General features: G+C 63.9%; 51 protein-coding genes and 1 pseudogene (2 of these 52 running past the window's edge). 32 read left to right on the top strand and 20 right to left on the bottom strand.

Going from position 1 to position 56,565, the window contains the following annotated elements; genetic code table 11:
• Positions 1-941, top strand: the 3' portion of a protein-coding gene (locus A9971_RS15245) for a DUF1329 domain-containing protein (RefSeq protein WP_077933360.1). 427 nt of this gene lie to the left of the window's left edge; the window shows 941 of its 1,368 coding nt (coding positions 428-1,368); its start codon lies off the left edge, out of view; it ends in the stop codon at positions 939-941.
• 261 nt (positions 942-1,202) lie between these two features.
• Positions 1,203-3,758 (top strand): LuxR C-terminal-related transcriptional regulator, encoded by a 2,556-nt coding sequence (locus tag A9971_RS15240; RefSeq protein ID WP_183001346.1) that lies wholly within the window; start codon positions 1,203-1,205, stop codon positions 3,756-3,758.
• A 10-nt stretch (positions 3,759-3,768) separates the two neighbouring features.
• Here the strand turns inward: A9971_RS15240 and A9971_RS15235 are convergent, their stop codons facing one another.
• A complete protein-coding gene (locus A9971_RS15235) occupies positions 3,769-4,563 on the bottom strand; it encodes an IclR family transcriptional regulator (protein WP_011059320.1) in 795 nt (264 codons plus the stop codon).
• 167 nt (positions 4,564-4,730) lie between these two features.
• Here A9971_RS15235 and hmgA point away from each other — a divergent pair, with 167 nt between their 5' ends.
• The 4 genes from hmgA (at position 4,731) to A9971_RS15215 (ending at position 9,500) form a co-directional block, all read left to right on the top strand.
• Complete coding sequence (hmgA, locus tag A9971_RS15230) at positions 4,731-6,035, top strand: homogentisate 1,2-dioxygenase (protein WP_183001347.1); 1,305 nt, start codon at positions 4,731-4,733, stop codon at positions 6,033-6,035.
• Between the two features lie 3 nt (positions 6,036-6,038).
• The gene (fahA, locus tag A9971_RS15225) at positions 6,039-7,343 is read left to right on the top strand and encodes a fumarylacetoacetase (RefSeq protein ID WP_183001348.1); all 1,305 of its coding nucleotides are present in this window, start codon (positions 6,039-6,041) and stop codon (positions 7,341-7,343) included.
• Between the two features lie 12 nt (positions 7,344-7,355).
• Complete coding sequence (gene maiA / locus A9971_RS15220; protein WP_019093360.1) at positions 7,356-7,994, top strand: maleylacetoacetate isomerase; 639 nt, start codon at positions 7,356-7,358, stop codon at positions 7,992-7,994.
• A 138-nt stretch (positions 7,995-8,132) separates the two neighbouring features.
• The gene (locus A9971_RS15215) at positions 8,133-9,500 is read left to right on the top strand and encodes an aromatic acid/H+ symport family MFS transporter (protein ID WP_183001349.1); all 1,368 of its coding nucleotides are present in this window, start codon (positions 8,133-8,135) and stop codon (positions 9,498-9,500) included.
• Positions 9,501-9,513: 13 nt separating this feature from the next.
• Here A9971_RS15215 and A9971_RS15210 read toward each other — a convergent pair whose 3' ends face one another.
• From A9971_RS15210 to A9971_RS15200, 3 genes are all read right to left on the bottom strand, one after another.
• Entirely contained in the window at positions 9,514-9,981 is a 468-nt protein-coding gene (locus A9971_RS15210) for a GNAT family N-acetyltransferase (protein WP_015634198.1), read from the bottom strand.
• A gap of 56 nt (positions 9,982-10,037) precedes the next feature.
• Positions 10,038-10,850, bottom strand: a complete 813-nt coding sequence (locus tag A9971_RS15205) for a class I SAM-dependent methyltransferase (RefSeq protein ID WP_123430080.1) — start codon at positions 10,848-10,850, stop codon at positions 10,038-10,040.
• A 73-nt stretch (positions 10,851-10,923) separates the two neighbouring features.
• Positions 10,924-11,727 (bottom strand): SirB1 family protein, encoded by an 804-nt coding sequence (locus tag A9971_RS15200; protein WP_011059326.1) that lies wholly within the window; start codon positions 11,725-11,727, stop codon positions 10,924-10,926.
• A gap of 182 nt (positions 11,728-11,909) precedes the next feature.
• On the opposite strand from A9971_RS15200, the gene A9971_RS15195 reads away from it, so the two are divergent.
• From A9971_RS15195 to A9971_RS15185, 3 genes are all read left to right on the top strand, one after another.
• Positions 11,910-12,929, top strand: coding sequence for a Glu/Leu/Phe/Val dehydrogenase dimerization domain-containing protein (locus A9971_RS15195; RefSeq protein ID WP_011059327.1), 1,020 nt, complete (start codon positions 11,910-11,912; stop codon positions 12,927-12,929).
• 79 nt (positions 12,930-13,008) lie between these two features.
• The gene (locus A9971_RS15190) at positions 13,009-13,263 is read left to right on the top strand and encodes a hypothetical protein (protein WP_041774068.1); all 255 of its coding nucleotides are present in this window, start codon (positions 13,009-13,011) and stop codon (positions 13,261-13,263) included.
• Complete coding sequence (locus tag A9971_RS15185) at positions 13,260-13,727, top strand: hypothetical protein (protein ID WP_244868166.1); 468 nt, start codon at positions 13,260-13,262, stop codon at positions 13,725-13,727. The genes A9971_RS15190 and A9971_RS15185 overlap by 4 nt, the downstream gene beginning before the upstream one ends.
• 135 nt (positions 13,728-13,862) lie before the next feature.
• Here A9971_RS15185 and A9971_RS15180 read toward each other — a convergent pair.
• A pseudogene (locus A9971_RS15180) lies at positions 13,863-14,117 on the bottom strand (YebG family protein); the annotation flags it as partial.
• A gap of 266 nt (positions 14,118-14,383) precedes the next feature.
• Here A9971_RS15180 and A9971_RS15175 point away from each other — a divergent pair.
• Positions 14,384-14,884, top strand: coding sequence for a phosphate-starvation-inducible protein PsiE (locus tag A9971_RS15175; RefSeq protein ID WP_011059330.1), 501 nt, complete (start codon positions 14,384-14,386; stop codon positions 14,882-14,884).
• Here the strand turns inward: A9971_RS15175 and A9971_RS15170 are convergent.
• From A9971_RS15170 to A9971_RS15160, 3 genes are all read right to left on the bottom strand, one after another.
• Positions 14,881-15,198, bottom strand: coding sequence for a DUF3509 domain-containing protein (locus tag A9971_RS15170; RefSeq protein WP_011059331.1), 318 nt, complete (start codon positions 15,196-15,198; stop codon positions 14,881-14,883). The genes A9971_RS15175 and A9971_RS15170 overlap by 4 nt on opposite strands.
• Positions 15,199-15,416: 218 nt before the next feature.
• Complete coding sequence (locus A9971_RS15165; RefSeq protein WP_041116018.1) at positions 15,417-16,712, bottom strand: serine/threonine transporter; 1,296 nt, start codon at positions 16,710-16,712, stop codon at positions 15,417-15,419.
• Positions 16,713-16,775: 63 nt separating this feature from the next.
• On the bottom strand, positions 16,776-18,152 hold the full coding sequence (locus A9971_RS15160; protein WP_169892778.1) for an L-serine ammonia-lyase: 1,377 nt from the start codon (positions 18,150-18,152) through the stop codon (positions 16,776-16,778).
• 135 nt (positions 18,153-18,287) lie between these two features.
• On the opposite strand from A9971_RS15160, the gene A9971_RS15155 reads away from it, so the two are divergent.
• Together A9971_RS15155 and A9971_RS15150 are read left to right on the top strand one after the other, a co-directional pair.
• Positions 18,288-19,235 (top strand): LysR substrate-binding domain-containing protein, encoded by a 948-nt coding sequence (locus A9971_RS15155; RefSeq protein ID WP_011059334.1) that lies wholly within the window; start codon positions 18,288-18,290, stop codon positions 19,233-19,235.
• A 213-nt stretch (positions 19,236-19,448) separates the two neighbouring features.
• Positions 19,449-19,856, top strand: a complete 408-nt coding sequence (locus A9971_RS15150) for an HPF/RaiA family ribosome-associated protein (RefSeq protein ID WP_011059335.1) — start codon at positions 19,449-19,451, stop codon at positions 19,854-19,856.
• 70 nt (positions 19,857-19,926) lie between these two features.
• Here the strand turns inward: A9971_RS15150 and fecA are convergent, their stop codons facing one another.
• The 3 genes from fecA to A9971_RS15135 all read right to left on the bottom strand — a co-directional run bounded on the left by fecA (position 19,927) and on the right by A9971_RS15135 (position 23,952).
• Positions 19,927-22,287: a TonB-dependent Fe(3+) dicitrate receptor FecA gene (gene fecA / locus A9971_RS15145; RefSeq protein WP_152685957.1), complete on the bottom strand. Its 2,361-nt coding sequence runs from the start codon at positions 22,285-22,287 to the stop codon at positions 19,927-19,929.
• Positions 22,288-22,489: 202 nt separating this feature from the next.
• Positions 22,490-23,455 (bottom strand): FecR domain-containing protein, encoded by a 966-nt coding sequence (locus A9971_RS15140; RefSeq protein ID WP_183001350.1) that lies wholly within the window; start codon positions 23,453-23,455, stop codon positions 22,490-22,492.
• A gap of 8 nt (positions 23,456-23,463) precedes the next feature.
• Positions 23,464-23,952 (bottom strand): sigma-70 family RNA polymerase sigma factor, encoded by a 489-nt coding sequence (locus A9971_RS15135; protein ID WP_019093370.1) that lies wholly within the window; start codon positions 23,950-23,952, stop codon positions 23,464-23,466.
• A 219-nt stretch (positions 23,953-24,171) separates the two neighbouring features.
• Between A9971_RS15135 and A9971_RS15130 the strand changes: the two genes are divergently transcribed.
• From A9971_RS15130 to A9971_RS15075, 12 genes are all read left to right on the top strand, one after another.
• Positions 24,172-24,477, top strand: a complete 306-nt coding sequence (locus A9971_RS15130; protein ID WP_183001351.1) for a DUF3649 domain-containing protein — start codon at positions 24,172-24,174, stop codon at positions 24,475-24,477.
• Positions 24,474-26,057, top strand: coding sequence for a PepSY domain-containing protein (locus A9971_RS15125; RefSeq protein WP_077933368.1), 1,584 nt, complete (start codon positions 24,474-24,476; stop codon positions 26,055-26,057). The genes A9971_RS15130 and A9971_RS15125 overlap by 4 nt, the downstream gene beginning before the upstream one ends.
• The gene (locus A9971_RS15120; protein WP_047283981.1) at positions 26,058-26,384 is read left to right on the top strand and encodes a DUF3325 domain-containing protein; all 327 of its coding nucleotides are present in this window, start codon (positions 26,058-26,060) and stop codon (positions 26,382-26,384) included.
• Between the two features lie 11 nt (positions 26,385-26,395).
• Positions 26,396-26,974, top strand: coding sequence for an RNA polymerase sigma factor (locus A9971_RS15115; protein WP_011059342.1), 579 nt, complete (start codon positions 26,396-26,398; stop codon positions 26,972-26,974).
• Positions 26,971-27,960, top strand: coding sequence for a FecR family protein (locus A9971_RS15110; RefSeq protein ID WP_015634214.1), 990 nt, complete (start codon positions 26,971-26,973; stop codon positions 27,958-27,960). Before A9971_RS15115 ends, A9971_RS15110 begins: the two co-directional genes overlap by 4 nt.
• Positions 27,961-28,128: 168 nt before the next feature.
• Positions 28,129-28,536, top strand: a complete 408-nt coding sequence (locus tag A9971_RS15105; RefSeq protein ID WP_011059344.1) for a biopolymer transporter ExbD — start codon at positions 28,129-28,131, stop codon at positions 28,534-28,536.
• 4 nt (positions 28,537-28,540) lie between these two features.
• Entirely contained in the window at positions 28,541-29,308 is a 768-nt protein-coding gene (locus A9971_RS15100) for an energy transducer TonB (RefSeq protein ID WP_041116033.1), read from the top strand.
• Between the two features lie 43 nt (positions 29,309-29,351).
• Positions 29,352-31,592 carry a TonB-dependent receptor gene (locus A9971_RS15095; RefSeq protein ID WP_183001352.1) on the top strand — a complete coding sequence of 747 codons (2,241 nt, stop codon included), beginning with the start codon at positions 29,352-29,354 and terminating at the stop codon, positions 31,590-31,592.
• A gap of 28 nt (positions 31,593-31,620) precedes the next feature.
• The gene (locus tag A9971_RS15090; protein WP_183001976.1) at positions 31,621-32,265 is read left to right on the top strand and encodes a MotA/TolQ/ExbB proton channel family protein; all 645 of its coding nucleotides are present in this window, start codon (positions 31,621-31,623) and stop codon (positions 32,263-32,265) included.
• Between the two features lie 136 nt (positions 32,266-32,401).
• Positions 32,402-34,105, top strand: coding sequence for a bifunctional UDP-sugar hydrolase/5'-nucleotidase (locus A9971_RS15085; RefSeq protein WP_011059348.1), 1,704 nt, complete (start codon positions 32,402-32,404; stop codon positions 34,103-34,105).
• A gap of 299 nt (positions 34,106-34,404) precedes the next feature.
• Complete coding sequence (locus A9971_RS15080) at positions 34,405-36,840, top strand: TonB-dependent receptor (protein ID WP_183001353.1); 2,436 nt, start codon at positions 34,405-34,407, stop codon at positions 36,838-36,840.
• A complete protein-coding gene (locus A9971_RS15075) occupies positions 36,840-37,889 on the top strand; it encodes a hypothetical protein (RefSeq protein ID WP_183001354.1) in 1,050 nt (349 codons plus the stop codon). Before A9971_RS15080 ends, A9971_RS15075 begins: the two co-directional genes overlap by 1 nt.
• Here the strand turns inward: A9971_RS15075 and A9971_RS15070 are convergent.
• The 3 genes from A9971_RS15070 to A9971_RS15060 all read right to left on the bottom strand — a co-directional run bounded on the left by A9971_RS15070 (position 37,886) and on the right by A9971_RS15060 (position 41,414).
• On the bottom strand, positions 37,886-38,713 hold the full coding sequence (locus A9971_RS15070) for a phosphatase PAP2 family protein (RefSeq protein WP_183001355.1): 828 nt from the start codon (positions 38,711-38,713) through the stop codon (positions 37,886-37,888). The two genes, A9971_RS15075 and A9971_RS15070, sit on opposite strands and share 4 nt — an antisense overlap.
• A 52-nt stretch (positions 38,714-38,765) precedes the next feature.
• Positions 38,766-40,040 (bottom strand): OprD family porin, encoded by a 1,275-nt coding sequence (locus A9971_RS15065; RefSeq protein ID WP_183001356.1) that lies wholly within the window; start codon positions 40,038-40,040, stop codon positions 38,766-38,768.
• Between the two features lie 498 nt (positions 40,041-40,538).
• Positions 40,539-41,414, bottom strand: coding sequence for an AraC family transcriptional regulator (locus A9971_RS15060; RefSeq protein WP_011059353.1), 876 nt, complete (start codon positions 41,412-41,414; stop codon positions 40,539-40,541).
• 154 nt (positions 41,415-41,568) lie between these two features.
• On the opposite strand from A9971_RS15060, the gene A9971_RS15055 reads away from it, so the two are divergent.
• Positions 41,569-42,516, top strand: a complete 948-nt coding sequence (locus A9971_RS15055; protein ID WP_015634221.1) for a DMT family transporter — start codon at positions 41,569-41,571, stop codon at positions 42,514-42,516.
• Positions 42,517-42,605: 89 nt separating this feature from the next.
• Here the strand turns inward: A9971_RS15055 and A9971_RS15050 are convergent, their stop codons facing one another.
• Both A9971_RS15050 and A9971_RS15045 read right to left on the bottom strand, forming a co-directional pair.
• Positions 42,606-43,580, bottom strand: a complete 975-nt coding sequence (locus tag A9971_RS15050) for a D-glycerate dehydrogenase (protein ID WP_011059355.1) — start codon at positions 43,578-43,580, stop codon at positions 42,606-42,608.
• A gap of 327 nt (positions 43,581-43,907) precedes the next feature.
• The gene (locus A9971_RS15045; RefSeq protein ID WP_011059356.1) at positions 43,908-44,876 is read right to left on the bottom strand and encodes a LysR family transcriptional regulator; all 969 of its coding nucleotides are present in this window, start codon (positions 44,874-44,876) and stop codon (positions 43,908-43,910) included.
• A 274-nt stretch (positions 44,877-45,150) separates the two neighbouring features.
• Between A9971_RS15045 and A9971_RS15040 the strand changes: the two genes are divergently transcribed.
• The 4 genes from A9971_RS15040 to A9971_RS15025 are packed head-to-tail and all read left to right on the top strand — an operon-like array spanning position 45,151 to position 49,942.
• A complete protein-coding gene (locus tag A9971_RS15040; protein WP_183001357.1) occupies positions 45,151-46,662 on the top strand; it encodes an efflux transporter outer membrane subunit in 1,512 nt (503 codons plus the stop codon).
• A gap of 11 nt (positions 46,663-46,673) precedes the next feature.
• On the top strand, positions 46,674-48,881 hold the full coding sequence (locus A9971_RS15035; protein WP_019094736.1) for an FUSC family protein: 2,208 nt from the start codon (positions 46,674-46,676) through the stop codon (positions 48,879-48,881).
• Positions 48,871-49,071 (top strand): DUF1656 domain-containing protein, encoded by a 201-nt coding sequence (locus A9971_RS15030; RefSeq protein WP_007930063.1) that lies wholly within the window; start codon positions 48,871-48,873, stop codon positions 49,069-49,071. Before A9971_RS15035 ends, A9971_RS15030 begins: the two co-directional genes overlap by 11 nt.
• 10 nt (positions 49,072-49,081) lie before the next feature.
• Positions 49,082-49,942 carry an HlyD family secretion protein gene (locus A9971_RS15025; RefSeq protein WP_053149108.1) on the top strand — a complete coding sequence of 287 codons (861 nt, stop codon included), beginning with the start codon at positions 49,082-49,084 and terminating at the stop codon, positions 49,940-49,942.
• 201 nt (positions 49,943-50,143) lie between these two features.
• Here A9971_RS15025 and A9971_RS15020 read toward each other — a convergent pair whose 3' ends face one another.
• From A9971_RS15020 to A9971_RS15005, 4 genes are all read right to left on the bottom strand, one after another.
• The gene (locus A9971_RS15020; protein ID WP_259652357.1) at positions 50,144-51,169 is read right to left on the bottom strand and encodes a sel1 repeat family protein; all 1,026 of its coding nucleotides are present in this window, start codon (positions 51,167-51,169) and stop codon (positions 50,144-50,146) included.
• Between the two features lie 231 nt (positions 51,170-51,400).
• On the bottom strand, positions 51,401-52,429 hold the full coding sequence (locus A9971_RS15015) for a sel1 repeat family protein (protein ID WP_125062798.1): 1,029 nt from the start codon (positions 52,427-52,429) through the stop codon (positions 51,401-51,403).
• Positions 52,430-52,605: 176 nt separating this feature from the next.
• Complete coding sequence (locus A9971_RS15010) at positions 52,606-53,430, bottom strand: SDR family oxidoreductase (RefSeq protein WP_041116054.1); 825 nt, start codon at positions 53,428-53,430, stop codon at positions 52,606-52,608.
• Between the two features lie 36 nt (positions 53,431-53,466).
• Positions 53,467-53,931, bottom strand: coding sequence for a hypothetical protein (locus A9971_RS15005; protein WP_015634229.1), 465 nt, complete (start codon positions 53,929-53,931; stop codon positions 53,467-53,469).
• A gap of 422 nt (positions 53,932-54,353) precedes the next feature.
• On the opposite strand from A9971_RS15005, the gene A9971_RS15000 reads away from it, so the two are divergent.
• The 3 genes from A9971_RS15000 to A9971_RS14990 all read left to right on the top strand — a co-directional run.
• The gene (locus tag A9971_RS15000; protein WP_183001359.1) at positions 54,354-54,854 is read left to right on the top strand and encodes a YhfG family protein; all 501 of its coding nucleotides are present in this window, start codon (positions 54,354-54,356) and stop codon (positions 54,852-54,854) included.
• A gap of 256 nt (positions 54,855-55,110) precedes the next feature.
• Entirely contained in the window at positions 55,111-56,394 is a 1,284-nt protein-coding gene (locus A9971_RS14995) for an AAA family ATPase (protein WP_179598036.1), read from the top strand.
• Positions 56,391-56,565 carry the 5' portion of a hypothetical protein gene (locus A9971_RS14990; protein ID WP_179598034.1) on the top strand. Its footprint extends 410 nt past the window's final position, so only the first 175 of its 585 coding nucleotides appear in the window; its start codon is at positions 56,391-56,393; the stop codon falls past the right edge of the window. Before A9971_RS14995 ends, A9971_RS14990 begins: the two co-directional genes overlap by 4 nt.

Below are 56,565 nucleotides of genomic sequence, written 5' to 3'. Positions count from 1 at the left end.
ACGACGGCAACGGCCTGGCCAACTTTACCGGCAACCGCTACTACGCCTTCCCGATTCCGAAGAACGGCATCGAGGTGCTGTGGAACCACCTGACCCGTTATCACGGCGGCAACCAGAAGCGCATCGTCACCCAGGTCACCCCGCAGACCAACGGCAGCTACACCTCGATCCGTTTCGAGGAAGAGGTGGCGGCGCCGCAACTGATCCCGGACCTGGACCCGGCCAAGGCGGCCAACGTGCAGAACTTCTTCAAGCAGTCGGTGACCGCCCCGGCGCGGCTGGCGGGCAACGTGCTGCTGGTCCACGAGACCCTGGACCAGGTCAAGGAACCGCGTTCGGCATGGATCTACAACGCGGGCCAGCGTCGCGTGCGCCGCGCCCCGCAAGTGGCCTACGATGGCCCGGGCACCGCCGCCGACGGCCTGCGCACCTCGGACAACTTCGACATGTTCTCCGGTGCTCCCGACCGTTACGACTGGAAGCTGGTGGGCAAGAAGGAGATGTACATCCCCTACAACAGCTACAAGCTGGATTCCCCGAGCCTCAAGTACGACGACATCGTCAAGGCCGGGCACATCAACCAGGACCTGACCCGCTATGAACTGCACCGGGTGTGGGAAGTGGTGGGCACGGTCAAGCCCAACCAGCGGCACATCTACGCCACTCGGCACATGTACATCGACGAGGATAGCTGGCAGGTGGCCCTGGTCGACCACTATGACGGACGCGGCCAACTGTGGCGGGTAGCCGAAGGTCATGCGCAGTACTACTACGACCACCAGGTACCGGCCTACACCCTGGAGGCCCTGTATGACCTGAACGCCGGCCGTTACCTGGCCCTGGGCATGAAGAACGAAGAGAAGCACAGCCTGGAGTTCGGCTTTGCCGCCAAGGCGGCCGACTACACCCCGGCGGCCCTGCGCGCCAGCGGAGTGCGCTAGGCGCCTCTTGGGTTGCAGTGGAGTAATGGTCGAGCCGCACGCTCTTGGGGCGTGCGGTTTTTTAGGGCGGCCAGTCCTGGCAAGCGAGCTTGCTCGCCACAGTCGCGGCAATACTGCGTTCCTCTTGACTGGCAGTTATCCGACTGCCTGGTCGGTTTTTTTATGGGGGCTGATCAGCCTGCTGAATACTTCTTCAACTGGCCGGGAGGTCGGGGCTAGGGTGGGGCTACGCTGGCTAAAACTATAAAAAGGCACGCCGCAATGACCGCCATGACTCGTTGTCCAGAGCGTCCCGGGTTCATGCCCCGTTTGTCCTCCCATCATTTTTCCCGCAGCCGCCTGAGCGCGCCGTTGCTGGCCTCCGGTGCGCGGGTCAAGCTGCTTTGCGCGCCTGCCGGCAGCGGCAAGACGGCGCTGCTGGCTGAGTGCCTGCAACAGGCACCAGAGACCTGCCGGGTGAGCTGGTTGCCGTTGTCCGGCGGGCGGCATAGCCCGCAGGGGCTGTGCGCTGCCCTGGCCCAGGCCCTGGGGCTGGAACGCGATGACGAAGCCACGGTGCTGCAGCACCTGGCGCACCTGCAGGCGCCGGCCTGGATCTTCATCGATGACTATTGCCGGGTCGCGGCTGCGGACCTGGACCTGCTGCTCGATCGCCTGCTGAGCCTGGACAACCCGCAGTTGACCTGGTGGCTGGGTTGCCGTCGCCGGCCCCTGTGCAACTGGCCACGCCTGCTGCTGGACGATCAGTTGTTCGAGCTGGACGGCCCGGCACTGGCATTCAGCCAGACCGAGATCGAGCAACTGCTGCAACGGCTGCCGCAACCCCTGTGTGCGCAGACCGCCAGTCGCATTCTGCAACGCAGTGGCGGCTGGTGCGCCGGGGTGCGCATTGCCTTGCTGGAAGGCAGCGAGCTGACGATTCAGCCCTGCAAGCCGGGGCGCCCCAATACCTTGCTGGAGTACCTGGAGCACGAGCTGTTCAGCGTGCTGCCGGCGGAGCTGGCGCAAGTCTGGCAAGTACTGGCGCACCTGCCACGTTTCAACGCCGAGCTGTGCGAGCATCTGTTCGGCGTCGGGGAGGGTGCCCAGTACCTGCGGACCTTGCAGGACATGGCCTGCTTCATCGAACCCTGGGACGGTGGCGGCGACTGGCTCCAGGTGTTTCCGCCGCTGGCCCGGCTGATGCGCGACGAGGCCTGGCCGGGCGGGCGCTCCTGGCATCGCCGGGCCTGCCAGTGGTTCATTGCCCAGGAGGATTGGCAGTCGGCCTTTGAGCAGGCGCTGCGGGCCCAAGAGTATGAAGTCGCGGTCAGCCTGCTGGAGCATTTCAGTTTCGAGTTCCTGTTCCAGCAGGACAATGCGCTGCTGTTGCTGCAACTGCATGAGCGCCACGGTGGCGAACTCTTGCTGGTGTCGCCGCACCTGGTGGGGCTGCTGGTTGCGGCCATGCTGTTTGCCGGGCGCTTCGAGCAGGCGGGGCAGTGCATGGCGCAGATGGCCCGGTTCGCCCCCCAGCCCTCGGCAGCGCAGCAGCGTCAGTTGCTGGCCCGCTGGCAGGCACAGCAGGGCTGGCTGCTGCACCTGAGCGGGCGGATGGTGGCGGCGCGGCAGCATTTTATCGAGGCCCTGGATGAGCTGGCGGACAGCGCCTGGACCACCCGCCTGCTGTGCCTGTCGGGGCTGACCCAGCAGGCCCTGCTGGGTGCGGAGCTGGATGTGGCCCAGGCCCTCAATCGTGAAGCCCTGTGCCTGGCCCGGGCCCAGGATGCCCAGCTGTTCGAAGGCCTGCTGGAACTGGACCATGCCCAGTTGCTGGAGCAAAGGGGCGCGCCGCATCGGGCCCAGAGCCTGCTGGAGCAGGTCTGTGAGCGCTTGTCGATGCAGGCGCTGCGGGCGACCCCGCTGCTCGGTCGCATCGCCCTGCGTCTCGGTCGCCTGGCCTTGCGCCAGGGGCATGCAGAGCAGGCGGCCGGCTACTTTCGCAGCGGCCTCGAGGATTGCCTGCTGAGCCACGACAAGCGTGCCTTGTATGGTTTCCTCGGCCAGGCCCAACTGGCGGCCAACCAGGGTGATTATGCCCAGGCCTTCGTGCGCTTGCGGGATGCGGAGCGGCTGATGCAGCAGCGGCAGATTCCCGACACGGTGTACCGGGGCGTGCTGTTGCAGGTCAGCAGCCAGCTCTGGCTGCAACAGGGGCGACCGGAGCTGGCTCAGGAGGCCTTGAGCCGCTTGCTCCGGCACTTTCGCGGCCCCCAGGCGCTACAGGCGCCACCGGCCACCCTGGAGTTGATTCCGGGGATCGAATACCTGCTGGTGCTGGCCGAGGTGCACCTGGGGCGGGCCCAGGCGCCGATCGCTACCTTGCAGGGGCTGCTGGCCCGGGCCCAACGCCACGGCATGCAGGGGTTGGAGGCCGAGGTGCAACTGGCCCTGGCCGAGGTCGCCCACCTGCAAGGCAACCCGGCTCTGGCGCAGGAAGCATTGCAGGCGGGGCAGGCACTGGTGCAGCGATGCAACCTGCCGCAGGCACTGCACGAACTGCGCCTGCGGCAACCACTCTTGCTGGCTGCGGGGGAAACGCTGCAGACGCCGTCATCGGCAGGCCCCCTGGAAAACCGCGAAAGCCTGCTCAGCCTGCGGGAACTGCAAGTGCTGCAACTGATCGCCCAGGGCTGTTCAAACCAGCAGATCGCCGAGCAATTGTTCATTTCCCTGCATACCGTGAAGACCCACGGGCGCCGGATTCACAGCAAACTGGGGGTGGAGCGGCGTACCCAGGCGGTAGCCAAGGCCCAGGCCCTGGGGCTGATGAGTTGAGTACTAGCGGTTATTGCGGCTGATAACCCATGCGCCAGCTCACTGCAGAGCTGGCCGCCAGCAGACGTTGGGCTGCGGGCCCATGTTCATCGGCGTGGAACAGCGACGTCGGCCCTACCACGGTCAGCACCGCGGCGATTTTGCCGGTGGCATCGAACACCGGCGCCGACAGGGCATCGACACCGGGCATCAGCAAACCGTGGACATGGTGCAGCCCGCGCTGGCGAATCTGCTCGGCCAGGGCATCGTGCACCTGCTTGTCGGCCAGGGCGTGGGGGCTGCCGGTTGCCAGTTCCTGCTGGCGCAGGTCGAGGGTTTCGCGCTGTGGCAGGTAGGCGTTGAACACCAGCCCGGTGGATGAACTGAGCAGTGGCAGCACCGAGCCCAGTTGAGTGACCACGGTCACCGCCCGCACCGCCGGTTCGATATGCACTACCGTCGCGCCCTGGTTGCCCCACACCGCGAGGAAGCAGGTTTCGTTCAATTCGTCCCGCAGTTCCGCCAGGGGCAGGGTCGCGACTTTCAGTACGTCCATGCTGCCCAGGGCGGCCAGGCCTACCCGCAGGGCTTCGCGGCCCAGGCCGTAGTGATTGGTGGCGCTGTTCTGTTCGGCAAAGCCGCTGGCAATCAAGGCCTGCAGGTAGCGATGCACCTTGCTTGCCGGCATCTGCACATGTTCGGCCAGGCGCGAAAGGGAAGTGGCCGGCGACAGTTCGGCCAGGGCCTTGAGGATGTCGGTACCGACCTCGGCCGAGCGGACTTTCTGTTTACCGGTGCTGTCGCTGATGCTGCGCGGCTTTTCCATGGAGGCATTGGGGTCCCGTGACAAGTGGCGGTCTTTATAGCTTGACGCTCCTGGGCAATCAAATTACGTTATGCGTAATTGGATTACGATAAAAATAACCCAGGCGTGCCGATAGCTCTTGTGAGGGAGTGGTGGGCCCCTGCCTATTCCAACTTCCAGGAGGCTCCATGAACCTCGATTCTTCGGCGTCGGCCCTCAGCTACCAATCGGGCTTCGGCAACGAATTTGCCAGCGAGGCCCTGCCAGGGGCGCTGCCCGTCGGCCAGAACTCCCCGCAAAAAGCCCCTTATGGCCTGTACGCCGAACTGTTTTCCGGCACCGCCTTCACCATGACCCGCAGCGAAGCCCGGCGTACCTGGATGTACCGCATCCAGCCCTCGGCCAAACACCCGGCTTTCGCCAAGCTTGCGCGCCAGCTGGCAGGCGGCCCCCTGGGTGAGGTCACCCCCAACCGACTGCGCTGGAGCCCCCTGCAGATTCCAAGCGAGCCCACCGATTTCATCGACGGCCTGGTGGCGATGGTGGCCAACTCGGCGGCGCAGAAGCCGGCGGGTATCAGCGTCTATCACTACCGTGCCAACCGCTCGATGGAGCGGGTGTTCTTCAATGCCGATGGCGAGCTGCTGCTGGTGCCGGAGCTGGGTCGCCTGCGCATCGTCACCGAACTGGGCATGCTGGACCTGGAGCCATTGGAAATCGCCGTGCTGCCTCGCGGGCTGAAATTCCGCATCGAACTGCTGGACCCGCAAGCCCGTGGCTACGTCGCCGAGAACCACGGTGCGCCGCTGCGCCTGCCGGACCTTGGGCCGATTGGCAGCAACGGCCTGGCCAACCCCCGGGATTTCCTGGCCCCGGTGGCTCATTACGAAGACCTGCGCCAGCCCACCACGCTCGTCCAGAAGTACCTCGGCGAGCTCTGGGGCTGCGAGCTCGACCATTCGCCACTGAACGTGGTGGCCTGGCACGGCAACAACGTGCCGTACAAATACGACCTGCGTCGTTTCAACACCATTGGCACCGTCAGCTTCGACCACCCGGACCCGTCGATCTTCACCGTATTGACCTCGCCCACCAGCGTGCCGGGCCTGGCCAACCTGGACTTCGTGATCTTTCCGCCACGCTGGATGGTGGCCGAGAACACCTTCCGTCCACCGTGGTTCCACCGCAACCTGATGAACGAGTTCATGGGCCTGATCCAGGGTGCCTACGATGCCAAGGCCGAAGGCTTCCTGCCCGGCGGCGCGTCGCTGCACAGTTGCATGAGCGCCCACGGCCCGGACGGCGAAACCTGCACCAAGGCGATCAACGCCCAGTTGCAGCCGGCCAAGATCGACAACACCATGGCCTTCATGTTCGAGACCAGCCAGGTGCTGCGCCCGAGCCAGTTCGCCCTGGAGTGCCCAGAGCTGCAGAACGACTACGATGCTTGCTGGGCTTCGCTGCCCGTCACCTTCACCCCGAATCGGAGATAACCCATGACCTTGCCCACCATCACCCGTAGCTGGGTCGAGTCCGCCAACGGTCACCCCGACTTCCCGTTGCAGAACCTGCCCCTGGGCGTCTTCAGCACCCAGGGCTCGGCGCCCCGCAGCGGGGTCGCCATTGGCGAACAGATTTTCGACCTGGAAGCGGCGCTGGATGCCGGGCTGTTCGAAGGCCAGGCCCAGGCTGCGGTGCAGGCGGCCCGTGGCGGCCAGCTGAATGCGTTCTTCGAACTCGGCCGCCCGGCCCGGGTCGCCTTGCGCGAACGCCTGCTGGAACTGCTCGGCGAAGGCAGCAGCCTGCGCGGCAAGATCGAGGCCCAGGGGGCGAAACTGCTGCCCCTGGCCACGGACTGCCAGATGCACCTGCCGGCCAAGATCAACGATTACACCGACTTCTATGTGGGCATCGAACACGCGCAGAACGTCGGCAAGCTGTTCCGCCCCGACAACCCGCTGCTGCCCAACTACAAGTACGTGCCGATCGGCTACCACGGTCGCGCATCCACTATCCGTACTTCCGGTGCCGACGTGCGCCGGCCCAAGGGCCAGACCCTGCCGGCCGGGCAGTCCGAACCGACCTTCGGCCCCTGCGCGCGCCTGGACTACGAACTGGAGCTGGGCATCTGGATCGGCCAGGGCAACGAGATGGGCGAGCCCATCGCCATTGGCGACGCCGCCGAACACATCGCCGGGTTCTGCCTGCTCAACGACTGGTCGGCGCGGGATATCCAGGCCTGGGAATACCAGCCGCTGGGCCCGTTCCTGTCGAAAAGCTTCATCACCAGCATTTCGCCCTGGGTGGTGACCGCCGAGGCCCTGGAGCCGTTCCGCCAGGCCCAGGCCCCGCGCCCTGAAGGCGACCCGCAACCGCTGCCGTACCTGCTGGACAAGCGCGACCAGGCCGCCGGTGGCTTCGACATCGAACTGGAAGTGCTGCTGACCACTCGCACCATGCGCGAGCAGGGCCTGCCGGCACACCGCCTGACCCTGAGCAACACCCGGTACATGTACTGGACCGTGGCGCAGATGGTTGCGCACCACAGCGTCAACGGCTGCCAGTTGCAGGCCGGCGACCTGTTCGGTTCGGGCACCTTGTCCGGCCCAGAGAGCGGCCAGTTCGGCAGCCTGCTGGAGATCACCGAAGGCGGCAAGAAACCCATCGAACTGGCGTCCGGCGAGGTGCGCAAGTTCCTCGAGGACGGCGATGAAATCATCCTGCGCGGGCGTTGCAGCCGTGAGGGTTTCGCCTCCATCGGTTTCGGCGAATGCCGTGGCACGGTCCAGCCGGCACGTTAAGGGAGAGCCCCCATGCAGCTCTATACCTACTACCGCTCCACTGCGTCCTACCGGGTGCGCATCGCTCTGGCCCTCAAGGGCCTGGAGTTCCAGGCCATACCGGTCAATCTGCTGGTGCCCAAGGGCGGTGCGAATCGCCAGCCGGAGTACCTGGAGATCAACCCGCAGGGCCGGGTGCCGGCCCTGCGGACCGATGACGGCGACCTGCTGATCCAGTCGCTGGCAATCATCGAGTACCTGGAGGAGCGTTATCCACAGGTGCCGCTGCTGTCCACGGACCTGGTCAGCCGCGCCCGGGAACGGGCGGTTGCCGCGATCATCGGCTGCGACATTCATCCGCTGCACAACTCCAGCACCCAGAACCTGCTACGGGAATGGGGTCATGAGGAAGCGCAACTGCTGGTGTGGATCGACCACTGGATCAGCCAGGGGCTGGCGGCCCTGGAGCAACTGATCGGCGACCAGGGCTTCTGTTTTGGCGATGAGCCGGGGCTGGCCGATGTGTTCCTGATTCCCCAGCTGTATGCGGCCGAGCGTTTCAAGGTGTCCCTGGACGCTTATCCGCGGATCCTCCGGGTCGCGGCCCTGGCCGCCGAGCACCCGGCGTTCCAGGCCGCGCACCCGGCCAACCAGCCGGATACGCCAGCCTGAACCTGCACGCTGCCCGGTATCCGGGGCAGCGTGGCATCCGCATCACCCAGGCCCCGCAACGGGGCCTGAGCGGTCACCGCCTGTGACCTGCGCAACACTGCTGCCCATAACCATAAAAAACCGAACAGGTACCTTGCGATGCAAAATCAGATTGCCAGCTTTCGTGCTGCGCTCGACGCCCGCCCGGTGTCCCGCTACCAGTGGTTGCTCTTGTTGCTTCTCGCCTTGCTGCTGGTCACCGATGGCTACGACGCCCAGGTCTTGGGCTATGTGGTGCCGGCCCTGGCCCAGGACTGGGGGCTGGAGAAGGCCGCCTTCGGCCCGGTGTTCAGCGCCAACCTGCTGGGCCTGACCCTGGGGTCCCTGGCGGTGACGCCCCTGGCGGACCGTTTTGGCGTGCGCCGGATCCTGCTCGCTTGCGTGCTGATCTACGCCAGCCTGACGGTGCTGATGGTGTTCGCCAATTCCCTTGAAAGCCTGATGGCCGCCCGTTTTATCTGTGGCATCGGCATGGGCGGGGCGATGCCCAGCGCGATGGCGCTGATGTCCGAATATTCGCCGCCGCGCCTGCGCACCCTGATGGTGACCCTGGCCGCCTGCGGTTTCTCCTTTGGCGGCGCGGCGGGTGGTTTCGTTGCCGCCGGCTTCATCGATCGCTTTGGCTGGGAAGCGGTGTTCCTCGCCGGCGGCATCACGCCGCTGCTGCTGTTTCCTTTCCTGCTCTGGCGCCTGCCCGAATCGCTGCCGCGCCTGCTGCGGGACGCGCCGCCCTATGCGCGGCTGCGCAAGGTCACCGCACAGATGCTCCCGGACTGGCAACCGCCGGCCGCAGTGCTCAACAGCGGTGAGCAGGTGGACAGCAAGCTCACGGTGCTGGAGCTGTTCCGCCACGGCTATGCACGGCCGACCTTGCTGATCTGGGCGACCTTTTTCGTCAGCCTGATCCTGCTGTATTTCATGATCAGCTGGTTGCCGACGCTGCTGCTGGAGAGTGGCCTGGCCCTGAAGCAGGCCAACCTGGTGACTTCGATGTTCCTCTTCGCCGGCACCCTCGGCGCGATCTGCATGGCCTGGTTCGCCGACCGCCTGAAACGCAAGGTGCGCCTGCTGGCCGCGGTGCTCAGCGCCGCCGCACTGTGCACCGTGCTACTGGGGTTGAACCACGACAACCCGCGCTACCTGGTGGTGTTCGTGTTTGCCGCGGGCTTCTGCATCATCGGTGGCCAGTTGACCCTGAATGCCTTCGCCAGCAACTTCTACCCGGCCCAGGTACGCGCCACCGGCACCGGCTGGGCTTTGGGCGTGGGGCGTTTCGGTTCGATCCTCGGTCCGCTGTTCGGCAGCATGCTGCTGGCGATGCATATTCCGGTGCAGCAGATTTTCTTCTTCTGCGCGATTCCGGCCCTGCTTGCGGCGTTGTTGATCATCCAGGTGCGTTCGCCCCTGGCGTCGGCCTCGGGTGAGGCGGGGCCGGCCGCGCAACGGCAGGCGCCGCTCAAGTCCTGAGGGGCAGGGGGGTTCAGCGTGCCAGGTGCTTGATCATCGGCACGCAGGCCAGGGTCAGGCCCCGGGGCGACTGGTACTGGGCGATGCGCTCACCGACGAAGCCGCAGCGGCGATAAAAGTCGGCGGCGTTGAGGGTCGAATCCAGGATCAGGTGGGGCAACTCGGCTTCCAGCGCCCGTTCTTCGAGGTACTCCATCATCTTGCGGCCGATGCCGCGTCCCATGTAGGCCGGGTCGACGAACACCGCGTCGACCTGCCCGGTCTCCAGGTCGAGCATGCCGCTGGCGGTCACCTGATTGTCGATGACCGCGACATGGCCGGTGTTTTCCACCACTTCGATGAAGTAGTCGCTCAGTTCGCCAGCCGTCCAGACCTGGAGGTCCGCTTCGGGGTAGTGGCCGGCGCACTGCTGGTTGATGGCCTGGTTGCGAATGTCGAAGACCCGTTGTGCGTCGGCGCCGTGGGCTTTTCTGATGAGCATGCTGTGTCCGTTCCCTGGGGTTAGCCGCCCATCCTGCCAGAGCCCGGGCGCTGCTGTCATGCGGCCCTGGCCTGTATCAGCAACAGCCCCCAGCCGGTGGGCAGGGTGCCGTCGGCGCATTGCAAGTGCCGGGTGGCGTCGTGCAGTTCCTGCTTCATCCTGGCGCGGTTGGCAGGGCTCAGGCGATCCAGGTCGTAGGTGTCGCCGAGGGCAACCCAGAGTTCCTCGAAGGTTGGCGTCCAGGGCAGGTCCAGGTCTTCGAAGTGCAGCGCGGTGAAGTGCCGGCCCAGCAGTTGCCGCCAGCCATCCTCCGACTGCGCCCGTGGGTCCACCAGGGGCAGGTGCGCCAGGTGGTCGCGTCGGGCGGCGGCGCGGAACACCTGCAGGTAGTGCTGGCCCAGTTCCCCGAGGAGAAATTCCCGGCCGACCACCGCTGACAGTTGGCCGCCGGGGACCAGTACTCGATGAACCTCCTGCAGCACCTGCTCGATATCGCTCATGAGCATCAGCGCCAGGTGGGAAAGCACCGCGTCGACGCTGGCGCTGGCGAGGGAAAGGGCTTGCGCCCGCTCCTCCAGCAGCAGGCCCCGGCCCGCCAGGCGCACATGGGCCGCCTGTAATTCGGTGGCGCTCATGTCGACCCCGAGCAACCGTGCCGTGGGGTGGTGCCTGGCCAGCAGGTCGAGCAGGAAACCGTCGCCGCAACCCAGGTCCAGCACCCGCGCCTCGGGTGGCAGGGCCTTGAGGGTGGTTGCCAGTATGTCGTAGGAGGAACCACGCCCTGCCAGGCTCAGCCCGGCGAAGGCCGGTGGCGTGGTGCCGGGGTGGCGCTGGTGGAAATCCTGGAGGAAGCGTTCGGCGCTGTTCATGCTTTTTCATCCTTGCAGCAGGCGGGTGGGCGGCGGGCATTGTTGCACGGCAGGCGCGGAACCGCGGGGGGATTCAGTGCACGATGGTGTTGGGCGGCAGGTGCCCCAGGCGTTCGGTCAGGCGCAGGCGCTGGATCGGATCGTCGCTGAGCAGCAGGGCGTGCTCCAGGTCGAAGCGTTCGGCATTCGGGCATTCCAGGCGCTGGTAGAGGCTGGCCCGGGCCAGGTAGTCGGCGGCGCTGCCGTTGCCGATTTCCAGGACCCGTTCGGCATTGATCAGGGCCCCCAGGTGGTCGTCGTAGGACAGGTGCAACTGGCGCAGGTTGCGTGACAGGCGCTGGAACATCTGCAGCGGTTCGGCGCTGGCCAGGTGCTCGGCGCTGAGCTTGATATGGGCGCCGTACTGGCGTTGCAGCAGTTCCCGGCAATCGTTGGGGTACAGCCGCCGCCCACCGCACGGGTCCAGCAGGTGGTCGGCACCGGGCACCCGCAGCAGGAAGTGCCCGGGAAAGTTCACCCCCGCCAGCGGCACCTGCAGCCGCTGCGCCAGCTCCAGAGCGATCAGGGCCAGGGCCAGGGGCTGGCCGCGCCGACGCTCCAGGACCTTGTCCATCAACGCAGCCTGGGGTCGCAGGGGCAGGTGTTCGTCCTGCTGGAAACCCAGGTCGTTGAGCCGGCGCAACAGCGGTTGGCCAAGCTCGTTCGCCGGCAGCGTCGGCAGGCTGCTGCCCACTTGCTGCTGCAGTTGCTTGAACTCCTCCAGCAACAGGCCGGGCACCACCTGGGGATCATGCTCGGCGGCAATCCACAGGGCAGCTTCCAGCAGGGCGGGTGGCGAGCGGTGCAGACAGGCGAAAAAAGCTTGGCGCGGGTTCATCTCGATCTCCGACGGATGCCTCGTTTTAGCCTCGTGACGAAGCTTCGTCCAGTGTTGAAATGCGTGGTAGCAGGTTATTTCCCAAAGCCTGCAAAACCCCGGGGCTTATTCCTGCGCGGCGCAGCAAATTCCAGGCGCAAGCCTATACTGGCGTCTACAAGAAGTGATTCGGGAGCCCGTCGATGTTCGCTCTCATGCACAGTACCCGCCTTGAATCGCTGCACCTCAGCGTCGACCCCTGTACCGGGTTGAAGGCAGTGATCGCCATCCACGACAGCCGCCTGGGGCCCGCCCTGGGCGGCTGTCGTTACCTCGCCTACCCCGACGACAGCAGTGCCGTGACGGATGCCGCGCGCCTGGCCCAGGGCATGAGCTACAAGGCCGCCCTGGCCGGCCTGCCCCAGGGGGGCGGTACCGCCGTGATCATCCGCCCCGCCCATGTGGAAAGCCGCGCCGCCCTGTTCGAAGCCTTCGGCCGATGCGTCGAGCAACTGGACGGGCGCTACATCACCGCCATCGACAGCGGCACCTCGGTGGCCGACATGGACTGCATCGCCCAGCAGACCCGTTACGTCACCAGCACCAGTGCCGCGGGCGACCCGGCCCCCCATGCCGCCATGGGAGTGTTCGCCGGCATTCGCAGCACCGCCATGGCGCGCCTGGGCAGCGACAACCTGGAAGGCCTGCGGGTGGCGATCCAGGGGCTGGGCAACGTCGGCTATGCCCTGGCCGAGCAGTTGCACGCTGCCGGGGCAGAGTTGCTGGTCAGTGATATCGATGCCGGCAAGGTGCAACTGGCCATGGAGCAACTGGGCGCCCATCCCATCGCCAACGATTCTCTGCTCAGCACCCCTTGCGACATCCTCGCACCCTGCGGCCTGGGGGCGGTGCTCAACAGCCTCAGCGTGGCGCAACTGCGCTGCTCGGCGGTGGCGGGTTCGGCCAACAATCAACTGACCAACCTGCAGGTGGCCGATCAACTGGAGCGCCGCGGGATTCTCTATGCGCCGGACTACGTGATCAATTCCGGGGGGCTGATCTATGTGTCCCTCAAGCACCGCAACACGGAACTGCCGGTCATCACCGCCCACCTGTCGAAGATCAGCCAGCGGCTGACGGAAATCTTCGCCCACGCCCAGGCCGAAAAGCGCTCCCCGGCGCGAGTGGCCGATGAACTGGCGGAACGGGTGCTGTACCGCTAGGCATTCTTGCCTTAACCCTTGGCCAGGCTCTGTGTACCATCCGGCTGCGAAGTGCCCACTGACAAGGAATGTATCGACGATGCGTGAAGCGCTGGAGACCGGGCTGGATGAGCAGTTGTCCTGCCTGTTGCGGGCGGGGGCGGACTTTCAGGCGGTTCGTGATGTTCTTGTGGCATACCGGGACAAGGGCTTTTGCGCAGAGGCCGTATACAAGCATCTGGCATCACTCCGCCCTGGCGCATCAGAAGAGCTGGAGGACCGAATTCTGGAAGCCATGGATATCGCATCAGGTTTTTGTTCCGCAGGCTCCAGGGTCTGGGACGTCGCGCAATGACAGCGCCAGATATGGCCCCACCATTGACTGGCTGCTCCATCAGGCAACTGCAGTTGTACGCAGCGGCATGCCTGGCGGTTTACTGCGAACGAAAAGGCATTGCTCACCCGTCCATCGATGAGTTGATAAAGCACCTTGAGGGCTACCCGCCAAAGGGCGATCTACTGGCGTGGGAGAGAGCCGGGGCGCTGCTGGCACTCAATGGTCGCGGAGATGATTGGCCCCAGGAGCTTGTCGCCTTGATAGCGCCTGAAGAGGTCGAGGCGTTCTCCTGCATCGTTGACAGCGCAGTTGAGGTGGGAATGGTTGACCTGTATGGCGACTCGACTGAGATGCCCCTGGCCTTCCTGGGCAAGATCACTTCCCTGCTGCATCGCAACGCTATCGAATTGCCTGATCCGCCAGGGGCGACAGCGCTTGAACCGGCCACCGCACAAGTGCCACTCTTGCCTTCGCAGGCATGAAAAAAGCCCTGTGCCAGGGGCACAGGGCTTATTCAATTCGCGTAAAGCCTATTTTGCGGCCTTGGCCGCTTTCGCCGGTTTGGCTGGCGCCTCGGCTTCAACAGGTTGCGGCTCTGCCACAGCCTCCACTACGGGAGCGGGGGCACTGAGCAACTCGGACAACGCGTCCGGCTGGCTCTTGAACGCCTTGGCGAACACATCGCGGTTCTTCGCCATGTAGATCCCGGCTTCTTCCACCTGCTGTTCGCTCAGCGACGGCACGGCTTTGTGCAACACTTCAGCGAGCAATTCAGCCAGTTCGAGCATTTTGTCATGACGGTCAGCTTCGGCTTTATCCATGAACAAGCGCTCCAGATCTCGGCTGCTGCGGTATACCACTTCGACGGCCATTCACCACCTCACATGCCTTCACGATAATGGGTCTGTATAAACACTGTATCTATATACAGGTCGAGAGAATAGGCGAAACCTTTTCCCTTGGATAGTGGCTTTTTAATGTAGACGCAATTTTTTTCCCGGGCCGATTGTTACCAGGCCGTGCCTCGTTGCCGGCGGCCACCATCTCATTGAAGGCTCCTGGCCTTTTTTCTGCATGCAGAACAACCGTCACGTCCAATCCGCATCATCCGGTCGAAACGACCTAAGGAAAAACCATCGTGAAAATCAATTGGGCCGAGAACCTGCGACAGAACGTCCACCAACTGGCCGAATCCCTGGGCAACCTGTTCGTCGAGTCGTTCCACTACCTGGCGCTGTTCGCCATCGGTGCGGTGACCGCCTGGGCGGCGGTGATGGAATTTTTGCAGATGATCGAGGTGGGCCACATCAAGATCGATGACATCCTGCTGCTGTTCATCTACCTGGAATTGGGGGCGATGGTCGGCATCTACTTCAAGACCAACCACATGCCGGTGCGTTTCCTGATCTACGTGGCGATCACCGCGTTGACCCGGTTGCTGATCTCCAACGTCTCGCACCACAACCCGCCGGACCTGGGCATCATCTACCTGTGCGGCGGCATCCTGTTGCTGGCCTTCGCCATCCTGGTGGTGCGCTACGCCTCGTCGCAGTTCCCTTCGGTGAAGATCGAGCATCCGCAGCGCAAGATCGGCGCGGGCTCCGGCGAACACCCGGAAGTGGAGAAGGGCGAGCTCTAGAACCTCAGGGCCGGCGGCGCGAGCTTCTGGCCGGTGGGCGGCGGCAGGCCCAGGCTGTCGCCGTTGGTCATGGCTTCGAGAATGGCCACGGCACTGTGGCCCTGCTCGATGGCGATACCAAACTGAATGCTTTGCACCAGGCGCTTGATGCGCTGCGGATCATTGCGCTGGGCCGCGCTGATCATGCGCTTGGCCACCACCCGGCCACCTTCGGACAAGGTCAGCATGATGCTGCCGTCCAGGCCCTGGATGCTCAGGTTGACCTGGTATTGCGGGGTGAAGGTGTCGGTAATCAGTTGAAAAGGGTTGTCCATGATGCGTCACCGCCTGATTGGATCGTGCAGTCATTGACCGGCAAGGCGCGGAATTAGTTCGCGATTCCGGACCACTGGCCAGTCGTTCGCCGAGGGGGGCCAACGTCCGTATTCCTCCCCCGGGACAAAGCAAGGGACATGCCGGGAAACGCGCCGGGCAATGAATACGGGGACAAAAAAGCGGACCACGAGGTCCGCTTTTTTTATCCCGGCCCGATTCAGGGCACGACTGAATAAATGATCGCAGACAGTGCGACCAGCCCGATCAGCACCACGAACAGGTTCGACAACTGGCCCGAATACTGGCGCAGTGAAGGCACCCGCCGGATCGCATACATCGGCATCAGGAACAGCAGGCAGGCGATTACCGGTCCGCCCATGGTCTCGATGATGTGCAGGATGCTCGGGTTGAAGGTGGCCACGGCCCAGCACGTGAGGATCATGAACAGCGCGGTGATCTTCTCCAGGCTGCTGGAGGACAGCGAGCGCCCCCGCAGGTTTTTCACGATCAGGCCCTGGAAGCCTTCGCTGGCGCCGATGTAGTGGCCCAGGAACGACTTGGTAATGGCCACCAGGGCGATCAGCGGGGCGGCATAGGCAATCACCGGGGTCTGAAAGTGGTTGGCCAGGTAGGACAGGATCGAGATGTTCTGTTCCTTGGCCGCTACCAGGTCCGCCGGCGACAGGGCCAGCACGCAACTGAAGCAGAAGAACATCACGGTCAGCACCATCATGCCGTGGGCCGTGGCCAGGATACCGCTGCTCTTGGCTTCGGCCTGCGGGCCGTAATGGCGCTTCTGATCCAGGGCGAAGGCCGAGATGATCGGCGAATGGTTGAAGGAAAACACCATCACCGGGATCGCCAGCCACAGGGTCTTGAAGAACAGCGGCAGGGGCATGCCTTCGCCGGCCGAGGCGAAGAACGCGCCGTTCCAGTTGGGGATCAGGCTCAGGGCCAGTAGCAGCAACGCGGCGACGAACGGGTAGACCAGCAGGCTCATGGCCCGCACGATCACGCCCTGGCCGCAGCGCACGATGGCCATCAGGCCGAGGATCAGCAGCAGCGATAGCAGCGCCCGCGGCGGTGGAGTCATGTGCAGCTGGTGTTCCATGAAACTGCTCAGGGTGTTGGTCAGCGCGACGCTGTACACCAGCAGGATCGGGAAGATGGCAAAGAAGTAGAGCAGGGTGATGAGCTTGCCGGCGCCGACCCCGAAATGCTCCTCGACCACTTCGGTGATGTCTCCGGAGCGCCCGGAAAGAACGAAGCGGGTCAGGCCGCGATGGGCGAAGAAGGTCATGGGGAAGGCCAGCAGCGCCAGTACGATCAGCGGCCAGAAGCCGCCGACCCCGGCGTTGATCGGCAGGAACAGGGTGCCGGCGCCGATGGCGGTGCCATACAGGCCGAGCATCCAGGTGGTGTCGTGCTTGCTCCAGCCTTGGCGGGCGCTGGTGGTGTCGCGGGGTGTGGCTACAGCAGGGTTTTGGGCAGCAGGTGTCGGTACATCGGTCATCGTTATCGCCTCGTTATTATTTTTGCTCGGGCTCACGTAGTGCGGACGGTCAGGGAAGGCTCCTCAGCATTCCACCCAGCTCACCGCCAGGCCGCCCCGTGAAGTCTCTTTGTATTTGTCATGCATGTCGGCGCCGGTATCGCGCATGGTGCGGATCACCCGGTCCAGGGAGATGAAGTGCTTGCCGTCGCCGCGCAGGGCCATCTGGGTGGCGTTGATCGCCTTCACCGCGGCAATCGCGTTGCGTTCGATGCAGGGCACCTGCACCAGCCCGCCTACGGGGTCGCAGGTCAGGCCGAGGTTATGCTCCAGGCCGATTTCCGCGGCATTGCACAGTTGCTCCGGGGTCGCCCCGAGGATTTCCGCCAGCCCGGCGGCGGCCATGGCGCAGGCCGAGCCCACTTCGCCCTGGCAGCCGACTTCGGCGCCGGAGATGGAGGCGTTCTTCTTGCACAGGATGCCCACGGCGGCGGCACCGAGGAAAAAGTTGAGGATGTCGTCGTCACAGGCCTGCGGGTTGAACTTCATGTAGTAGTGCAGCACCGCCGGGATGATCCCCGCCGCGCCGTTGGTGGGCGCGGTGACCATGCGCCCGCCGGCGGCGTTTTCCTCGTTCACGGCCAGGGCATAGAGGTTGACCCACTCCATGGCCGAGAGGGTCGAGGTGATGACATTCGGCTTGCCGATTTCCAGCAGGCTGCGGTGCAGCTTGGCGGCGCGGCGGGGTACCTCGAGGCCGCCGGGCAGGATGCCTTCGTGGCGCAGGCCCTGTTCCACGCATTCGCGCATCACCGACCAGATGTGCAGCAGGCCGCTGCGGATCTCGGCGTCGCTGCGCCAGGCCCGTTCATTGGCCAGCATCAGTTCGCCGACCCGCAGCTTATGGGTCTTGCACAGGGCCAGCAGTTCAGCGGCACTGTTGAAGTCGTAGGGCAGTTGGACGCCGGTGGTGGTTTCGGCACCGGCCTCGACCTGGGCCGCTTCGATGATGAAGCCGCCACCCACCGAGTAGTAGGTCTGCTCCAGCAGCTTGCCCTGCTCGCCAAAGGCGGTCAGGGACATGGCGTTGGGGTGGTAGGGCAGGCTTTCGTCCAGCAGGAGCAGGTCCTGCTGCCAGTCAAAGGCAATGGGGCTGTGCCCGCCCAGCAGCAGTTGGCCGCTGTCGCGCAACTGCTGGATGCGCGGGTTGATGCTGGTGGGGTCGATGCTGTCTGGCCATTCCCCCATCAGCCCCATGACACTGGCGCGGTCTGTGGCATGGCCGACGCCGGTGGCGGACAGCGAACCATAGAGACGGATCTGTACCCGCTGCACCTGGTCTTGCAGGCCCTGCTCGAACAGCGCCTGGGCGAAGGTCGCGGCGGCGCGCATCGGGCCCACGGTGTGGGAGCTGGAGGGGCCGATACCGACTTTGAAGAGATCGAAAACACTGATAGCCATGCTAAAGCCTTACAAGCAATGGAAGGTGGATCGCTGCCATTTTTTGTAGGCCAAGCGCAATGTCGGCGATACTGCCCGCCTCGGTCAGCACTGACCAACGAAACTTCCTAAGAGATCCTTTAGCAGGGCTAAACGATGAGCCGACAATTTCATGCCCAGACCTATGTCTGGCTGCATGTGTTTTCCTGTGCCGCGCGGCACCTGTCTTTCACCCGTTGTGCAGAAGAGCTGCACATCACCCCGGGGGCGGTCAGCCAGCAGATCCGCCAGTTGGAGGAACGCCTGGGTTTTCGCCTGTTTCACCGGCGGCCCCGGGGGGTGGAGCTGAGTGCCGAAGGCCAGCGGCTGGCGCTGACGGTGAGCGAGGCCTACGGCAGCATCGACGCGGAACTGCGGCGCCTGGATGCGGGGATGATCGGGGGGACCTTGCGCTTGCGCTCGATCCCGTCGTTTCTCGGCAAGTGGCTGACTCCGCGCCTGCCGCGCCTGCAGCAGCGTTATCCGGAGATCCAGCTGCGGCTGGTGGCCGAAGACAGCAGCGTGGCCCTGCACGAGGGCGACTTCGACCTGGCCATCGACCTGAACGACGGCAGCTACCCCGGCTTGCAGTCCACCGCGCTGCTGGACGAGCAGATCTTCCCGGTGTGCGCCCCGAGCCTGCTGCGTGGGCGCCCGCCGCTGCACGGTCCGGCGGACCTGGCGCACTTTGCGCTGTTGCACGACATCACCGCCTGGCGCGGCAGCTATGAATACGCCGAGTGGGAGTTCTACCTCAATGCCATCGGCTTCGAGGGCGCGGACGTGCGTCGTGGCCATACCTTCAATCGCAACCACCTGACCATCGAGGCGGCGATTGCCGGCATGGGCGTGGCGATTGCCCGGCGCACCCTGCTCAATGACGAACTGGAGCGTGGCACCCTGATCGTGCCTTTCGGCCTGGCGGTGCCCAACCACAAACGCTACGTGCTGCTCTATGCGCCGGGCGCACTGAGCCATCCGGGCGTACGCGCGGTGCATGACTGGCTGGTGGAGGAAGCGGAGATCTTTCGCGGCTTGCACCCTCTGGGCGAGGGGCAGCTGTGAGCAGTTTTGACTGACGCATGGGGCGGGCTAACTCCCGACCTTAACAGCGCCTTTGCGGTTTGTCCGGCTTTATTTGCGTATGAATATTTATCTTTTTTAAGGGGTTGAAATGTTCGTCGCCGTGCCTAATTGTGTAATCAAGAGGTCACGAAATGCAGGTTCATACGCATTGCCTTGACCCTCTTACGAGCAAGCTGAAATAAGGGAAGAACTATGCAAATCCAAGTCCATAGCGATAACCATATTCAAAGCAGCCTTCGGATGGAGGAGTGGGTGCGCAGCACCGTTGAAAGCACGCTCGAACGCTACGAAGAAGACCTGACCCGGGTAGTGGTCCACCTGCGGGACGAGAACGGCGGCAAGTCGGGTCCGGACGATATGCGCTGCCAGCTGGAAGCCCGTCCGAAAGGTCACCAACCGGTTTCCGTGACCCACAAGGCCGACACCCTGGAGCAGGCCCTCGACGGCGCCACGGTCAAGTTGGAAAGTGCCCTGGAGCACATGTTCGGCAAATTGCGCGGCAAACGTGCGGCAGCGGTGCCCACAGCCGATGGCAGCGAGGCAGATGCCCTGCTCGAAGAAGAATTCCTGGAGAACCAACAGGCCGCGCTCAATAGCTGACGGCCGAGTTTCACCCCCCAACCGGACGGGCCTGCATTGCAGGCCCGTTTTGCTTTGTGGGGAAAATTAATCAGAACGCCACGGAGGTCTGCACATAGAGCGTGCGTGGCTCGCCTACGTACTTGCCCTTGTTGTTGTCGTCGAAGGAACGGGTGAAGTACTGGTGGTTGAAGATGTTCTTCACCCCCACCGCCACGTTCAGGTCCGACAGTTGCGGGCCGAAGTCATACCCGGCGCGGGTGCTGAACAGCATGTAGCCGGGGATGCGCCCGGTGCTGCCATCGGCGCTTTCGGCACGGGTGTTGGCATTGTCGGCAAACTGGCTGCTCTGGTAGCTGCTGTCGAGGTTGAGCTTCCACGGGCCTTCGGTGTAGCTCACCCCCAGGGTGCCCTTGTGCTTGGAAGAGAAGGGCACGCGGTTGCCCTTGTTCGGGCCGTCTTCACGAATGGTGGCATCGACATAGGCGTAGGTGGCGTAGACATCGAAGCCCGCCAGCGCCGGGGCCAGGCCATCCAGGGCGTAGCTGACGCTGCTCTCGATACCCTGGTGGCGAGTCTCGCCCCGGGCGATCACCGTGTCGTTGGTCTGGTTGCTGTCGTACTGGTTGTCGAAGTTGATCAGGAAAGCGCCGATCTCCGCCCGCAGGGTGCCGTCGTCATAGCGGGTGCCCAGTTCCCAGGTGCGGGCTTTCTCCGGCTTGACCTCGCCACTGGCCACGCGGTTGGGCATCTGGCTGTACTGCACGCTGCCGAAGGAACCTTCGGTGTTGGCGTAGAGGTTCCAGCTCTCGTTGAGGTGGTACATCACATTCAGCGCCGGCAGCGCGGTGTTGTAGTCACCCTTGTATTTGACGTGAGTGAGGTTGTTGCTCTGCTGCGACTCGATCATCTCGTAGCGGATGCCCGGGGTCAGGGTCCATTTGCCGATATCGATCCGGTCGTCGACGAAGAACGCATGGGCTTCGGTGCCGCCACGGGTGTCGCGGTCATTGCGGCTGTTGCTGGTGGGCAGTTGCTGGTTGGCGGTCAGCGGCGTGCGATAGCGCAGTTCATGACCGGCCTCGTTGATGTAGCGGTAGCCGACGCCCACTTCGTGGCTGCTGTCCCCCAGGTCGAAGCCTTGGGCGAAACGGGTTTCCAGGCCGCGTACCCAGTATTCGCGAGGCGACAGGGAGAGGAAGCTGCCCTGGTCCAGGTAACCGCTGCGCAGGGTCTTGGTGAAGAAGCTGTTGACGGTGAATTCGCGGCGGTCTTCCTGGTAGCGGTAGCCGACGTTGAACATCGTGCGCCGGCCCCAGAACTTGTCGTAGGGGCGGGTCGACTGGTACGGGTCGGCCTTGTAGTCCGCCACGTTCAGGCCGCCGGGCATGTCCGCCTCACCTTCGTAGTACTGGGCCATGGCATTGAAACTGTTGGCTTCATCGAGCTGGTACTTGCCCTTGAGGATCAGGTCGTCGATCTGCGTGTCGCTGTGTTCGCGCCAGTCGCCGCCGCGGGTGCCGGAGTACAGCAGGGCGCCGCCCAGGCCGTTGTCGGCGGTGCCACCGGCCAGCAGGTTGCCGGTGGTCTTGAAGCCGTCATGGCTGGAGGAGGGGCTGGTTTCGGTCTGGAAGCCGCCCTTGACCGTCGGCGCGTCGGGAATTGCCCGGGTCACGAAGTTGACGATGCCGCCGACGTTCTGCGGGCCATAGCGCACCGCGCCACCACCGCGCACCACGTCCACTGCATCCATGTTGCCCATGCTGATGGGGGCAAACGACAGTTGCGGCTGACCGTAGGGGGCGAAGGGTACCGGGATGCCGTCCATCAGCACCGTGGAGCGCGAGGCCAGGCGCGGATTGAGGCCGCGGATGCCGAAGTTCAGCGCCATGTCGTGGCTGCCGGTGCCGTTGTTGTCCGGTGCGTTGACCCCGGGAATCCGATTGAGCACGTCCCGCGCCTGGGTGGCGCCCTGGCGTTCGAACTCCTCGCGACGGATCACGTCCCGGGCCCCTGGGTGCTCGAACACATCGCTTTGCTGGGCATCGCCGAGCCAGTCGCCGACCACGCTGGAGGCGCCCAGGTGCAGCGGCTGCGCAGCGGCCTCGGGGCTGGCCGGTTGCAGGCTGAAGGCATTGTTGCCCTCGGCCCGGGCTTGCAGGCCGGTGCCTTGCAGCAGAACGTTCAGGCCTTCCTGCGGGCTGTACTGGCCTTGCAGGCCACGGCTTTGCACGCCATTGGTGACGTGTGAACCGAAAGAGATCAGCACCCCGGCTTGCCGGCCGAACTGGTTCAGGGCGTTTTCCAGCGAGGTCGGGGCGATGTGATAACTCTGGGCCAGGGCATCGGCGGCCTGGACCAGGGGCAGGCTGGCCAGGCTCAGGCTGGCCCCCAGCAGCAAGTGGCGCAGGGTACGGGCCAGAGGCGTGAGGCAGGTGGGTTGCTCGGTCATGAAGGTGGGTCCTGAGAAGGGGGAATCAAGGTGGCTTTCCTTCTCTGTCACTTGAACCTGGGGAAACGGCTCATGGGCGGTGGTTTTTTTTCGGTGCCGGGGCGGGCGGCGATTGGTTTGCGGGGGCTTGGGTGCGGCCCGGGTCAAGGGCGCGTCCCCTGCGGAGCCGGTTGCAGCCCGCGGCAGCGGCGACAGAGTGCCGTCAGGCGCGGGCCTGGACGGTGACCCAATAGCGGGTGAAGCGACGTACCTTGACCGGCAGGCTGATCTCCAGCAGGTCGAGAATCCGCTCGCTGTCATCCAGGGGGTAGCTGCCGGAAATCAGCAGGTCCGCCACCTGCGCATCACAGTTGAGCTGGCCGCGGCGGTAGCGCCCCAGTTCGTCGAGAAAGTCCGCCAGGCGCATGTGCGCTGCCACCAGCATGCCTTCGCTCCAGGCGCCGCTGCCGGCATCCAGGGCCCGGGGAGCTTGCCAGCTGTTGCCGGTGAAGTTCAGTTGCTGCCCGGCCGCCACCTGGGGCGGGGTTGTGGCGTAGTCCAGGGGCGTCACGCCGACGGTTCCGGAGAACACCGCCAGTTGGGTGTAGTCCTTGAATTGGCGCAGGTTCAGCCGCGCGCCTTGCGGGCTTACCTGCCCTTGTGCGGTCTGCACCCGCAGCGGCCGGGCATCCTGGGCACTGGTGAGCATGATCTCGCCCTCCAGCAGGCGGATCAGCCGTTGCTGGCCATCAAAGCGCACATCCACCGCGCTGCTGGTATTGAGCTGCAACTGGCTGCCGTCGCTCAGTTGCAGTTTGCGCCGCTGCCCCAGGGGGCTGCGGTAATCCGCCAGCAGTGGCGGCAGCGGGTTGTGTTCGCGCAGGCCCCAGGCGGCGGCCGAGCCGGCGCCGAGAATCAGCAGCAGCTTCAGTGCCTGGCGCCGGCTGGCGGATTTCGGCGCGTTCAGGGCGGCGTGGGCCAGGGGCGAAGACAGGCCACGCAGGCGCTGGTTGACGTGCTGGATATGCTCCCAGGCCCGCTGATGTTCGCTGTGGGCATCGTGCCATTGCTGCCAGGCCTGTTGCTGGCGCGGGCTCAAGGGCCCGCCCTGCATTTCGAGCAGCCAGTGCACGGCCTGTTCGGCCACCTGGTTGCTGAAATCGGGCTGGCCATTGAGGTGTGGGTTCATCGAGGCACTCACAGGGCGAAGTAGCAGCGCATCGCCGCTTTGTTCAGGTGGCGTTTGACCGTGGCGATGGAGATATTCAGCTCCCGGGCGATTTCGCCGTAGGTCAGGCCGTCCAGCTGGCACAGCAGAAAGGCTCGCTTGACCGGCCGCGGCAGGCCGTCGAGCAGGCTGTCCAGATCCATCAGGGTTTGCAGGATGATGGCCCGCTCTTCCTCGGAGGGCGCCACCTGTTCAGGCATCTGCGCCAGGGTTTCCTGATAGGCCCGCTCCAGGTCCTGGCGCCGGTAGTGGTTGAACAGCACGCGCTTGGCGATGGTGGTGAGAAACGCCCGGGGCTCGATCAGGGCCGGTGTTTCCCGGGCGCTGAGTACCCGGATGAAGGTGTCCTGGGCCAGGTCTGCGGCGCTGTGGGGGCAGCCGAGCCGGCGCCGCAACCAGGTGTTCAACCAGCTGTGATGGGCCTGGTAGAGGCCTTCGACGGTAGCGGTGTGGGACAAGCCGGACGCTCCTGCACCGAGATGGCGCATAAGAGAACAAGAATTGTTCGCATTGTAGTGGGGCGACATGGCATTCGGCAATCAGGCCGGACCGACGGGTTTGCATCGGGTTCGTCGCTGCTTTTTGCATATGAGAATATTTATCATTAAACTTGCCCGCCTACTTCCCCCGGCCGCCTGTGTGCTGTGCCGGACCTCCCCTCGCGTCAAGGTCGAAACATGAAAAGCAAGGTTGGCGGTCTTTCCGCTTCCTATCGTCTGGCGGTGGCTTCGCGGGTATTCGCCGCGGTGCTGGGGGGCTATCTGCTGGCGGCGTTGGGCAGTGTCTGCCTGACCTTGCTGCTGCCCCTGCCCAGGGCCGATGCCGTGGTCAGCGCAATGATGACGTCCTTCCTGTTCTATCTGGTGGCAGTGCTCTGGTGCTTTGCCTGTCGCAGTGCCTGGCAGGCCTGGCTGGGCCTGTTGCTGCCGAGCCTGGTGCTGGCGCTGGTCGCCGGCAGTGCCTACTGGGTGGCCCTGCTATGAAGGAAGGATTTCGCCAGTCCATGGCCTGGCTGCACACCTGGAGCGGGCTGCTGTTCGGCTGGTTGCTGTTTGCGATCTTCCTCACCGGGACCCTGTCCTACTTCAAGGATGAGATCACCCACTGGATGCAGCCGGAGGCGCCGGCCCGGGTCCTGAACGCCGATGCCAGCCTGGGGCTGGCCCAACGCTACCTGGAACGCCATGCCCAGGGTGCGCAACGCTGGTTCATCGGCCTGCCCGATGCCCGCCAGCCGAGCCTGTCGGTGGGCTGGCAGGCGCCCGGCAAACCCGGCGAGCGCGGTGCCTTCACCGAGAAACTGCTGGACCCGGCCACCGGCAGCGAAGTGCAGGTGCGCGACACCCGCGGCGGCGAGTTCTTCTACCGCTTCCACTTCCAGCTGCAGATGCCCTATCCCTGGGGCCGCTGGCTGTCGACGATGGCGGCCATGGTGATGTTCGTGGCGCTGATCAGCGGCATCATCACCCACAAGAAAATCTTCAAGGACTTCTTCACCTTCCGCCCGCGCAAGGGCCAGCGCACCTGGCTCGACGGGCACAACGCGGTGGGCGTGCTGGTGCTGCCGTTTCACCTGATGATCACCTACAGCAGCCTGGTGATCTTCATGTACATGGTCATGCCGGCGAGCATCCTGGTGGCCTACAAAGGGGATTCCGATGCCTTCTTCGAGGATTTGCGGCCCGCTGCTGCCGCTGCCTCGGCCGCCGGGCAGAGTGCCCCGCTGGCCCCCCTCGAACCCATGCTGAAGCAGGCCCGGGAACGTTGGTCGGGCGGCCATGCGCAGCGCCTGGTAGTCAGTTACCCGGGGGACCTGAATGCCTCGGTGCAGGTGTTTCGCCATGAAGCCGACCGGGTGGCCCGGGATTTCGGCAGCCAAGTGGCGTTCAACGGCGTGACCGGCCAGCCGTTGCAGGCCTCTGCCGAGCAATCCCTGCCGCTGGCCATCGGCGGCAGCTTCTATGGCTTGCACATGGGGCGCTTCGCCGGGCCGGTGTTGCGCTGGCTGTACTTCCTCTGTGGGCTGGCCAGCACCGCGATGATCGGCACCGGGCTGGTGATCTGGCTGGGCAAGCGCCAGCTCAAGCATGCCAAGAGTGCCGCCCAGCCTTTCGAACTGCGCCTGGTGGAAGTGTTGAACATCGCCAGCATGGCCGGGCTGCTGCTGGCGGTGGCGGCGTTCTTCTGGGCCAACCGCCTGTTGCCCGCAGGCTTCGCCGAACGCGCCGACTGGGAGGTCAACAGCTTCTTCTGGGCCTGGGGCCTGAGCCTGTTGCACGCCTGCGTCCGCCCTGGCCGTCGCGCCTGGGTTGAACAACTGGGCCTTGGCGCCTTGCTGTTCGCCGGGGTGCCGGTGCTCAGCGTGCTCACCAGCCCGAGCCTGATGGATGGCTTCATGGTCCGGGGCGACTGGGCCATGGCGAGTTTCGACCTGGCGTGCCTGGGCAGTGGCCTGTTCCTGGCCTGGGCGGCGCGCAAGCTGCATCGCGCGGGGGCCGCCGCCACAGCCACGCCCCGGGTGCCCCGGCAACGCCCGCCGGCTCCTGAAACCGAGGTGAATTGAATGCTCCTGGTGCTGTTGCTCTGTTATGCCGGTTTTACCGGCCTGTGCCTGTCCCTGGACCGGCATCACGGCGAGCTGCTCGGGCACAAGCCTTCGGCCCTGCGCCGCCACGGCCTGCGTCTGGGCGGCTGGATGCTGCTGGGCCTGTCGCTGGCAGCAGCAGTGCAGGGCACCGGCTGGAGCCTGGGGCTGGTGCAGTGGTGCGCGGTGCTGATGTTCAGCGCCTTGCTGCTGGTGCTGCTGTTGCCCTATCGGCCGCGCCTGGTGCTGACGATGGCGGGGGCCAGCCTGCTGGCCAGCCCGGTCGCGGCCCTGGCCCACTTCTGAGCGGACCGACGATGATGAGCACCCTGCCACCGGAGCCTGCCGAGGGGGATCACCCTGATCCGCAGGGCAGCCGTGCGCATTTTCTCCAGGTGTTCCTGTCCCAGCGTTCGCAGATGGAGGCCCTGGTCAGCCGCCGGGTCGGTTGCCGGGCTACCGCCGCCGACCTGGTGCAGGACCTGTTCCTGCGCTTCTGGCGCCGGCCCCTGGTGCAGGTCGAGGAACTCAGCACCTACCTGCTGCGTTGCGCCGGCAATATCGCCATCGACCACCTGCGCAGCGAGGGCGCGCGAGTGCGGGTCAATGAAGGCTGGCTGCCAGAGCAGCAGGACAACCAGGGCAGCGAGCCCCAGGCGGCGCTGGAAGCCGGCAACGACCTGCGGCATGTCGAAGCGGCCCTGCGCAGCCTGCCGCAGCGCACCCGGCAGATCTTCCTGCTCAACCGCATCCACGGGCGCAAGTACGCCGAGATCGCCAAGGCCATGGGCTTGTCCCAAAGCGCCGTGGAAAAACATATGATGCGCGCCCTCGAAGCCTGCAAGGCCAGCCTGCGGGAAGCCCCGGGCACGCGCACGCCAAGGAATGCACCGTGAACCACCGCACGAGTATCTGCCCGACGCCCGCTCAGGAGCAGGCCGCGCTGGCCTGGCTGAGCCTGCTCCACGATCAGCCCAGCAGTGGCGACCAGGCCACCTTCAGCCAGTGGTTGCAGGCCGACCCCGCGCATATCGAGGCCTATGCCCAGGCCCAGGTGGTGTGGGAGCTGAGCGAGCAGCCGGCGCGCACCCTGGCCGATGAAGACGCCTTTGCCCTGCACGGCCTGCTGCGTTCCATGGATGCTGCCAGGGGCCGGGCCCGGCGGCGCTGGTCGGCGGGGCTGGCGCTGGCCGCCAGTGTATTGCTGGCGGTGGCCCTGGGCGCCGGCTGGCAGCCCGGGCGCTGGGTCGATGACCTGGGGGCCGACTACGTTTCCGCGCCGGGCCAGGTGCGCACCCTGATCCTGGCCGACCAGAGCCAGGTGACCCTGGATGCCGACAGCGCCATTGCCGTGGATTTCAGCCGCGGCGAGCGGCATGTGCAGCTGCGTCGCGGCGCCGGTTTCTTCAGCGTCAGCCACACCGGCGAGCCCTTTGTGGTGGACGCGCAAGAGGGGGAGGCGCGGGTGCTGGGCACCCAGTTCGAAGTGCGCCTGCAGCCGGGCGGGGCCCAGGTCACGGTGCTGTCCGGCCGGGTGGGGGTCACGCCGGCCAAGGGCGCGGCGCAGCAGGTGCTCGGCGCCGGGCAGCAAGTGGCCTACGGACATGGCGTTGCGGCCCCGCTGCACGCTGTCGACAGTGAGGCGCAACTGGCCTGGCGCCAGGGCTGGCTGAACTATTACCACGCGCCTCTGGCCGAGGTGGTGGACGACCTGCGGCGCTATTTCCCCGGGCGTATCCTGCTGCTCAACGATGAACTGGCGGCGCGGCGCATCAGTGGCAGTTTCTCCAGCAAGGACCCGCAGGCGGTCCTCGATTCACTGCAGGCGGTGCTCGGCTTCCAGCAGCATCGGGTGCTCGGGAGGTTCATCGTCCTGCGCTGAGAACCGCGTCCCAGAGCTCCCGAACATTCATCGTTATCACTCCGTTCTGTCACCAAACCGTTACATCAGACGGGGATGATCTGCGCATTCCTGAGCACATGGTCAGGATCGGCGAGGGTTGTGATTCAGCTCTCACAAGGGAGGGATAGCTGAAGCGGGAGCAAGACGATGCGCAGCTGGGATGTAGCTAAAAAGAAAAAAGCTCATATCGAGATCATTCCGATGATCGATGTGATGATGTTTCTGCTGGTGTTCTTCGTACTCATCAGCCTCAACGTGATCCCGGCCGTAGGGATCAAGACGCAGTTGCCGGTCGCCAGTACCGCGCAACAGTTGAAGCCGCAAAACAAGGCAGTGATTACCCTGGGCCTGCAAGAGCGCCTGCAACTCGATGGCCAGGACCTGGATGAAAGTGCATTGCTGGCGCAACTCAAAGTGTTGAACGACAGCAGTGAAAAGTTGGTGATCATTATCAACAGCGATCAGGGCGTGGAAGTTAAACGCCTGGTTTCGGTGATGGACTTGCTCAAGGGCAATGGCTTCTCTTCCGTCTCCATCGCTACACGCAAGTCCTGACGCCATGTTCAGTCTCTATAGAACTCGCAAGTTGCTTGCGTGCCTGCTGCCGGCTGGCCTGTTGCTGCTGGTGATCTATACCAGCCAGTTGCAGCAGTTGCAGATCAAGCCGGTGTATGACGAAAGCACCGTGGAAATCGCCCTGGTCGATGCCGCCGAACTGCTGGCGGCGGCCGAGCCACCACCGCCACCGCCTGAGCCGTTGCCCATCGAGCCCGAGCCGCCGCAGGTGGTGCCGGAGGAAGAACCGCTGGTGATCGAGCCGCCGAAACCCAAGCCGGTGGTCAAGCCCAAGCCGCCGGTGCCCAAGCCCATGGTGGCCAAGCCTGCGCCACCCAAGCCGGCCCCGGCCGTGGCCCAGAACGCCCCCGCCGCGCCGCAGCCCGCAGTGGCCGCTGCGCCGAAACCGGTGGCCGCACCGGCTCCCGTACCTGCTCCGGCCACCGCGCCCGCGGCGCCCAGCAGTGCAATCAAGGAAAGTCTGTACACCGCCGCTTTGCGCAAGGAACTGGAAAAGCACAAGCAATACCCCAGCGGCCGCGAGGCCTCGCTGCAACGTCCCCAGGGCGATGTGGTGATCTGGCTGGAAGTCGATCGGGCCGGCAACGTGCTCGACAGTGGCATCGAAAACAAGGCGCCGAACATGTTGCTCAATCGCGCGGCGCAAACCAGTTTGCGCCGCGTGGAGAAAGTTTCGCCGTTTCCCTCGGACGCGTTCTCCGGCAAGAACAAGCAACGTTTTACCGCGACCTTTAGTTACAACGTGGAATAAACCCATCACCTATTAACGAAAGTTGTAAGCAAGGGATTGACCCGTGAAGATCAATAAACTTTATGCCCTGCTTCTGGCATCGGGCCTGGGCAGTTTTGCGCCACTGGTTTTGGCCGACGATACCGTGGACGTAGGTTCGGTGAACGTTGCCGGTAAACAGACCCTGGGCAACGGCCACATGATCAAGGAAGAAAGCGCCAAGGGCCGCTCCACCGTGACCAAGGAGGCCATGGATCAGATGGCCCCCACCGCCAACGCCGTGGACAAGCTCAAGTACACCCCGGGGATCAACGTCTCCAGCACCGATGCCACGGGCCTGAGCGGCACCAACTTCACCATGCGCGGGATGAACTCCGACCAGGTCGGGCTCTCCGCCGACGGTTTCCCGATCAACGACTCGGGGGACTACAGCATCTACCCGAACCTGATGGGCGACCCGGAGAACTTCAGTGAAGTCTTCGTCACCCAGGGCTCGTCCGAAGCCGACGGCCCGCACATCGGCTCCAGCGGTGGCAACATCGGCCTGGTGACCGTGCGCCCGACCAAGGATTTCGGGGTGTTCGTCAAGCAGTCTGTGGGTTCCAACAACCTGCGCAAATCCTTTGCCCGCCTCAACACCGGTGAGCTGGGGGGCTTCAAGACCTGGGTCTCGGCGTCCCATACCGAAGGTGACAAGTGGAAGGGCAAGGGCACCTTGCGGGCCGACAAGATCGAGTGGAACACCCTGTTCGAAGACGGCAACGGCAACTCCACCAACGCCATCGTCAAATACAACCTGCAGGAAAACTACAACTACAACAGCGTCAGCAAGTCCCAGTTCCAGACCCAGGGCCGGCGCCTGGACTACTCGGAAAGCACCGTGTTCAAGAACGGCAGCGTGTCCCAGTCCTACAAGCTCAACCGCAACCCCTTCGAAAGCGTGACCGCCTCGGTGACCCAGCGCTTCCAGCTGCGCGACGACCTGAGCCTGACCTTCAACCCGTACTACGTCTGGTCCAACGGCGGCAGCTTCAGCGGCCAGACCGCCACCAGCTTGTCCGCCTCGTCGAACAAGGCCGGCAACTACAACCTGGCCGGCTTGCCCAGCGGCACCTACTACCGGCCTTCGTGGACCGAAACCTGGCGCCCCGGGATGACCACCAAGCTCAAGTGGGACCTCAACGAAGAGCACAGCCTGGACGTCGGCTACTGGTACGAGCGCGCCCGCCAGCGCCAGACCCAGCCCTTCATCGGCATCAAGGGCAACGGCGCTCCGGAAAACGTCTGGGGCGACTACAACGGTTCCGACCAACTGGTGGACCGCAACGGCGCCACGGTCCAGGGCCGTCACCAATACACCGTGACCCCGGCGCAGAAACTCTGGGTGCAGGACACCTGGCAGGCGACCCCGGACCTGACCCTCACCGGGGCCCTGGCCTACCAGTACGTGGAACGTGACGGCAACAACCTCGGCAGCCTTACCGACAAGCCGGAAAAACGCGACGCCAAGTACCACGAGTTCCTGCCCAGCTTCAACGCCAAGTACCAGATCGACCCGAGCAACCAGGCCTTCTACAACGTCACCCGCAACATGCGCACGCCGCCCAACTACGTGCTCTACAACAAGGGTGATTCCATCAGCCTGAAACCCGAGCTGAGCTGGAACCAGGAACTGGGCTGGCGCTACAGCGAAGAGAACATGGCCCTGAGCGCGACCCTGTTCTACATCAGCTTCAAGGACCGGCAGATCTCCACCACCGACGTCAACGGCGACTACGTAGTGGCCAACGTCGGCGAAGTGAAGAACCGTGGCCTGGAGCTGGAGTGGAGCGGCCTCTTGCCACACAACTTCAACTACTACGCCTCGTACACCTACACCAAGTCCGAGCAGATGGATGACCTGACCAACAAGAACGTGCTGCTGCCGACGTCCGGCAAACAGCTGACCAACGTTCCGGAAAACATGTTCAACCTGAGCCTGGGCTACGACGATTCGCTCTACTACGGCAACGTGGTGGGCAAGTACGTCGGCGCCTTCTACGGCGACCTGACCAACGACGAGAAGATCTCCGGACGCACCGTGTTCGACCTCAATGCCGGTATCCACCTGCCGGTGGACAAGAAGGTGCTGAAGTCCGCGACCCTGCGCTTCTCGATGCTCAACGTGTTCGACAAGGAATACCTGGCGTCGGTACGCACCGTGTCTTTCAACTCGGTAAGGACCAATGGCCTGGCGCCAAGCACCGCCTATTACAACGTGGGTGAAGAACGCACCGCGATGGTCTCCCTGGAAGCTGCGTTCTGATTCGATTCAGGCACAAGAGGAAATGACGATGGACATGAATCTGCTGCACGACATCACCTTCTACACCATGTACGGCGCTGCCGCGATTGCCGCCTTCATCGCGGTGGAGCGGGGCATCTACTTCAGCTTCAGCCTGCGCCAGGCGAAGAAACTGGAGACCGTGCTCAACCCGAAGATGCACAGCGTCGACGATCTGCCCGCCCCGCTGCGCGAGCGCAACAGCCTGCCCCTGGAAATGGTCGCCGAGCTGTTTGCCCACAAGCAGGGGCTGGCCAGCCACAAGGACCTGGAAGACCTCGGCGAGTCGATCTACATCGCCACCCGCAGCAAGCTGATGCATGGCCTGTGGCTGCTGGAAACCGTGGTTACCGCTGCGCCCTTGCTGGGCCTCTTGGGCACCATCCTGGGGATCATCGACACCTTCAAGGCCCTGGCCGAGACCGGCGTCAGCGACCCGGGCGAAGTGTCCAAGGGCATCGGCACCGCGCTGTATGCCACGGCCCTGGGGATCGCCATTGCCCTGGGCAGCATGATCTTCCACAACCACTTCCAGGACCGGGTCGAGCGCATCACCGACCACCTGAAGATCCTGCTGCTGCGCGCCGGCATGGGCACCGCGCTGAAGGCCCCGCCAGCACCCCAGGTGGTCCACGGCAGCCTGCAACCTGCCTGATGACCTGACCTGTAGCCGCTGCCGCGGGCACGGGCTGCGATCGACGGCGAAGCCGGCGCTGTTCCCAGCGCTGTTCTCTGTCTGATCGGCCTGCGCCAGCGGCTTTTTTTTCGCTGATCTACCAAGGATTTCTTTCATGTCCCGTCTTCGTCCCATGCCCCGGATGCTGGGGGCACTGACCCTGGCCCTGGTCACCCTGGCCGGTTGCAGCTCGCTGTCTGAACCGCCGCAACCGGTGGCGGTGAACATCGTCGCCATCAACGATCTGCACGGCTACCTGCAAGCCAACCCCTTCAGCTACAAGGACCCCCAGGCCCCGGGCGGCGTGCGCAAGCTTGCGGCCGGCGGCATCGCTACCCTGGGCGGCATGCTTGCCCAACTGCGCCAGCAGGACCCGCAACTGCTGTTCATCGGCGCCGGCGACCTGGTGGGCGGTAGCCCGCCGCTGTCGGCCATGTGGGCCGACGAGCCGACCCTGGACGCCCTGCGCCAGATGGGCATGAAACTCAGCGCCATCGGCAATCACGAACTGGACAACGGCAAGGCCGAGTTCCTGCGCCAGCTCAATGGCGGCTGCCAGTCGTCGCGGCCGGACAAGGCCTGCCAGTTCCGCCCGAACTACCCCGGCAGCGGCTTCCCCTACCTGGCGGCCAACCTGCTGGACAGCGACACCGGCAAGCCGTTGCTGCCGGCCTACCGCATCGAAGAGGTGCGCGGGGTCAAGGTGGCCTTTGTCGGTGCGGTGCTGCGGGACGTGGCCTCGGTGGTCAGCGCCAAGGGCATGCGCGGTTTGCAGGTGGCCGACGAAGCCGAATCCATCAACAAGCTGATCCCCGAACTCAATGCCCAGGGCGTCAACGCCATCGTCGCCGTGGTGCACCAGGGCGGCTCGACCCCCGAGCCGTTCGACAAGCAGGACTGCTCGCAGCTCGGCGGCGATATCGTCGACGTGGCCAAGCGCCTGGACCCGGCGGTGGACGTGCTGATCAGCGCCCACTCGCACCAGGGCTACCTGTGCAAGGTCGGGCCGCTGCTGGTGACCCAGGGCAATTCCTACGGCCACCTGCTGACTCACCTGACCCTGCAAGTGACCCCGGGCCAGCACCGGGTGGCGAGCATCCAGGCCCTCAACCTGCTGGCCGATCCGGCCCGTTATCCACAGGACCCGGCCCTGGCGCAGTTGCAACAGGAGGTCGAGGCCCGTAGCAACCAGGTGCTGCTCAAGCCGGTGGGGGCGATTGCCGCCTCGCCGATTGCCCGGCGTGCCGACGCGGCCGGGGAAATGCCCATCGGTGACCTGATTGCCGACGCGCATCTGGCCGGCGGCCGGGCCAATGGCGCACAGATCGCCTTCATGAACACCGGTGGCATTCGCAGCGACCTGGCCCTGGAGCCCGGGCAGACCCGGGTCAACTACGGGCAACTGGCGACCTTGCAGCCGTTCAACAACAACCTGATCGCTTTCGACCTCACGGGCCGGCAGATCGAACAGGTGCTCAACCAGCAATGGAAGGGCGCGGACGATGCCAACATCCTGCAAGTGTCCCAGGGCTTCACCTATCGCTGGGACCCCAAGCGCCCGCCGGACAGCCGTGTCGTCCCCGGCAGCGTGCGCCTCAACGGCAAGCCGCTGCAGGCCGGCGCGAACTACCGGCTGGTGATGAACGGCTTCCTGGCCGATGGCGGCGACCGCTTCAGCCTGTTCAAGAGCGGCCTGAACCGCAGCGACCTGGGGGTCAGCGACCTGGAGGCGATGCTGCACTACCTCAAGGACATGGACCAGCAGGGCAAGCCCGTGGGCTCCAGCACCAGTGCCGGGCGCATCCAGCGATCCCTGTAACGAGCGCTGTAGCCGCTGCCGAGCCTGCGAGGCTGCGAAAAGGTCCGCAGGACCTTGCTTGACGGTCTCCCGTCAAACCTCCTGCGGCCTCACGAGCGCCTCGATCGCTTCGTCAGAGTGCGGCCCAGCTCGATTGCAGCCTGCGGCGGCGGCTACAGGGGATGCATCGGGCGGGGGCGTTTTCGCCGCCCTGAAAATATTTTCAAAAAAATGCTGAGGTCTTTGCCTGCGACATACGTGTAGTGCTTGAAAGTGCGACTAATTCGCATTCACGGTGCTTTTACACACGAGTCTCCAGCATGAAGTCCAGGGCAAATTCGGCGGTAAACGGTTCGGTCAAACGGTGGTTCGGCGCTTCGGCGCTGGTGGTTTCGGGGTTGGCCCTGCTGCCCCTGAGCGTGGCATTGGCGGCCCAGGCCGGCAGCGAGCAGCACAGTGCGTTGTTCAACTTCGCCATCGCAGCCAAGCCGCTACCCCAGGCCCTGAGCGATTTCACCCGGGTCACCGGGATCAGCGTGGTCTACACCGACGAGGCGCCCTACAACCTCAAGGCCCCGGCCGTCACCGGCCAGCTCAGTGCCGATCAGGCCTTGCAGCGTCTCTTGGGCAATTCCGGTTTCACCTATCGCCACAGTGACGCCCATACCCTGGTTCTCGAACCCCTGCCCCAAGGTGCCGGGCTGAACCTGGGGACTTCCAGCATCACCACCCAGGGCGTCGACGAAAGCACCAGCTACCAGCCGCCGGCCACCACCTCGGTGGCCCGCACCCAGGCGCTGAACCAGGAAATTCCGCAGATCATCAACGTGATCCCGGCTCAGGTGCTGCGCGACCAGACCCCGCGCAACCTGGATGACGCCCTGAAGAACGTCAGTGGCATCACCCAGACCAACACCCTGGGCGGCACTCAGGACGCGGTGCTGCTGCGCGGCTTCGGCGACAACCGCAACGGCTCGATCATGCGCGACAGCATGCCGGTGGTGCAGGGGCGCTCCCTCAACGCCACGGCCGAGCGCGTGGAAGTGATCAAGGGCCCGTCCTCCCTGCTGTACGGCATCCAGGACCCGGGCGGGGTGATCAACATCGTCAGTAAGAAACCCGAGTTGCAGCAGTCCACGGCCCTGACCGTGCGCGGCTCGACCTACGGTTCGGGCAAGAACGGCAGCGGTGGCAGCCTGGACACCACCGGGCCGCTGGGGGATTCCGGGCTGGCCTACCGGCTGATCGTCGACCACGAAGACGAAGACTACTGGCGCAACTTCGGCACCCACCGCGAATCCCTGGTGGCGCCGTCCCTGGCCTGGTACGGCGAGCGCACCAAGGTGCTGCTGGCCTATGAGCATCGTGAATTCCTGACCCCGTTCGACCGCGGCACGGCCATCGACCCCAAGACCAACCACCCGCTGGACATCCCGGCCACCCGGCGCCTGGACGAGCCGTTCAACAACATGGAAGGGCGTTCGGACCTGTATCGTTTCGAGGTCGATCACGAGCTCAGCGACGACTGGAAGGCCCACTTCGGCTACAGCTGGAACCGTGAAACCTACGACGCCAGCCAGGTACGCCTGACCGCGGTGAACGCCAACGGCACCCTGACCCGGACCATGGACGGCACCAAGAGTGCCCTGACCACCGACCGCTATGCCACCGTCAGCCTGGAAGGCAAGGTGCAACTGGGCGGCATGCAGCATGACCTGGTGTTCGGCCTGGACGACGAGTACCGCAAGATCTACCGCGCCGACCTGATCCGCGGCAAGAACACCAGTTTCAACTACCTCAACCCGGTGTATGGCCAGCAAGTGGCGGGGACCAACGTCAGCGCCCCGGACAGCGACCAGACCGACCTGCTGCGCAGTGACTCGCTGTTCTTCCAGGATGCCATCCACCTCACCGACCAGTGGATCCTGGTGGGCGGCGGGCGTTTCCAGGAGTACGACCAGTACGCGGGCAAGGGCCGGCCGTTCCACGCCAATACCGACAGCAACGGGCAGAAGTTCGTGCCCCGCGCCGGCCTGGTGTACCGCTACACCGACCAGCTGTCGTTCTACGGCAGCTACACCGAGTCGTTCAAACCCAACTCCAGCATTGCCCAGCTGGCCGGCGGCAGCGTGGTGCTGGACGGCTCCATCGCACCGGAAGAAGCCAAGTCCTGGGAACTGGGGGCCAAGCTCGACATTCCAGGGCGCATCACCGCCAGTGCGGCGTTGTTCGACATCACCAAGCGCAACGTGCTGGTGACCACCGCCACGGCCTCCGAGACTGTCACCAGCGTGGCCGGTGAAGTGCATTCCCAGGGCCTGGAGCTGGACCTGACCGGGCAGCTCACCGACCAGTGGAGCCTGATCGGCAGCTATGCCTACACCGACGCCGAAGTGACCAAGGACACCCAGTACAAGGGCAAGCAACTGCAGAACGTGGCCAAGAACACCGGCTCGCTGTCGGCGGTCTACGACTTCGGCAGCCTGATCGGCGGCGACCGCCTGCGGGTCGGCGCCGGTGCCCGTTATGTCGGTGAGCGCGCCGGGGATGCGCCCAACAGCTTCGACCTGCCGGGCTACACCGTGGCCGATGCCTTCGCCACCTACGACACCAAGGTCGAAGGGCAGAAGGTCAAGTTTCAGCTCAACGTGAAGAACCTGTTCGACAAGACCTACTACACCTCCTCGGTGAGCAAGTACTTCGTGTCCCTGGGGGATGCTCGCCAAGTGTCGCTCTCCAGCACCCTGGAGTTCTGATGAAAGCCCTGACCCTGAGTGTGCTCCTGGCGTTCTGTGGCGTGGCCCAGGCGGCTGCGCCGGCGGATGAGCGCCTGTACCACCGTGAACAGCAAGTGCAGCTGCCGGGCTCCGGCAGCAGTTGGGGCTTCATCGCCCTGGACCCGACCCGGCCCTACCTGTTCCTGGCCCGTCGGGAAAATGGCCTGAGCGTGTTCGATGTGGACAAGCAGCGCCCGGTGCGCACCCTCGAACAGTCCCGGGGCGCCAATGGTGTGGTGTTGGTACCGGAGCTGGACCGCCTGCTGGTGCTGAACACCGACGGCAGTCTGGGGGTGGTGGAGTTATCCACATTCAAGCCGCTCAAGCGCATCACCGTCACCCAGAGCAACCTCAACAGCGCGGTGTACGAGCCGCGCACCGGGCAGGTGATCATTGTCAGCGGGCGCCGGGCCGATCGTTCCACCCTGTTCGTCTTCGATCCCAAAGAAGAGCGCATCACCGCCGCCCATGAGCTGGCGGTGAAGAAGATCGACCCGTTGCTGCTCAAGGGCGATGGCAGTTTCTTCCTGCCGATGCGCGATGAGGGCGTCGTCGCGCGGTTGTCCTCCAGCAGTTTCAAGGTCCTGGACCGCTGGCAGTATCCCGACTGCCCGCGGCCCAGTGCCCTGGCCCAGGATGAACAACGAGGGCGGTTGTTCGTCGCTTGCCGTGGTGAGCGGCCAGTGCTGCTGGTGCTCGACCGCGACAACGGTGCGCTGAAGGCCAGCCTGCCGATCACCCGGGACGTCAACGCCCTGGCCTACGACCCGCAGGCCCAGCGTTTGCTGATCGCCAGCGGGGTGGACGCCAACCTCAGCGTCGTCGCCCAGCTCGATGCCGACCGCTACCAGCTCCTGGGTAGCGTCAGCACCCAGCCCATGGCCTACAACATGGCGTTCGACCCGCGTACCCGGCGGGTCTACCTGGCGGCAATGGACTTCACCCAACCGGCGGCGAGCCCGGCCGAACCCAAGCCGGACCCGCTGTTTCATGCTAATACCTTCAAGGTCCTCACCCTGGCACCCTAGTCGGCGTCAAGTGCCAGGGCCTGCGCTTGCGCTGCACAGTCAGCGTCGGCGGTCAGGCCCTGGGCCCGAACGGCCAGCAACTCTTGCCGGGCGACGGCGAAATCGGCCTGGAAGGTCGGGTCGGCGTGCAAGCGTGCCACGGTGGTCGCGCCTATTTCACGGCCTTCACGGATATCGCTGTACCAGTGCACGTTGCACACCATGCGGCTTTGCGAGTAGGCCCGGCCGCGGGCCCAGAGCGCATTGCCGTGCTCGGGGGACAGTTCGCTCAGCAACAGCGCCCAGGCCCAGCCGATTGCGCTGTGGCCCGATGGGTAGGAACCATCTGCGGCCAGTTTCGCCTCGTCTTCCGGGGTGCAGCTGGGTTGCTGGTTGTAGACGAAGGGCCGGGTGCGCTGGTAGCGCTTCTTTGCGCTGTAGGTGGCCAGCCCGGCATCGGCCAGGGTCCGCCGCAGGACTCTGTACAGCGTAGGTGTCAGCTGTTCGCTGATCGGGGCATTCAGGGCACAGGAAAATGTCTGCGCGGCGGCAGGGAACTTCAGGTTGGCATCGCTGACGGCCAACTCCCAGCGTTTGCTGCCCCGCAAGGCCTGGTTTTTCTCGGCCATGCTCTGGTCCAGAGTGAAGGCTGGGGTCCCCACCGCAGGAGGAGGCGGCAACAGCGACAGACTGTCGGGCAGATCCTGCTGTTTCAGATAACCGATCAAGTAACCCGGTCGGAACTCCGGGACACTTTGCGCTTGCAGGGGCTGTTTCGCCGCGACCGGGTTGAACAGGCTTAAAAATAACAGGCTGGCCAAACTTTTCGATAATAGACGTTGCATGGAGATAGTACCTCTAGGCATTTGATCCGTTACATCGGTTCTGGTGGTCTGGTTACTTTATGTTCCAGGTGTAGTTGAACATCAGTCGCGTATCATCAGTGTCGCGAATGAAGTTCTTGGCGTAGTTGGAGCAATAGAGCGCACTGCGCAGGCGTACACTTAAGTTCTTTAGCGGTCCTTGTTGCACGACATAACGCAATTCATTATCCAGCTCCCATGACTTGCCAATTCTTTGGCTGCCGGTTATCTCGGCATGGCTGCCGGATATATAGCGGCTATTGATAGTCAGGCCCGGCAAGCCCAGGTTGGCAAAGTCATAGCCATAACGAAGTGCCCAGGAGCGCTCCTTGGCATTGGCGAAGTCACCCAGTACGGATAAGTTGATCAAGTTGGCATCGGTACCAAGAATGTTGGCATAACCGGTGTCCCCCAACATTCGCTGATAAGTCAGGCCAAGGCTGTGACCTTTATAGGCATAGCCGAGCAACCCCTGCAGGGCGCGGTTGTCGATCTTGCCGCCTTTGGCATTGCCATAGTCGTTCATCAGGCTCAAGCGCAGATCGCTGCTGAACGTCCCCGCTCCCCAGGGGCTCTTGTTGACCAGGGTGAAGACCTGCTGGCGGTAGATATCCTGCAGCTGGGCGACATGCACGCGAGCCAGCCATTGCTTGTGGAACCGATAGTCGAGGCCCGCCATGTCGAAGTGTTCCGCGGTGGCCCCCAGCTTCTCGAAGCGCCGGTTCAAGGGGCTCAGGGTCAGCGGTGTGTACTGCGTGGCGTTGCGCTGCAGGACCCGGCTCAGACGCCCGGCGGTAAACTCCAGGTCTTCGATTTCATTGGAGGTCAGCAGCCCGCCTTCGAACATCTGCGCAAACAGGCGGCCGTCATTGGGTCTCAGTGTCGGCAGTACCGGCGGTACCAGGGTTCCGAACTTGAACAGGGTCTTGCTGGTCTTGAGCTTGCCGGCCAGGGCCAGTTTCGAATAGTCATCCTCTGCCCGGCCATTGCGTGCCACCTTCAACAGCCCGGTGCCGGTCCGGCCAGGAGCGGAATCCAGCTTGATCCCGAGCATGCCGATGGCGTCGGCACCGACGCCGAGGCTGCCTTCGGTGAACCCCGAATCCAGGCGCAAGAGGAAACCTTGCGCCCATTCTTCACGGGTAGGGGCAGTGCCTTCGCGGTAGTCCCGATTGAAGTAGTAGTTGCGCAGTTCCAGGCGTGCGCTGCTGTCCTCGAGCAGTTCGGCTTTTACCGGAATGGCCAGTATCGAGGCACACAGCAGGGGCGAGTGTCTGACCCATTGCCGTGGCAAACTTTGTGAAAGCATTTCATCGTCCTCTGTTTTTGTTGTTTTGGAGTAAGGCGATTAACGGCTGAGTTGTTACAGGTTTGTTCAAGGATTCAATGGTTGAAGGTTGGATTGCCTCAGGGGTGTGGTGAAAGTTGTGTGTCAATTGTTGTGGGCAAAAATCTGCCGGGTGTTTCAGGTAATTGGCTCCTGTAAGGGGGGGTGGATGTTTATGGAATGCCTGGCACTCAAGGTTCGAAGACTAAGTTGAAACTGGGCTTAAACAATAATCATCAGCTCCATGAATGAAGTGATAAATAAAATATTAAAATAATTACCTGGTTATGTTCTTGAGTGTCATATAAGAACTTGCCGGACGTGATCTTTCTGAGAGAGATATGTAGGGGGTTTTTAATTGGCTTGTAAGAATTGTCTTATTTAAGTAAGGAACTTTAACCGTTTACTGACTCAGGCGTGTCAGCCTGGGCTTTGGCATAAGAAGGAGCATGCAGAGGCGGGTTTTGGGTAACCCTGGCCTCAGCGCAGGAACGCCAGGCGGTAGTCTCCCGGCGTGCCCCCCAGGGCGTGGCGGAAGCGATTGCTGAAGTGGCTGGCACTGGCAAAACCACAGGCCAGTGCAATCTCGCCCAGGGGCTGGGCGGTGGTGCGCAGCAGGTGCCGGGCCCGGCTCAGGCGTCGGGCTAGCAGGTATTGGTGGGGCGGCAGGCCGAAGCTTGCACGGAACATGCGGGCGAAGTGGTATTCGGAGAGGGCGCACAACCCCGCCAGTTGGCCCAGGCTCAGGGGCGCGTCCAGCTGGCTGTCGATGTAGTCCACCAGCAGCCGTCGCTGGTGTGCGGCCAGCCCGCCCTTGAGCCGGGCCCCCTGGCGCTGGCCCACTTGATTGAGCAGGGCATGGCTGAGCATCTCGTGGGCCAGGCTGCTGGTCAGCAGGCGCTCGCCGGGTTCGTCCCAGTTCAGGCGGACCAACTGCGCAAAGCGCTGGGTCTGCTCGGGGTCGTCGAGAAAGGTGCTTTCGCGCAGTTGCAGTTCCCGGGGCTCGCGATCCAGCAGGGTGACGCAGCCCAGGGCGAACTGCTCCGGGCTGAAGTACAGATGGGCCAGGCGAATATCACCGTTGATCACCCAGGCCGACTGGTGCTCGGCGGGCAGGATGCACAACTTGCCCGGGCCGCCCTTGCTGCCCGGCTGGTCGCGGCGGAAGGTGCCGGTGCCGCCGGCCAGGTAGCAGGACAGGGTGTGATGGCTGGGGGCCTCGTACTCCTGGGCGTCGTGATGGTTGCTCCATAAGGCTGCGGACAAGCCGTCACCGAGCTCGGCGCTGTGCTCCAGGCGAGCATTGGGCGAGCGGTTCAGGGCTTGGAAGACTTGCAGGGTATCCAGTGCGTGCATAGTGGGGCGTCAACATGGGTGCGGCTGCCGGTGTTCTGCATGCTACTCCGTAGCCCGTGGGCTGCCAGCCCCGGGCGGATAAAAAGCGCAAGTTTGTGCAAGCGCGCAAGGCCGGCGGGGCGTGACACTGCACTCCTGACAAAGGAGTCGCGCCATGAACCTATCGCTGTACCTGTTGACCGTGCTGATCTGGGGCACCACCTGGATCGCCCTGAAACTGCAACTGGGGGTGGTGGCGATTCCGGTGTCCATCGTCTATCGCTTCGCCCTGGCGGCCCTGGTGCTGTTCGTCCTGTTGCTGCTCAGCCGCAAGCTGCAGCCGATGAACCGTCGTGGTCACCTGATCTGCCTGGCCCAAGGCCTGTGCCTGTTCTGCATCAACTTCATGTGCTTTTTGCACGCCAGCCAATGGATTCCCAGTGGCCTGGTAGCGGTGGTGTTTTCCACCGCGACCCTGTGGAACGCCCTGAATGCGCGAGTGTTCTTCGGCCAGAAGATCGCTCGCAACGTGCTGCTGGGCGGCGGCCTGGGGCTGCTGGGGCTGGGGCTGCTGTTCTGGCCGGAGCTGGTGGGCCACAGCGCCAGCCCGCAAACCCTGCTGGGCCTGGGCTTGGCCCTGCTGGGCACCTTGTGCTTCTCGGCGGGCAACATGCTGTCCAGCCTGCAGCAAAAAGCCGGGCTCAAGCCGTTGACCACCAATGCCTGGGGCATGGCCTACGGCGCGACGATGCTGGCGGTGTATTGCCTGTTCCAGGGCATCGCCTTCGATGTGGAATGGAGCACCCGCTACATCGGCTCACTGCTGTACCTGGTGATTCCGGGCTCGGTCATCGGCTTTACCGCCTACCTGACCCTGGTGGGGCGCATGGGCCCGGAGCGCGCGGCTTACTGCACCGTGCTGTTCCCGGTAGTGGCGTTGAACGTGTCGGCCTTTGTCGAAGGCTACCAATGGACCGCCCCGGCCCTGGCCGGGCTGGTGCTGGTGATGCTGGGCAACGTCCTGGTGTTCCGCAAACCCAAGGCTGTGCCTGCCTCTGTAGCCGCTGCCGAGCTTGCGAGGCTGCGAACGGCGGCGCAGCCGTCGCAAAATCGGGCGACCTGATTCTGCCGTGCTATCGCTGAAGGTCCTGCGGACCTTTTCGCAGCCTCGCAGGCTTGGCAGCGGCTACAGGGGGGATAGGCCGTGGGTGGTCAGCCCTTCCACACCTGCGGGTTGACCAGGTCCTGCGGCCGCTCACCCAGCAGGGCACTGCGCAGGTTGCTCATGGCGCGCGCGGCCATGGCGTCGCGGGTTTCATGGGTGGCCGAGCCAATGTGCGGCAAGGTCACTGCGTTCTTCAGCTGGAACAGCGGCGACTCCGCCAGCGGTTCCTTCTCGTACACATCCAGGCCGGCGCCACGGATCTGGCCCTTCTGCAAGGCTTCGATCAGCGCCGGTTCATCCACCACCGGCCCGCGGGAAATGTTCACCAGGATTGCACTGGGCTTCATCAGCGCCAGTTCGCGGTGGCTGATCAGGTGCTTGGTCTTTTCGCTCAACGGCACCACCAGGCAGACGAAGTCCGCCTCCGCCAGCAGTTGCTCCAGGCTGCGAAACTGCGCCCCCAGCTCCTGCTCCAGGGCCGCCTTGCGGCTGTTGCCGCTGTAGAGGATCGGCATGCCGAAGCCCAGGCGCCCACGGCGGGCGATGGCCGCGCCAATGTTGCCCATGCCGACGATGCCCAGGGTCTTGCCGTGCACGTCGCAGCCGAACAGCGCCGGGCCGACGCTGGCCTGCCATTGCCCGGCCTTGGTCCAGGCGTCCAGCTCGGCCACTCGGCGGGCGCTGCTCATGAGCAGGGCGAAGGCCAGGTCGGCGGTGCTTTCGGTGAGCACGTCCGGGGTGTTGGTGAGCATCAGCCCGCGTTCGTTGAAGTAGGCCAGGTCGTAGTTGTCGTAGCCCACCGAGATGCTCGACACCACTTCCAGGCGCGCGGCGTTTTCCAGCTGCGCACGGCCCAGCTTGCGGCCGACACCGATCAGGCCGTGGGCCTGGGGCAGGGCTTCATTGAATTGCGCGGCGATGTCCCCGTGCTTGGGGTTGGGCACTATGACCTCAAAATCCTGTTGCAGGCGTTCGGTCATCTCGGGGGTGATGCGGCTGAAGGCAAGTACAGTCTTTTTCATCGCGCGAAGGCTCGTCAGGCGGGGAGAATGCCAAGCAAGCTAACATTTTTGCCGCCGCCACCAAAGCACCCCGCCACGAGCCTGCATGTGTAGGAGCTGGCTTGCCAGCGAAGGCGGCATCCAGGTTTGCACAGGACGTACGGGCTTCTTCGCCGGCAAGCCGGCTCCTACGGGGGATGGGCCGGCGTTTGGGGGAGGGGCGTACATCGTGTAGGAGCTGGCTTGCCAGCGAAGGCGGCATCCAGGTTTGCACAGGACGTGCGGGCTTCTTCGCCGGCAAGCCGGCTCCTACAGGTGGGACGGTGGTCTGGGCGGGGAGCCCCGTGGTCAGGTGGCCAGGCGTGCGCCGGTCAGGCTGCCGCTCAGTTCATAGGCCGCCAGTTCCGTCTGGTGCGCGGTGAGGATCTCCGGCAGAGAGCCGCGCAGGTATTCGACCCAGGTCTTGATCTTGGCGTCCAGGTACTGGCGCGACGGGTAGATGGCGTACAGGTTCAGCTCCTGGGAGCGGTACTTGGGCATCACCCGCACCAGGGTGCCGGTGCGCAAACCCTCTATAGCCGCGTATACCGGCAACACCCCGACCCCCATGCCGCTGATGATCGCAGTCTTCATGGCATCGGCGGAGTTCACCAGGAACGGCGAGCTGTTGATGGTGACCATTTCCTGGCCTTCCGGGCCGTCGAAGGTCCATTTCTCCAGGGGAATCACCGGGCTCACCAGGCGCAGGCAGGCATGGTTCAGCAGATCGCTGGGCTTTTGCGGGCAGCCGTTGGCTTTCACATAGGCCGGCGAGGCGCAGACGATGCTGTAGGTCATCCCCAGGCGCTGGGAGACGAACCCCGAATCCGGCAGCTCCCGGGCCAGGACGATGGACACGTCGTAGCCCTCGTCCAGGAGGTCCGGCACACGGTTGGCCATGGTCAGGTCGAAGGTCACGTCCGGGTGGGTCTTGCGGTAGCGGGCGATGGCGTCGATCACGAAGTGCTGGCCGATGCCGGTCATGGTGTGCACTTTCAACTGCCCGGCGGGGCGGGCGTGGGCGTCGCTGGCCTCGGCCTCGGCTTCTTCGACATAGGCCAGGATCTGCTCGCAGCGCAGCAGGTAGCGCTTGCCGGCCTCGGTCAGGGCGATGCGGCGAGTCGTGCGGTTGAGCAGGCGGGTTTGCAGGTGCGCCTCTAGATTGGAGACGGCGCGCGAGACGTTGGCGGTGGTGGTGTCCAGCTGCACCGCGGCGGCCGTGAAACTACCGGCTTCGGCAACACAACTGAAGGCGCGCATGTTTTGCAAGGTGTCCATGGGGTGCTCTCAAGGGAGATTGCAAATTGTGACACGAAGTTTCTGTTTTTACAGGCGTACAGGGATACGACCAAGGGATTATCGCGTTTACGGTAACAAAGATTCACAGGAATCCCAGCTTATCGCCGCAACGACCGCCCCCTAGAATTGCGCCGATCCCTAGGAGCCGGCAGGCCGGCGATCCGCGCAACGCGGTGTAGCAGGCGTATCGCTGCGCCGGCAAGCCAGCTCCTACGAGAGAAATACTCCCCCCCGATCTCAGGAATTCGCAGCAGTGCCGCGTCGCATCAGCAGAGGGTTCAAGACCCTCAGTGTTTGGGCTTTATCGTTAGCAATCAGCGGCTGCATCGGAACCGGAGGCATTGCCCCACAGGGCAAGACACTTCCCGCTAATACATTGGCCACGGATGAGGCGATAAAGAGCGCCGCGCAGGACGCCCACTGGCCCAGCGCCCAGTGGTGGCAGGCCTATGGCGACCCGCAACTGGACCGCTGGATCAGCCTTGCGGTGCAAGGCAGCCCGAGCCTGGCCATGGCCGCCGCCCGGGTCCGCCAGGCCAAGGCCCTGGCCGGCATCGCCGAGTCGGCCGAGTCGCTGCAGATCAAGGGTGACGCCACCCTCAAGCGCCACAACTGGCCCACCGATCAGTTCTACGGCCCCGGCGCCCTGTCCAACAGCACCACCTGGGACAACAACGCCGCCCTGGGTTTCAGTTATGCCCTGGACCTCTGGGGCCGGGAAAGCAACAGCACCGAGCGTGCCGTGGACTTGGCCCACATGAGCGTGGCCGAAGCCCGTCAGGCCCAGCTGGAACTGGTGAACAATGTGGTGCGCAGCTATATCCAGCTGTCCCTGCACTTCGCCCAGCGCGATATCGCCCTGGCCACCCTCAAGCAGCAGCAACAGATCCTCGAACTGGCGCAACGGCGCCTGGACGGCGGCATCGGCACCCATTTCGAAGTCAGCCAGGCCGAGGCGCCGCTGCCGGAAACCCATCGCCAGCTGGACGCCCTGGACGAAGAAATCGCCCTGACCCGCAACCAGCTGGCGGCCCTGGCCGGCAAGGGCCCGGGGGAGGGCGCGCAGTTGCAGCGGCCAAGCCTGTCCCTGGGCGCCGCGCTGAAACTGCCCTCGGCCCTGCCCGCCGAACTGCTGGGGCAGCGCCCGGACGTGGTCGCCAGCCGCTGGCAAGTGGCGGCCCAGGCTCGCGGTATCGATGTGGCTCACGCCGGCTTCTACCCCAACGTCGACCTGGTGGGCAGCATCGGCTTCATGGCCACCGGCGGTGGGGCCCTGGAGTTCCTCACCGGCAAGAAGCTCAACTACAACGTCGGCCCGGCCATCAGCCTGCCGATCTTCGACGGCGGGCGCCTGCGCTCGGAACTGGGTGAAGCCTCGGCCGGCTACGACATGGCCGTGGCCAGGTACAACCAGACCCTGGTGGATGCACTGAAAAGCATCTCCGACCAGTTGATCCGCCGCGAGTCCATGGACAAGCAGCAAGCCTTCGCCGCCGAGTCGGTGGCCGCTGCGCAGAAGACCTACGACATCGCCACCGTGGCCTTCCAGCGCGGCCTGACCGACTACCTGAATGTGCTCAACGCCCAGAGCCTGCTGTTCCATCAGCAACAGGTGCAGCAGCAGGTGCAGGCCGCACGCCTGACGGTCCAGGCGGACCTGGTCACGGCCCTGGGCGGCGGGCTTGAAGCCGGCCGCGACGTTCCCGCGCAAGACCGCCTTGAGGCACCCAAGACCCCCGCGGCCCTGGCCGTGTTCGACCATTGAAGCAGGCACCCATGACTTCCTTGCCCGCACCTTTGCGCTGGCTGTACTCCCTTGAATGGCGCCGGGGTTTCTTCGACTGGGCGCGCAGCGACGGCGTGACCTGGGTCTATATCTTCAAGGTCCTGGCCGCCGCGTTCCTCACCCTGTGGCTGGCCATGCGCCTGGAGTTGCCGCAACCGCGCACGGCGATGATCACCGTGTTCATCGTCATGCAGCCGCAGAGCGGCCAGGTGTTCGCCAAGAGCTTCTACCGCTTTCTCGGCACCCTGGCCGGCTCGGCGGTGATGGTGGCGCTGATCGCCCTGTTCGCCCAGAACACCGAGCTGTTCCTCGGCTCGCTGGCGATCTGGGTCGGCATCTGCTCGGCCGGCGCGGCGCGCTACCGCAACTTTCGCGCCTATGGTTTCGTCCTCGCCGGCTACACCGCGGCCATGGTCGGCCTGCCGGCCCTGGCCCATCCGGAAGGGGCCTTCATGGCGGCGGTGTGGCGGGTACTGGAGATCTCCCTGGGGATTCTCTGCTCCACCCTGGTCAGCGCCGCGATCCTGCCACAGACCGCCAGCGCCGCCATGCGCAACGCCCTGTACCAGCGCTTCGGGGTGTTCGCCCTGTTCGTTACCGACGGCCTGCGCGGGCGCAGCCAGCGCGACAGCTTCGAAAGCAGCAACGTGCGCTTCATCGCCGAGGCCGTGGGCCTGGAAGGGCTGCGCAGCGTCACCGTGTTCGAAGACCCGCACATGCGTCGGCGCAACGGCCGCCTGAGCCGCCTGAACAGCGAGTTCATGGGCATCACCACGCGCTTCAACGCCCTGCACCAGTTGCTCGAACGCCTGCGCAGCAGCGGCGCCGATCACGTGGTGGCGGCGATCAAGCCCGGCCTGCAGGACCTGGCGGAACTGCTGGACGGCTTCTCCGGCCGTGCCCTGACCAGCCCCGATGCGGCGCGCCTGGCCACGGCCCTGGCGGCCTACAAGGCCGAGCTGCCGGCGCGGGTGCGCAGCCTGCGCACGGCCTTCCAGGAGAGCGGCCCGAGCGACGCCGAGCAGCTGGATTTCCACACCGCCTACGAGCTGCTCTACCGCTTTGTCGACGAGATGCACAGCTACGCCCAGACCCACGCGTCCCTGGCCGACCACAGCCACGAGCGCGAGCGCTGGGACGAGCCCTACACCCCGCAGACCAACTGGCTGGCCTGCGCCGCCTCGGGCATCCGCGCGGCCTTCGTGCTGGTGGTGCTGGGCAGCTACTGGGTGGCCACGGCCTGGCCCAGCGGCGCCACCATGACCCTGATCGCCGCCGCCACCATCGGCCTCTCGGCGGCTACGCCGAACCCCAAGCGCATGGCGTTCCAGATGGCCTGCGGGACTTTCATCGGCGCCCTGGTGGGCTTCGTCGAAATGTTCTTCGTGTTCCCCTGGATCGACGGCTTCCCGCTGCTGTGCCTGATGCTGGCGCCGGTGATCGTGCTCGGTTCGTTCCTCGCGTCCAGGCCCAAGTACGCCGGGGTCGGCCTGGGCTTGCTGATCTTCTTCAGCACCGGTTCGGTGCCGGACAACCTGACCATCTACAACCCCTACACCTTCATCAATGACTACATCGCCATGGTCATGGGCATGCTGGTCTGCGCCGCGGCCGGGGCGATCATCCTGCCGCCCAACAGCCGCTGGCTGTGGCGGCGCCTGGAGCAGGACCTGCGCGGCCAGGTGGTGTACGCCATCAGCGGCAAGCTCAAGGGCCTGGCGTCGAGCTTCGAGAGCCGTACCCGCGACCTGCTGCACCAGGCCTATGGCCTGGCGGTGGGCCAGCCCAAGGTGCAGAGCGAGCTGCTGCGCTGGATGTTCGTGGTGCTGGAAGTCGGCCACGCGATCATCGAGCTGCGCAAGGAGCAGGCGATCCTCCCGGTGCACCCGGCCTATGCCGAATCCCAGCCCTGGCGCCAGGCGATCCGGGTCATGGGCCGCTCCCTGGTGCGGCTGTTCCTGCAGCCCAGCCAGAGCAACCTGGAGCGCGGCCTGATCGCCGTGGACCACGCCATCAGCCGGGTCCAGGCCACCGACGAGCCCTTTGCCCCGCACTTCGACACCTCGGCCCTGCGCCGGGTCAAGAGCTACCTGCACTTCATCCGTACTTCATTGCTCGACCCGCAATCGCCGCTGGCGGCCTATGCCGTGGCCAAGCCAACGGCGCCTGCACCCCAAGGACTTGACCATGCCTCGTGAAATCGCCTTCCACGGCGTTTACATGCCCACCATGACCCTGATGTTCTTCATCGCCGCGGCCCTGGCCTGGGCCCTGGACCGGTTCATTTCCGGCTATGACCTGTATCGCTTCTTCTGGCACCCGGCGCTGCTGCGCCTGAGCCTGTTCTGCTGTCTGTTCGGCGCCATGGCGCTCACTGTCTACCGTTGAGACCCCCGCAATGAAAAAGTTTTTCAGCCTGCTCGCCACCCTGCTCGTGCTGGCCCTGGCCCTGTGGATCGGCCGTACCCTGTGGGAGCACTACATGTACACCCCCTGGACCCGTGACGGCCGGGTGCGCGCGGACATCATCAACGTCGCCGCCGATGTCACCGGCGAAGTGGTGGACGTGCCGGTCAAGGACAACCAGCTGGTGCGCAAGGGCGATCTGCTGATGCAGATCGACCCCGAGCACTACCAGATCGCGGTCAAGCAGGCGCAAGCGCTGGTGGCGTCGAAGAAGGCCACCTGGGAGATGCGCAAGGTCAACGCCCGGCGTCGCGCCGACATGGACAACCTGGTGATCTCCAAGGAAAACCGCGACGACGCCGGCAACATCGCCGACTCGGCCCTGGCCGACTACCAGCACGCCCAGGCCCAGCTGGAAGCGGCGCAACTCAACCTTGCGCGCACCCAGGTGCGGGCGGCGGTGGATGGCTACGTCACCAACCTCAACGTGCACCGTGGCGACTACGCACGCATCGGCGAGGCGAAGATGGCGGTGGTCGACATGAACTCGTTCTGGGTCTACGGCTTCTTCGAGGAAACCAAGCTGCCCCACGTGCGCGTCGGGGATAAGGCCGACATGCAACTGATGAGCGGCGAAGTGCTCAAGGGCCATGTGGAAAGCATTTCCCGGGGCATCTACGACCGCGACAACCCGGAAAGCCGCGAACTGATCGCCGACGTCAACCCGACCTTCAACTGGGTGCGCCTGGCCCAGCGCGTACCGGTGCGCATCCATATCGATGAAGTGCCTGAAGGCGTCATGCTGGCGGCCGGCATCACCTGCACCGTCATCGTCAACCCCGAGCCTTTGTAGGCGCCACCCTATGTAGGAGCTGGCTTGCCAGCGAAGGCGCCGGCATGGGCGATGCAAGGCTCGCGGGCCTCTTCGCCGGCAAGCCGGCTCCTACGAGGGAGGCATTGGTTGTAGGAGCTGGCTTGCCAGCGAAGGCGCCGGCAGGGGCGATGCAAGGCTCGCGGGCCTCTTCGCCGGCAAGCCGGCTCCTACAGGGGGCGGTTATTTGTAGCTTTTGTCCATGATCGCCTGGGACTTCTTCGCCGCAGCTTCCAGGCCGTCGTTGACGTTGTTGATGGTGGCCACCAGCTTCGGGTTCTGCAGCACGTCGACACCGGGGTAACGCTGCTGGGCCAGGCGCGAGACGATGATGTACTGGGTCACCGCGTAATGCAGCTTGAACTGGCCGCTGTCCCGGGCCTTGGCGATGGCCGCCTTGACGAAGGCCTGGCGCTCGGCCGTGGTCATGCCCTGGAACAGGTCGGGGAGATCGAAATGGATCTCGGCCGAGAAAATCGCCACTTCTTCATCCCGCGCCTCGTCGTACATCACCTGCTTGCTGGTCACCCGCGCCTTCAGCTCGCCAAAGCGCTGTTCGCCTGCGGCCAGTTGCTCTGGGCTCATCTTGCCTTTAAGGGCATCCAACTGGCTGGTGTCTTCGGTGTTGTCGATGACCTTCAGCCAGGCGTAGGCCTTTACCAGGTCGCCGGACTCTTCGGCGGCGTCGGCCAGGCTCTGCTGCGGTTCCGGGTTGCCGTGCAGTGCCGAGCGTTCCAGCCAGCGCAGGGCCAGGTCCCGGTCCTTGGGGATGTCCTTGTCGCCGAACCAGTAGGTGGCGTACATGCCGTACTCGGCGCACCAATCGTTCTGCGAGGCGGAGTAGGCGATGTAGTTGAAGGACTCGCGGTCGCGCTCGGCCTTGGGCTTGTCCGTTTCCTGATCGGTGGTGGTGGACAGGTAGCAGAAGGCCCGGGTGTAGTGCGGCGCGGCCATGGCGAAGCAGCTCTTGGCGTTCGCGTAGTCCTCGATCTCGTTCAGCTTGTAACCGGCGCCGTACAGCACATCCGCGTCCATGGCCGGGTTGCAGTACTCGTTGGCGCTGACCTTGGGCAAGACGCTGTCCAGCGTCAGCTTGGGCAGGGTGTCATTGAGTTCGGGGCGTTTCGGTTCGGTGTTTTGCGCAGGCGTGGAGGCGCAAGCCGCCAGCAAGACAGCCAAGGCCAGTGGCAGCGCGTTGAACAATTTCAATGGATATTCCCTGATCGGCGAATGAAAAAAGACGCGCATGAAATCAGGCAGGGACGGCAAAGGAGGGGAGCGTGAGCAGTTCCGTGCTTGGGTGTCGGCGCCAGCGATTCCATGCTGCTTGAGCGCGGGCGCTCAAGACCGCGGATTCTACTGGGTTTGAGAGGACGCACAACCGAAACCGCAGCAGCTGTCTGGCTGCGGCTGCAAAAGCAGTTGCGCCTGCCGCTCCAGTTATGGCGTGCGCTTGGCCAGGAGGGTTTTGGCCTTGGCCACGCTGTCTTCCACGCTCAGGTCATCGTCCTCCAGCACGGCCTGCAGCGCCGGGTCTTGCCACAGGTCCACGGCCGGCCCGGTGCTTTGCACCAGGCGGGAAATCAAGGCGTAGGCCACCAGCTGGCCGCGGGTGTGGAACTTCGGGTAGCGGTCCTGCATGTCCACCAACTGGGCGACGAAAGCATGCTGTTGCTCAGGCGACATGCCCGCGAACACCTCCGGGTAGTCGTAGTAGATATCCCCTGTGCCCAGGAGGATGACGTTCTGGCGCAGCGCCTGCTCAAGATCCTGTTTGGAGGGGAGCTGGCTGAGCAGCCGGGTGTAGTGCTGTTCGCCTTCGGCCATCTGCTGAGGGCTCATCTTGCGTTTCAGCGCTTCGAGCGCTTGGGCGTCATCGAGGGTTCGGGCCCAGGCGTAGGCCAGCGGGAAATTGTCCTGCTCGCTGCTGCGCAGCATCTCTTGTTGCGAGTCCTCGTCGCCGTGCCGAGCGGCGCGTTCCAGCCAGGCCATGGCCAATGCCTTGTTCGCCGGCTGGTCCAGCTTGCCAAGGTTGTAGATGTCGTACAGGCCCGCTTCCGCGCAGGATTCATTGTGCTGGGCGGCGTAGGCGATGTAGTTGAAGGCTTCGCTTTTGTCATAGTCCTTCTGCCTGGAGCCGACAATCCCGCCCAGGATGCACAGGCTCATGGTGTCGCGGGGGGCGGCCATGATCAGGCAGCCGCGGGCCATTTGTATGGCCTTGCTCGCCAGCAAGGTACGGCTTGCGCCATGGAGTACCTCGTCCTCATTCATCAGTCGGATGCCGAGGCCGACCAGCCGTTCGCTGTCCATCTCCGGCGAGCAGTACGGGTTGGCCTCGACCTTGGGCAGGATCTGTTCCAGGCTCAGCTCCGGCAGGGTGGCATTGAGTTTTTCGTCCGGTGACGAGGCATGGCAGCCCAGCAGCAAGGCGAATAGGGTCAACGTCAGCGCACTACGATATTTCAATGGGGCAGATCCTTGATTGGCGAATGAACAAAGGCGCACTGCGCCACCGCTGTAGGAGCTGGCTTGCCAGCGAAGGTGGTCGCAAGATTGGCACTCGGCTCGCGGGCCTCTTCGCCGGCAAGCCGGCTCCTACGGGAGGCACGTGGTACACCCTGGATGGCTTGCGTGCGTGGGGATCAGAGCCTGGCGCTCAGGCCGAAGCGCTTCATCAGTCCCTTCTCCAGCAGACCCTTGGGCAGCAGGTTGGCCAGCAGCGGCAGGGCGCGGCTGCCATTGCCCAGCCGTACCAGGCGTGGCGGATTGTCCTGCTGCACCGCCTTGAGCAAGCCGGCGGCGAATTCGCTGGCCGGGGTCGGCTTGTCCTGGGAGGCCTTGGCCCGGGAGCGGATGCCCTCGCGCAGCGGCCACCAGGGCGATTGTTCGTTGAGCAGCTGTTCGGCTTCATGCCCGGCATTCTTGGCGAAGCTCGAAGCAATGGCCCCGGGCTGCACTTCCATGACCCGGATGCCGAATGGCGCCAGTTCCATGCGCAGGGCATCGCTCAAGGCGTGCACTGCGGCTTTCGAGGCGCAGTAGGCACCGGCAAAAGGCGTCACCAGCACCCCGGACACACTGCCGATGTTCACCACCAGGCCGCGGCTGCGGCGCAGCACCGGGAACATCGCCCGTGTCACCCCGACCACCGAGAACACATTGGTTTCGAACTGACGTTGCATCGCTTCCACGCCGCCATCGAGCAGCGGGCCCATGGCGCCGTAGCCAGCGTTGTTGATCAGCACATCGAGGCCGCCGTACTGCTGGTTGATCTCCTCGCCCAGGGCGCCCAGGGCCGGGCCGTCATTGACGTCCAGTTGCACGGCCTTGAAACCGGCCGCTTGCAGGGCAGAGACGTCCTCGGCCTTGCGGGCGGTGGCGAGCACGGTGAAACCGGCGCCCTTGAAGGTGTCCGCCAGGGCGCGGCCGATGCCGCTGGAACAACCGGTGATCAACGCTACGGGCATGGCGCGGTCCTTGTGCTGGGTGAGGGAGGGGGTGAATCAGTCGGAGAAACTACCCTGTAAACGCTCGGCGCGAAACTCCAGGGTTTGCGGGCGATAGCCGGGGCGCAGCGGCGGCAGGGGCAGGCAGTCCTGCCAGTTGGCGCCGGCCTGCAACTCGCCGGGGCCACGGTAGCGCGGGGCGCTGTACTGGTTGTCGGCGAGGTTGACCGTATCCCCCGGCGCATAGGCGGCGACCCGCCAGCGCAACTCCACCAGGGGCACCTTGTTGCCGTTGTTCAGCTTGACCTGCAATGGACGGTCGGCGGGGCAGTGCTCCGGCGCGTAGCTCAGGCGCAACTCCAGGCGCGCCAGTTGCTGGGCTTCGCGGTTGTCCAGCCAGACCACCCAGCAGGCCACCAGGGCCAGGCCGAACGCGGCAGCCAGGGACACGGGGAGGGCTTTGGCGGGGTAGCGCAGAAGCAGGATCAGCCAGGTAATGACCAGCAGAACGCCGATGAACATGACGCGAGCCTCGGGGAAAAGGAGGGGACATCCTACCTAAGCGTAGGTGGGGTTGGCGATGGAGGATGGCTGTTGTGACGTTATCCACAGGCCAGGTTTTGATGGGGGCGTTAGGGACAACAGAAGGTCTGTTAAAGCGAATTTATGCCGATAGTGGACATCATGTGGTCCACTCTGGTGCCCGCCCGAGCAGGTGGCTGGCATGCTCCGGGGTCATCTATCCATTTCTGGAACACCTTTACCGGGACTGGAAAATGCTCAGGTTCTCAGGGCTGCAAACATCGAACGAGGCGAATGCTAGCTGAAGGGGTGGGCTCCGCTTTTGACTGTGAAGAGTGCTGGTACCAAGGACGAGACGTGCCCGTGGTGGCGATCTATGAGGTGTATAATCTCCGGGCTTTGGCATCAATCATGGGGCGATGATGGACGTATCACTGCAGCAGATTTTGCAAACTGCACAGATCAGCGATCTGAAGAAGCTGGGGACGTTTCTTGAGGTCAAACGCTTTGTCGAAACTCAGCTTCATCTGAAATTAGGGGCAAATGGCTGGAACTCTTTGTTTTTGAAGTTAAAGCGCCTGAGTGCCCAGGCAGAAGAGGGGCGTGAATGCGCACGTGCACTCAGTGATGCGTTGCCCTATCCGGCCGTGCGCAATGAAGTTTCAAAAAGAATCGGCTTCAGGATGTGCGCCAGGAATGTTGCAAAACTTAGAGGTGCTTTGTCCCTGTTGTCGAAATGCGCTGCTCGTCCTGCGTTTGATCCTTATGAGCGTTTCGAAAAGAACAAGCTTAAAAACTTTGTCAGCAGTTCAAGACTGGAAGGCATAGATATACCGATCTTCGACGAAAAAGCGTCGTTGGAAAAAATCTTGGCCAAGCATGGAAGACCGTTGAATGATACGACTGGCAGTCGCACTCAGTAGTGACGGCCCGCAGAAAAGGACTCTAAACGGACGTCGGCTACTTCCGATGCAGGCTAGCGATCCATCCCCCCATCTGCTACGGCTGCGAGCACTATCAGCTTGCTCGCCTCGTATCGAGATCAGTAGTCGGCCGCGTCCAGCAGCTTCGATTGAGTTTGTTTTCTCCAAAGATTAAGACCGTTTCGGGATCTATCGTAGATGAGTAGATTTTTTCGCATTAAACTCCCTACCTATCTATCACTCCGAGACCAGACATATGCTGAAGTCCTTGCACCTGAAGGGAGTTGGTCCGGCCAACGAGCTAGGTCCCATCCAATTTTCTGAACGACTAAATTTTATTACTGGCGATAACGGCCTCGGAAAAAGCTTCATCTTGGACACCGCTTGGTGGGTGTTAACTCGAACCTGGGCGAGAGACTCTGTTGCAACCCCTCGCGAGTCATTCAAAACACCAAGCATTAGCTTTGAATACAGCAAGGTCACGGCTGGAAATAAACATGGCGAGATCTTCTTTAAGAACGGTCTCTGGCCACAACCAAAAGCGAGACCTGCAATCCCTGGCGTAGTTATTTATGCCGGTGTCGATGGGAGCTTTTCCGCATGGGACCCTGCCAGGAATTACTGGAGCAACGCAGAGGAAGAACAAGAAGAGAAGATTCGGGCATTCAATTTTACACCGAATGAAGTTTGGTACGGCGCAACGTCGGAGAAGGGCACAAACATCTGCAACGGGCTAATTGCTGATTGGGTGCGCTGGCAACAAATAGCGCCAGATACTACCTTCAAAGAATTGACTAAAGCGCTTGATGCCCTATCACCTTCAGGGTTAGAGAAACTTGAACCAGGACCTCCTAGATACCTAGGGGCAATTGATGAGACTTTATACCCGACCCTTAGAATGCCGTATGGCGAAGATGTTCCTTTAACGCATGCTTCAGCTGGTATGCGCCGCATTGCCGCTCTGGCCTATTTAATTGTATGGACCTGGAGCGGACATCAGCGGGCGTGCAAAATTAGAGGTATAAAGCCTGCAAAAGAAATCATTTTTCTTATTGATGAAATTGAATGCCACCTTCATCCGCAATGGCAAAGGCGAATTGTCCCAGCCCTTTTAGACGTCATGAAAGTCATGACCCGAGAAAAGGTTTCGGTTCAATTAATCGTTGCAACACACTCTCCCTTGGTGCTTGCGTCGGTAGAACCCGCATTTGACGAATCAAAAGACTCTGTATTCCACATTCGTTTGAGCGATGGACAGGCAGTGATTGAACCAGAGGTTTGGGCAAAGCAAGGTGACGTTGTCAACTGGCTAGTATCTGATACTTTTGGGATGCAACAAGCACGATCCGTAGAGGCTGAACGTGCGATTGAAGCTGCCGAGGCATGGATGCGCGGAGAACTCACAGATCTACCTGATAAATTAAATACAGAACGTAAAATTCACAACGAACTTATTCGCGTTCTACCTGGCGGGGACCACTTCTGGCCGCGCTGGATTGTGTGGACAGAGAAAAATAAAACTAAAGGATCGGTAAAGTGATTCCTATCCCTAACCCTATCGAGGAGCCGTCAAAATTTGACGAGCGATGCAGAAAAGCTGGAGCGGCTTGGCTAAAGGATAACCCTAACTGCGAACGCCCGACGGATAAGTGGACACCTTTTCGCCATGCATTAGCCGACGGTTTTTCGAATCGTTGTGCCTTTGGAGCAA

It is taken from the genome of Pseudomonas sp. UME65 (assembly GCF_014170225.1).
Lineage (GTDB): Bacteria > Pseudomonadota > Gammaproteobacteria > Pseudomonadales > Pseudomonadaceae > Aquipseudomonas > Aquipseudomonas protegens.
This window is presented reverse-complemented; position numbering and strand designations above follow the sequence as displayed.

What these genes read in the sequence shown, in the direction of transcription:
- A9971_RS15240 (WP_183001346.1), top strand. Translation starts at nt 1,203, where the DNA reads ATGACCGCCATGACTCGTTGTCCAGAGCGTCCCGGGTTCATGCCCCGT.
- A9971_RS15235 (WP_011059320.1), bottom strand. Translation starts at nt 4,563, where the DNA reads ATGGAAAAGCCGCGCAGCATCAGCGACAGCACCGGTAAACAGAAAGTC.
- hmgA (WP_183001347.1), top strand. Translation starts at nt 4,731, where the DNA reads ATGAACCTCGATTCTTCGGCGTCGGCCCTCAGCTACCAATCGGGCTTC.
- fahA (WP_183001348.1), top strand. Translation starts at nt 6,039, where the DNA reads ATGACCTTGCCCACCATCACCCGTAGCTGGGTCGAGTCCGCCAACGGT.
- maiA (WP_019093360.1), top strand. Translation starts at nt 7,356, where the DNA reads ATGCAGCTCTATACCTACTACCGCTCCACTGCGTCCTACCGGGTGCGC.
- A9971_RS15215 (WP_183001349.1), top strand. Translation starts at nt 8,133, where the DNA reads ATGCAAAATCAGATTGCCAGCTTTCGTGCTGCGCTCGACGCCCGCCCG.
- A9971_RS15210 (WP_015634198.1), bottom strand. Translation starts at nt 9,981, where the DNA reads ATGCTCATCAGAAAAGCCCACGGCGCCGACGCACAACGGGTCTTCGAC.
- A9971_RS15205 (WP_123430080.1), bottom strand. Translation starts at nt 10,850, where the DNA reads ATGAACAGCGCCGAACGCTTCCTCCAGGATTTCCACCAGCGCCACCCC.
- A9971_RS15200 (WP_011059326.1), bottom strand. Translation starts at nt 11,727, where the DNA reads ATGAACCCGCGCCAAGCTTTTTTCGCCTGTCTGCACCGCTCGCCACCC.
- A9971_RS15195 (WP_011059327.1), top strand. Translation starts at nt 11,910, where the DNA reads ATGTTCGCTCTCATGCACAGTACCCGCCTTGAATCGCTGCACCTCAGC.
- A9971_RS15190 (WP_041774068.1), top strand. Translation starts at nt 13,009, where the DNA reads ATGCGTGAAGCGCTGGAGACCGGGCTGGATGAGCAGTTGTCCTGCCTG.
- A9971_RS15185 (WP_244868166.1), top strand. Translation starts at nt 13,260, where the DNA reads ATGACAGCGCCAGATATGGCCCCACCATTGACTGGCTGCTCCATCAGG.
- A9971_RS15170 (WP_011059331.1), bottom strand. Translation starts at nt 15,198, where the DNA reads ATGGACAACCCTTTTCAACTGATTACCGACACCTTCACCCCGCAATAC.
- A9971_RS15165 (WP_041116018.1), bottom strand. Translation starts at nt 16,712, where the DNA reads ATGACCGATGTACCGACACCTGCTGCCCAAAACCCTGCTGTAGCCACA.
- A9971_RS15160 (WP_169892778.1), bottom strand. Translation starts at nt 18,152, where the DNA reads ATGGCTATCAGTGTTTTCGATCTCTTCAAAGTCGGTATCGGCCCCTCC.
- A9971_RS15155 (WP_011059334.1), top strand. Translation starts at nt 18,288, where the DNA reads ATGAGCCGACAATTTCATGCCCAGACCTATGTCTGGCTGCATGTGTTT.
- A9971_RS15150 (WP_011059335.1), top strand. Translation starts at nt 19,449, where the DNA reads ATGCAAATCCAAGTCCATAGCGATAACCATATTCAAAGCAGCCTTCGG.
- fecA (WP_152685957.1), bottom strand. Translation starts at nt 22,287, where the DNA reads ATGACCGAGCAACCCACCTGCCTCACGCCTCTGGCCCGTACCCTGCGC.
- A9971_RS15140 (WP_183001350.1), bottom strand. Translation starts at nt 23,455, where the DNA reads ATGAACCCACACCTCAATGGCCAGCCCGATTTCAGCAACCAGGTGGCC.
- A9971_RS15130 (WP_183001351.1), top strand. Translation starts at nt 24,172, where the DNA reads ATGAAAAGCAAGGTTGGCGGTCTTTCCGCTTCCTATCGTCTGGCGGTG.
- A9971_RS15125 (WP_077933368.1), top strand. Translation starts at nt 24,474, where the DNA reads ATGAAGGAAGGATTTCGCCAGTCCATGGCCTGGCTGCACACCTGGAGC.
- A9971_RS15120 (WP_047283981.1), top strand. Translation starts at nt 26,058, where the DNA reads ATGCTCCTGGTGCTGTTGCTCTGTTATGCCGGTTTTACCGGCCTGTGC.
- A9971_RS15115 (WP_011059342.1), top strand. Translation starts at nt 26,396, where the DNA reads ATGATGAGCACCCTGCCACCGGAGCCTGCCGAGGGGGATCACCCTGAT.
- A9971_RS15105 (WP_011059344.1), top strand. Translation starts at nt 28,129, where the DNA reads ATGCGCAGCTGGGATGTAGCTAAAAAGAAAAAAGCTCATATCGAGATC.
- A9971_RS15100 (WP_041116033.1), top strand. Translation starts at nt 28,541, where the DNA reads ATGTTCAGTCTCTATAGAACTCGCAAGTTGCTTGCGTGCCTGCTGCCG.
- A9971_RS15090 (WP_183001976.1), top strand. Translation starts at nt 31,621, where the DNA reads ATGGACATGAATCTGCTGCACGACATCACCTTCTACACCATGTACGGC.
- A9971_RS15085 (WP_011059348.1), top strand. Translation starts at nt 32,402, where the DNA reads ATGTCCCGTCTTCGTCCCATGCCCCGGATGCTGGGGGCACTGACCCTG.
- A9971_RS15080 (WP_183001353.1), top strand. Translation starts at nt 34,405, where the DNA reads ATGAAGTCCAGGGCAAATTCGGCGGTAAACGGTTCGGTCAAACGGTGG.
- A9971_RS15075 (WP_183001354.1), top strand. Translation starts at nt 36,840, where the DNA reads ATGAAAGCCCTGACCCTGAGTGTGCTCCTGGCGTTCTGTGGCGTGGCC.
- A9971_RS15070 (WP_183001355.1), bottom strand. Translation starts at nt 38,713, where the DNA reads ATGCAACGTCTATTATCGAAAAGTTTGGCCAGCCTGTTATTTTTAAGC.
- A9971_RS15065 (WP_183001356.1), bottom strand. Translation starts at nt 40,040, where the DNA reads ATGCTTTCACAAAGTTTGCCACGGCAATGGGTCAGACACTCGCCCCTG.
- A9971_RS15060 (WP_011059353.1), bottom strand. Translation starts at nt 41,414, where the DNA reads ATGCACGCACTGGATACCCTGCAAGTCTTCCAAGCCCTGAACCGCTCG.
- A9971_RS15055 (WP_015634221.1), top strand. Translation starts at nt 41,569, where the DNA reads ATGAACCTATCGCTGTACCTGTTGACCGTGCTGATCTGGGGCACCACC.
- A9971_RS15050 (WP_011059355.1), bottom strand. Translation starts at nt 43,580, where the DNA reads ATGAAAAAGACTGTACTTGCCTTCAGCCGCATCACCCCCGAGATGACC.
- A9971_RS15045 (WP_011059356.1), bottom strand. Translation starts at nt 44,876, where the DNA reads ATGGACACCTTGCAAAACATGCGCGCCTTCAGTTGTGTTGCCGAAGCC.
- A9971_RS15035 (WP_019094736.1), top strand. Translation starts at nt 46,674, where the DNA reads ATGACTTCCTTGCCCGCACCTTTGCGCTGGCTGTACTCCCTTGAATGG.
- A9971_RS15030 (WP_007930063.1), top strand. Translation starts at nt 48,871, where the DNA reads ATGCCTCGTGAAATCGCCTTCCACGGCGTTTACATGCCCACCATGACC.
- A9971_RS15025 (WP_053149108.1), top strand. Translation starts at nt 49,082, where the DNA reads ATGAAAAAGTTTTTCAGCCTGCTCGCCACCCTGCTCGTGCTGGCCCTG.
- A9971_RS15010 (WP_041116054.1), bottom strand. Translation starts at nt 53,430, where the DNA reads ATGCCCGTAGCGTTGATCACCGGTTGTTCCAGCGGCATCGGCCGCGCC.
- A9971_RS15005 (WP_015634229.1), bottom strand. Translation starts at nt 53,931, where the DNA reads ATGTTCATCGGCGTTCTGCTGGTCATTACCTGGCTGATCCTGCTTCTG.
- A9971_RS15000 (WP_183001359.1), top strand. Translation starts at nt 54,354, where the DNA reads ATGGACGTATCACTGCAGCAGATTTTGCAAACTGCACAGATCAGCGAT.
- A9971_RS14995 (WP_179598036.1), top strand. Translation starts at nt 55,111, where the DNA reads ATGCTGAAGTCCTTGCACCTGAAGGGAGTTGGTCCGGCCAACGAGCTA.